This window comes from Marinobacter sp. ELB17 (genome assembly GCF_000169375.1).
Taxonomy (GTDB): Bacteria; Pseudomonadota; Gammaproteobacteria; order Pseudomonadales; family Oleiphilaceae; genus Marinobacter.
The window spans coordinates 282177-339616 of sequence record NZ_AAXY01000001.1 but is presented as its reverse complement, the minus strand read 5'-3'; the positions used below and the strand labels follow the sequence as shown (position 1 = coordinate 339616).

The following is a 57440-nucleotide window of genomic DNA, read 5'->3' as shown; positions in this document are numbered from 1 at the left end:
CGAAATGATTCACACACCAGTGACGGACCCAGCGGATTGGTATGGCCGGTCGCATTTGCAACGTTCAGACTGTCCAGGCGCAACTTCAACTGCAACAACGAACCTCGGTACAGCGTGTCCGCCCTGGTTATCATCACCCGCAGGCTCAGCCAGTCTTCAAATTCGCCCTTGTCGACCACCGCCAGAGAGCCAGCTGGCCCCGCTTTGGATACTGGCTTTAGCGGAGATTCCAGACTTTTTGCCATTTGCTGCCACACCGGGCGTTGGCGGCTGTTCAACTGACCTGAGGCGTCCATCAGTTCGTTCGCCAGCTGGTTGTTACCCGCTTCGCGGGAGTGGGCCTGAAGCGCAGCAACGGTTTGATCCAGGCATTCCTGCATTAAAGGATCAATAAACTGCACCACGGCTTTGGCGCACTGGTGCAGCACAAACTGCACCCGCTCGCTGGGCGCACGCAGATGCGCAGAGCCTGCCACACGTGCGCCACTGCACTGCTGCAGCATGGCACTGACGGCCACCGCGTTGGCCTGTACAAAACACACGCCCATAGCGTTTTCAACGCGATGACGCATCTCTACTTGCAACTGATGGCGCTGGCCAGGCACCCCGGAACTGTCCGAGCCGCGAAAACGCACCAGCAGGCTCTGCCCGCCAGCGTCACCCAAAGCCGCGTCAAGCTTATGGGAAACCGCTTGGGAATAGCGGATAAACAAGCCCTCGGCACAAAAATCGGCGATTTGACACGGCCAGTTTTCACCGCGCCCCAAATCCAGTTGGGCCGCAAGTTTTATGGGTTTTCTGAGGCTACTGCGTCGTTCTATAGATTCCATGAACTCGTTACTCAAAGAGCTTTACAAAAAACTTTGGAGTTGCGCTGGGTGTTGTAAACCGCCAGTTTAGAGCCCGGCAGCGACTGTACTGGCATCGCTTTGAAATCGCGTTCGCGAAACCAGTGCTCGGTTTGCGTGGTCAGAACAAACAGGCGCTGAAAACCCTGAGCACGAGCCTGCTGTTCAATCATCGCCAGTAGTTCATCGCCACGTCCTGCGCGGCGGTAATTGGGGTCTACTGCAAAACAGGACAGCTCGCCAGCGTCATCCTGGCCGTAAGGGTATAGCGCGGCGCACCCAACAATGGTGCCGTCGCGTTCGGCCACCACAAAACGGCCAATTTCGGTTTCCAGCATTTCTGGCGAGCGCCGCACCAGAATGCCCTGCTCTTCCAACGGATAAATCAGATTGGTAATACCGCCCACGTCTTCTACCCTGGCAGCTCGGATTTGCTCGTAAGTGTCGCCACTGACCAGAGTACCGGAACCGTCACGGGTAAACAGCTCCTTGAGCAGCGCACCGTCATCCAGATAGCTGATGATGTGAGCGCGGCGCACACCCTTGACACAGGCATCGCACGCCGCCTTTAGCAGCTCTGCATCGTGGCCTGTCACCTGGCCAGCACTCAACTGGTCGGCTGCCTGAGCCGCAGATAATTCACGCACCAGCGTGCCGTCCGCCGTCAACAGGCCCGGGGCGTCGATAAATATCATCAGCTTTTCAGCGCGCAAAGCGGCCGCAACCTGGCTTCCAACGTCTTCGTAAGATAGATTAAAAACGTCACCGGTGGGGGAGAAACCCATGGGTGGCAACAACACGATCTGGCCTTGGTCGAGCAGCTTTTCGATACCGGAAACATCAACGCGCCGAACCTTGCCGGTATAACCAAAATCGACACCGTCTAATACGCCAACCGGTTTAGCGGTCACATAGTTGCCGCTGCACACCCGTATGCGGGCATTGTGCATGGGCGAACTGACAAGGCCCATAGACAACTGGCTCTCAATGTATGCCCGCAATCCGCCTATGGCTTCCATCACCAGCGGCAATTGCTGTTCGGTGGTTACCCGCAAGCCGCGGGCAAAGGTGGATTCAAGGCCGGCGTCTTGCAGCCGCTGTTGTATCTGGGAGCGGGCACCGAACGCTACGACTAATCGCACGCCCAAGCTGCTCAGCAAGGCAATATCGTGAACGATATTGATGAAATTTTCCTGGCTGATGGCATCGCCCGGCAGGGTCAGTACCACGGTACGGCCGCGGTGTGCATTAATGTAAGGCGACGAATGGCGAAAGCCGTGCAACCAGCCGTTGGCGTTCAATTCAAATCTCCGGGCAAAAGGAATATTACAAACAAAACTGCCTCACAAGCTGATGCAGAATGTTAACGGTCGGTGCAACCTGTGATTGCGCCAGAAACTCGTCGGGCTGGTGAGCCTGGTCAATAGAGCCGGGGCCCATAACCAGAGTTTCCAGACCCAAGCGCTGCATCCACGGCGCCTCTGTGGCGAAGGCGACCGATCCTGCGGTGTGGCCAGTGAGTTTTTCGCAGGCCGCAACCAGAGCGGCATCCGCTGCTGTTTCAAACGGCGGCACGCCGTCAAATAATGGTTCAAACTTGAGTTTCAGGCCGCGCTCACTGGCCACGGGCGCTACCTTCTGCAGAATGGCCTGGCGCAGAGCGTCCATATCCATACCGGGCAGCGGGCGTAAGTCAAAATGCAACTCACATCGACCGCATATGCGATTGGGGTTGTCACCACCGTGTATGCAGCCAAAGTTCAAGGTTGGCACCTGGACGTCAAAATTCGGATTGCGATACTGCTGCTGCCACTGGGAGCGCAGGGCCAGCAGCTCGCCCATCGCCTGGTGCATGCCTTCCAGCGCGTTGCGGCCCAGCTCGGGATTAGAGGAGTGCCCTGCCTGCCCCTCGAACACCAAGCGTTCCATCATGATACCTTTGTGCATACGAATCGGGCGCAAGCTGGTGGGCTCTCCAATCACCGCATAGCGCGCCTTCGGCTTACCCGCCTCCGCCAGCGCGCGAGCGCCATTCATCGAGCTCTCCTCGTCGGCGGTAGCAACAATGATCAGCGGTTGCTGCAATGGCTGACCTACAAACTCCCTGGCCGCATCAATGGCAAGGGCAAAAAACCCTTTCATATCGCAAGTGCCAAGGCCATACCAGCGGTTATCCCGTTCAGTCAGTGTGAACGGATCGCTGTGCCAACGTTTTTCGTCAAACGGGACTGTGTCGGTGTGCCCTGCCAGCACCAGGCCGCCGGAACCGCTGCCCAGGGTGGCAATCAGATTGAACTTGCCAGGCATGTTCGGCACCGGCAGAATTTCCACGGCAAAACCCATCGGCCCCAGCCACTGCGCCAGCAAATCAATCACACCACGATTACTGGAATCCCACTTCGCCGAGGAGCTGGAAATCGATGGCGCTGCAATCAACGCAGTCAACATCTCCAGAATAGATGGCGGCATAACTGCACCGCTCGCAGCACTGCGTGGGACTGAGGTTAACTGAGCCATTGCAGGTTCTCCATCAATCATTATTGTTTGAATTCAGCGGGCGGTTACGCCGCCATACCTCGAACCCGGCAACCGCCACACGCTGCATGGGGTAAGCCACTTCGCCGCCGGCCACCAGACGAGCTACCTCAATTTCATCGTCGGTTACTCGCACCAGTCGACCCGCTACACGATTGTTATTGCGCAGCGTAATCCTGACTTTTTGCCCAAGCCATTGCTCCGCTGCCGCAACAGGCTGCACCAACCAGCCCTCGGCGGATGCCGTTTGCGGCTGTTGCGCCGTAAACACCGGTTGTTGTGGCGTTGCCGAAGGGCTGCTATCGCTTAACAGAAACACATCGGGCACGCTCGCATCGTTATAATATACGACCGCACCCAAGCGGCTGGATGCGTTGGTTTCTTCCGTGTAAATGGGCAACCCCAGAGCGGGTTCGGCTAACCTCAGCGTGGCTCGCAATTCACCGCCCTCGAGCAACCATTGGCGGTACAGTGCCAACAACTGCGAACTGGCTAGCCAGCCCCGTGCCAGCAGCCCCAGACGTAACTGGGCCACCGAACGACCAGCCCATTGTTCGGTTGAAAGGCCAGCCTCGCGAGCGCACCAAGCAGCCACGCGTCGCATGACACCGCCGTCGCGCAGGGTGATGTCCAGCGAACCACGAGCAAGCGCCTCTTGGGGCGCGCGCCAGTCTACCCAGGCGGCGGGCCAGTTCAATTCAACACTGCCGAGCTCATCGGTGATCAGTTCGGCGTAAAAGCCTTCTTCGTTTTGACGCAACAGCGCCTCGCCGGTCATTTCGCCAATGCCCATACGTATCAAATCACCACTACTCAGGCGTTGGCGTGGGTCTGGCGCACAAGACAGGGCGAAGAGCGCCGCTTTGCCGTCACTGTTCGCGCCTTGAGCCGTTACCCAATTGCGGAACATGGTCGCATCTAGCGCTAGGCCAAGGCCTTCCAGCTTCAGCGTGTACGACGCATCTGAAGCCGGGGTATGCAACAGATTGATTAGTGATATCGGTGAGCGAGCGGTCAACTCTGCAACGGGCACAGCAAGCGGCTGGGTCAGACGGAAGTCTTGCCACTGGCTGCCTTTTAGCAATAACCGACCGCGCACGCCTGAATGAATTGCGCCGCGTTCCAGCACACCATAATGGTTCAAGGCCAGCCGCGCCTCATTCATACGCTGATCCGCAAGCCACCAGACGCCGCCCTTGTAACCGGCCCAGGCCAAAACAGTTAAAATCAGCAGCCATAACAACAGGCGTTTCATGCCTTCACTCCTTGCACATAGGATCCGTTTTTAGAGATCAGTTCCTGGAGATCAGGGTGCCTACACCTTCGTCGGTGAAGATTTCCAGCAGGCAGGCATTGGCCACACGGCCGTCAATAATGTGCGACGTGCGCACGCCGTTTTCAACCGCACTTAGAGCGCAACGTATTTTCGGCAACATGCCACCGTGGATGGTACCGTCTTCAATCAGGTCGTTGACCTGGCTGGCGGTCAAACCGGTCAGCACCTTGCCATCTTTGCTTTTCAAACCGGAAACGTTGGTCAGAAGAATGAGTTTTTCGGCTTTCATGGCTTCAGCCACTTTGCCAGCCACCAAGTCGGCGTTGATGTTGTAAGACTTGCCATCCGGGCCAACGCCGATGGGGGCAATAACCGGAATCACGTTGCCGCGGGTGAGCATGTCAATAACGCTCACGTTCACACTGACCACCTCACCCACACGGCCGATATCGATAATTTCGGGGCGCTCCAGCTCCGGGCTGCGATCAACCACTTCCAGTTTTCGGGCGCGGATCAAATTGGCGTCTTTTCCAGTCAAGCCAATGGCCGTGCCACCCTCTGCGTTGATCAGCGACACAATTTCCTTATTAACCTGGCCGCCAAGCACCATTTCAACCACGTCCATCGTCTGGGCGTCGGTAACCCGCATACCGTTCACAAAGCGTGACTCGATATTTAATCGCGCCAGCAACTCACCAATCTGCGGCCCGCCGCCGTGCACTACAATGGGGTTGATACCCACCAACTTCATCAACACCACATCACGGGCAAAACTGCTTTTAAGGTCCTCGTTTTCCATGGCGTTGCCGCCGTATTTGATGACCACGGTCTTACCGGTAAAGCGCTGGATATAGGGTAGCCCCTTGCTGAGTACTGACGCTACCTGAACGGCTGTTTCACGATTCAACGACATGCTTTTGCCTTACTGTTATAAAATTCAGATGTCACCACGAGGGTTCAGAATGTGACATTCAGCTCTGGTGCCACTTGCCGAAGCTGCTCACGAAACACGGTTTTGATGCGCGCCAGCGCCTCTTCGGATTCTGCTTCAAAACGCAGCACCAGCGCCGGTGTGGTATTAGAAGCCCGGCACAGGCCCCAGCCGTCGCCATACTCCACCCTCACCCCGTCAATTGTGTTGATACTGCCGTCGCCAAATTCACCCTGGGCACTCAGACGCTCAACAATGCCGAATTTAGACGCTTCGGTGACCTCGATATTCAGCTCCGGCGTGCTGATGTCCTCGGGGAAATCCTCGAACACTACGTCGCTGTAGCGGTCTTCAATACCGAGAATCTCCAATAAACGCGCAGCGGCGTAAAGGCCGTCATCAAAACCGTACCAGCGTTCGGCAAAAAATATGTGACCGCTCATCTCCCCGGCCAGCAAAGCGCCGGTCTCCCGCATTTTGGCTTTCATCAGCGAATGTCCGGTTTTCCACATGACGGGCCGGCCGCCAGCCTGGGATATCACCCCTGCAAGGCGACGGCTGCATTTCACGTCGTACAACACATCGGCACCGGGGTTGCGTGACACCACATCGCGGGCAAACAGCATCAACAGGCGGTCGGGCCAGATAATGCGGCCGCGGTTAGTCACCACGCCAATGCGGTCACCATCGCCATCAAAGGCAATACCCAAATCAGCACCTTCCTGTTCAACCTTGGCGATCAGGTCCCGCAAATTCTCGGGTTTTCCCGGATCCGGGTGGTGGTTAGGGAAGTCGCCATCAACATCGCAATACAGCGGGATAACGTCACAGCCCAGCTCGTCAATCAGCATAGGGCCCAGCTCGCCGGCGATGCCGTTACCAGCGTCCACTACCACTTTCAGCGGCGCGGCAACGGCAATGTCGCCAACAATGGCATCCAGATAGGCACGCCTTACGTCTTCCGACGACTGGCTGCCGGCACCCTGAGCCAGGTTCCCGTTAAGAATGCGCCGATGCAGGGCTTTAATAGCATCGCCAGACAGGGTTTCACCGCCAAGCATGATCTTGAGGCCGTTGTAGTTGGACGGGTTATGACTCCCGGTGACCATGACACCGGAGCCCGTATCAAGCTGGTGGGTGGCGAAATACAACACCGGAGTGGGCACCGCGCCAACGTGTATAACATCGCACCCACTGGCCATCAGACCCCGAGCAACCGCGTCTGCCAGCCCAGGGCTGGAATGGCGACCGTCGCAACCCACGCACAGCGCGCTAACGCCCCGTGCCAAAGCCTCTGAACCAATCGCCTGACCGATCAGTTCTACACCGGCTTCGGTCAGGGATTCGTCAACAATACCGCGGATGTCGTAAGCACGGAAAATATCCGCTGACAGCACCGGCGCCTGATCCAGCTCTTCTACATCAGGCAGGGCGTCGGCACCAAACAACGGTTCGGCGGACACAGCACCAAAACCCAAAACGTCTTCGTCTCCATCAAGCATGTCCACATCGGGCAGGTCTTTATCTTGGAACAGTGGTTCCGCCTCTGCAGTGGGGCGTTTTTTACCCGCAGCTGCCGGGCGGGCGCCCTCACCGGCCTTGCTGACACGCTTTTCCACGACCTGGGACAATCGGTAAAGCACCTCGGCGAGCGACGCGACTGTGTCCCAGTGCAAAGCCGGTAACTTGCTGCGTTCACCGGAGTAAGCCTTGTGAGCCCATTCGATAACTAAGGTGGAGTCCCGGCGTAACGACCGCTTCGCGCGGTTGAGCAATACCCAAACCGCGATGGCTGCAGCCAGCAGAGGAACCCCCAGCAGCAGCGCTGCCAACAGAATATTCACCGGCATTTGCGCTTGCCCTGCGGGCGTGTACGCAATGCTCCAATCCGGATTTTTCAGGGTCACAACGCGAGGCTCTCCGCCGCCGCTGCCTTGACTTAACAAAATGCTGGTCGTTCCTGATACGGTCTGGCGCAGCGCCAGGGCGCCGTTATTCTGGCCATCTGCGAATAGAGGCTGCAGGCTGGTGGCGTCAAACACCATTAACAGGGTGCCGGCTACGGGATTGTCGCCCGACATTTTTACCGGCGCGGCCAGATGGATGAACCAGCGGTTGTCGCGGGGAAAAGCATCCGGAAAAAGTGGGCTCCCGGTTTCCGCCTTGCGCGCCAATTCCAGACCGGCAAAGCCCAGCATCGGGTCGTTGGTGGCCGAGCGCGGGATGGCACGACGTGGAAATAAATAAACGGCGGCGACACCGGGCAAGCTGTTTTGTAACTGCTTCGCAGCCTGCAACAGATCGCCGCCACTGCTGACGGTATCGACAAGGCGAGGCTGCGTTGCCAGGCCCTGCACGCTTTGCTGTAACAGCGACAGGTAGCCGTTAATCCGGCTTGCGGCGTTGTCAGCCGCCACCTGGGCCGTTACCTCGAACTGTTGCTCACTGGCCGGCTGCAAAATCAGGAAAAAAACCAGGGCCAAAGCCAGAACAGTAGCAACAACAACAATCAATGCCTGGCTCAAAGCGACACTGCCCAGTGTTCGCATGCGATTCGCCGAACCTGTGTCCTTATCGGATTTAGCAGACGTTTTTTTTGCCCGCATCGAGGGCTTGGAATCCTCAGAATGGTCTGGGGCCTGACTGTCCGGGGTCTTCTTTTTGCCCAGCTTCATGGATTGTTCCTGCGTTTGTCATTGTTCCGGCTCACACTCACTTGCGGGCCTGGTAATTGCGACGGTCTCGCTGAGCTAATTCGCAAAGTATAGCTGTAACGCAGCTACTTTGGGGCGCTGTTGCCAATCACCAACGCTAGTTGCGGCCGGTTGAACCAAACCCACCCGTACCCCGGTGGCTGCTGTCGAACTCATCAACCACTTCAAATTCAGCTTGCACTACCGGTACCAGCACCAGTTGCGCCAGGCGTTCTCCAGGCTCAACAGTAAACCGGGTTTGGCCGCGGTTCCAGCAAGACACCATCAACTCGCCCTGGTAGTCGGAATCAATCAGGCCCACAAGGTTGCCTAGCACAATGCCGTGTTTGTGGCCCAGGCCGCTGCGCGGGAGTATCAGCGCAGCCAGATCTGGATCCGCAATGTGAATCGCCAAGCCAGTACCAATCAGCTGGGTGTCGCCCGGTTCCAGCACTAGAGGCTGCGACAGACAGGCACGTAAATCCAGGCCCGCAGAGCCATCGGTGGCATAGGCGGGAAACGCTATGCTTTGGCCAATACGCTCATCCAATACACGGATCTGAAGTTTTTTGCGGGTCATGAAGGTTTCCGATCAGAATTATTTTGGGGTTTTTGGTGAGAGCCCTTTTGGTTTTGGCTATCGCCAACCCGTGCATTCAGGCGCGGCGCAATCAGCGCCACCAGTTCGTGCGCAATCTGCTGCTTGGCACAGGGCCCAAGGTGGACCTGGTCGGTGGCGGTGAATACGCTGACGGCGTTGTTGTCGCTGTTAAAGCCCAAGCCAGGTACCGACACATCATTGGCCACAATCATATCCAGCCCCTTCTTGCCCATCTTGCTGATGGCATAGCGGGCAACGTCATTGGTTTCCGCTGCAAAACCCACGGTGAATGGCGCGTCTGCCCGCGCGGCTACGGTTGCCAGAGTGTCCGGGTTACGCACCAGCGCCAGCGTCATCTGGGCGGCGGATTTCTTGAGTTTGTCGCTGGCATAATCCTGCGGGCGATAGTCAGCCACCGCAGCGGTGGCGATAAAAAGATCACAACCCTCATCAACCGCCGCCATAGTCGTTTCAAGCATTTGTTCTGCGGTCATCACCGAGCGCAGTTTTATACCCGCGGGCGGAGGCAGGTTCACCGGCCCGCTGACCAGCACAACCTCAGCGCCGGCAGCATGAGCGGCTATGGCCATAGCGTAGCCCATTTTGCCAGAGCTGTGATTGCTGATATAGCGTACTGGATCAATAGGTTCACGGGTTGGCCCAGCGGTGATCACTAGGCGCTTACCAGCCAGCACACCGCCGGCGCTATTATCGATTTGCGCTTGTTCCTGAGCCAGCGCCCGCACGATCTGCTCTGGCTCCAGCATGCGCCCTGGGCCGTTATCACCGCAGGCCTGCTGGCCTTCCGCCGGTCCCCACAGGCGAATCTGGGGGTCCGCTTTTAACAGCTGCACCACCCGCTGGGTGCGATGATTAGCCCACATGGCCTGATTCATCGCCGGCACCAGGGCAATGGGCACCTCGGCAGCACTGCACACCGTAGCCAGCAGATCATCGGCCATGCCCGCCGCCAGACGCGCCATAAAGTCTGCCGACGCCGGGGCCACGATAATCCGTTGCGCCCATTTCGCCAGCTCAATGTGGCCCATGCCAGCCTCGGCTTCCGGGTCTAGCAACGAGGTACGCACCGGTTGCCCACTCAACGCCTGAAACGTCAGTGGAGTCACAAAAGCTTCAGCGCCACGGGTCATCACCACCTGCACCGAATACCCCGCTTTTTTTAACAGCCGCACCAGCTCCGCCGTTTTATAAGCCGCGATACCGCCGGTAACGCCAACAAGAATTCGTGTATCAGCCATAGGGGCTGCATCCTCATGCGTTGTAAAAGCAGTAACATATCACGCCACAGCGCCACAGACAGCCTGCCGCAGAGTACACCCGCCTTACCAGCGCACTTTTTTTCCAGTAATCTGGAACCAGTTCCCATAGGCGGCGGCTCAAACCAGCCGCCCTTTCATTTGCAAGGATGCAATCACATGAGAAACGCAGGCTGCCATGGAGATGGCACGGCGGGTGACAGACGAACCCCTGCGCCCAAAATAGTTGCAGCCCCCGGCTTCACGTCAGTCGGTCATCTTCGCGAGCGAACGTGATGCCTGGCTCGGAAAACTTGTCCAACCAGTTGGCCAAACCAGCAAGGACTCCGTCGGCGAAGATATCGCCTCCAAGAAACCAAATTTTGAGTAGCGTAAGCCAAGCGGCTACTCCCTGATGTGCGGGCTTTCTCTGCTCTGCTTTCATCAAGCCGTGATCGGCATGGTCAAAAAGGCGAACCTCGAAGAACGGCACTGCTGAGAGACCAAGTAGCTGGCGATAGGCATTGGCGCTTGAATCAGGATCGACGTAAGCATCATACGAACCAAAGAGTGCCAGCATGGGCACGTGAATCGCTTGCAGGTCAGTGCGAACATCAGCGCGCCAGTTGTGCTTCACGAACCCCCAAAAAGCTTCACTCATTGGCTTAACGTCCACCTCACCTGCGATATAGCTCAAATAGGCAGTATAGGGTGCATCACTCTGAATTAAGGCATTGATAGCGCCAGCGGCATCTTCGGCCGCTTCGATTTCCTGCCCGCTCAAGCCTTCTGCCATCATGCGCTGGCGGCCTGAATAGCGGGATTGCTCTATCCAATTGACCGCGCCCGACACAGAAATCAAGAAGGTGACATCATCGCGTTGGTTGGCGACTTTGGGCAATACCCAGCCAGCCTGACTGAAGCCAATAAGGCCAATCTGGCCCTCTCCGTTATCCATCTCTGTGCGTAAAAACTCAATAGCTGCAGCAACTTCGGAGGCACGATCCTCCATCGACTGCAGCTGCCAGTCGCCTTCGGAGTCGCCAACGCCGGGCTTATCCCAGGACAGCGAGCACCAACCTTTTTCCGCAAACAGGTGCCACAGGGGCTCATAATAGCCGTAAGCATCTCGCGGCGTATCGCCAGAGCCGTGTACAAAAATGACGCATGAGTCAAGCGTGGCCGCGGTGCTTGGCAGCACCAGCACGCCTTGCAGGATGTTGCCAGCGTGGACGAAGCTCACATTCTTGCGCACCAAGGGCGCCTCATCGGCGGCGACTACAATGACCATGGCTAAACCCAGGCAAAACAGCAACAGAGCAACACCGATGCGGCGAAATCCGACGAACGGTGTTTTTACGGAGACAAATGACATGGGGACTCCTTGGGTGGTTTCGTTGACAGAGCAGTCAGGCGAAGCTGCTTGAGGTCCTGAGTGATGGCAATCAGTACCGGTACCAGCAACAGCATTAGGGCTGTGGAGAAAAGCTCGCCGAAGGCCAGGGAAACTGCAGCAGGCTTCAGGTACTGAGCCTGTTCGGAGGCTTCCAACAACAACGGCAGCAAACCGACCACGGTGGTGGTCGTGGTTAGAAAAATCGCTCGAAAGCGGCTGGTGGCTGCGACCTGGATCGCTTCATAGGGGTTCATGCCTTCTGCAACAAGCTCGTTGTGGCGGCTCAGCATAACCAGACTATCGTTCACGACGACTCCGGCCAGAGCCAGCATGCCGAACATCGACAGCAACGACAGGGCCAGATCAAGATACAAGTGACCGAGAATGGCGCCGACGAAACCGAATGGGACAATGGCCAAGATAATAAAGGGCTGCCAATAAGACTTTAAAGGTACCGCCAACAGTACATAAATCAGCACCATGGCAATCAACAGCGCCTTCTTCAGACCACCTTGCAGCTCATCCATCTCTTCCAACTCGCCGCCAAGGCTAATGTCCAGGCCCGGGTATTGCTGTTTGAGTTGGGGCGCCAGCTGGCTTAACACAGCCTGCCCCACGTCTTCAGGGGCAACCACATTACGATCGATGGTGGCCGAGATCACATTGACCCACTTGCTGTTTTCCCGTTGCAGCGTCTTCGGCGTGAGGACCTGCTCGACATCGGCGATGGTCGAGAGCAAAAACCATTGGCCGTCATGGTTCCGGATGTGGAATGTCAACAGATCATCCATCGTGTTGCGCTGTTCAATACCCTGCTGTACCAGGACGGCCAGCTCGGTGTCACCGCGCTGGATTTTCTGCACTTCGGCAGCGCCGAAAGCAGAGCCTACCTGCGTCGCCAGGGTCTGCCGATCAAACCCCAGGCTCTCGGCGGCGGGTTTAAGCGTGACCTTTAGCTCGGCCTGTGTGCCCGCCATCGAATCGCGAGGACTATGTACTCCATCGATCGTGCCCAGATAGTCCTTGAGTGCGTTGCCGGCGGAGGTCAGCGTATCCTGGTCGCGGCTGGCAAGCTTGATCTCGAAGCCTCCGCCAATCTCTTCAGAGCCCGTAAAGCGTAATTCAATGACACCTTCAAGCTGACCGACCTGTTGGCGCCAGCGCTGGATAACGTGTTGGATGCCTATGTCTGGCCGCTCCTTAACCGGCGTGAGCTCAGCATAGATCTCAGCGGATTCGGCGCTGTTAATCGCTTCAAAAACACTTCGGACAGGCGCTCTATCTAGGCCGTATTGCTGCTGCAGCAACTCACTGACGGCCTCCCCCACATCGCGGATACGCTCAACATTGGCGCGGGTCAGTTCAACGGACGCGCTACGGTCCATCTCCAGGATAATGCTTATAATCTGTCCAGGTACTTCCGGGAAGAACACGCTTTTCACCTTGCCTTTCATAGTCAGTCCCAGTGCCAGTGTCGCTACGCTGACGAATAGAATCAACGCTGCATAACGGTAACGTACAGTTACCAAGAGCAGGGGCACATAGCAGCGGTCGCGCAGAAAATACAGCGCCGCTTGGGCGGCCTGCTGCACCGTTTTCCAGAGCCGGGCCGCCAGCCATCGGGGCGGCGTGTCGATATCGATGCGAGCAAGATGGGCGGGTAAAATAAACTTGCTTTCCAGCATTGAAAACAGCAATGCGAAAATGACCACACCGGAAAACTGCGCCAGCACCTTACCCAGTGGGTTGTCGAGGACCAGCAAGGGGAAGAAGGCGGCGATGGTCGTCAGAACACCGAAAACAGTGGCAACGGAGACTCGCGCTACGCCCGCCTCGGTGGCGGTGATGGGATTTTTGTCAAAGCTGCGCTGCTCGAACACACTTTCACCGACAACCACCGCATCATCAACCAGAATACCCAAGGCAATGATGAATCCGAATGTGGTGACATCATTGAGCGAATAATCGACCCAAGTGGTGCCAGACACGGCGATGGAGCCCAATACCGACACCGGAATCCCCATAGCCACCCAGAAGGCGAGTTTCAAATCAAGAAACAGGGCCAGGACCAGCGCAACCAAAACCAAGGCCTGGAAACCGTTTTTGGTCAGCAGGCTCAGGCGGTCAGCGATATAAACGGCGCTGTCGCCCCACACATCGGCTTGAACCCCTTGAGGGAGCTGGGGGCGCAAGTCGTGCAACACGCGCTGGGTGATTTCTGAAATACGCAACAAGTTTTCGCGGTGGCCCACCAGTATTTCAATTCCAGCAGTGGGCTGGCCGTTAAAGCGGAACCGATAGTCGCCCTCAACATAGGTATCATGAATAGCGGCAATGTCGCCCAGTAATACCTGACCGCCACCATGTTTCTTCAGGATGGGAATGACCCCGTAATCCGGCGCATACTGAGCTTTACCATCGGCTCTAATAAAGATACTACCGGCGCTTGTTTTCAGGGAACCTGCCTGAAACTCCAGTGAACTGGAGCGAATGCGCTCCACAACATCTGGCACGGTCAGGTTCAGTTGCCGCAGCTTGTGGCTGTCGACCTCGATACGCAACTCCTGCTTTTGCAGCCCCCAGACATTCAATCGCGATAGCTCTGGCTGGGCCAGCAGCGCCTGTCTCAGCCGCTTGGCGAGCTCATGCAAGGTGCCCTGGTCGACATCGCCGTAAAGGTTGATATAGAGCGCCGGATAATCAAAACCACTGGCGTCAATTTGTGGCCTTTCGGCCCTGGCGGGCAATTCGATTCCGCTATCCATGCGCAGCCGAACCTGATCCAACAGCTTATCAAGATTGTAATCGCCGGCACGCCGTATCGTAATAATAGAGAGACTCTCGGTGGAGACCGCCGAAAAACTGCGAACACCTTCCAGGCCTACCAGTGCGGTTTCGATTTTCTGGCTGACCAAAGCGTCAACCTTGGCGGGCGGTGCGCCCGGAAACACCGTGGCAATGATGATCCGATCCGATTCGATGCGTGGAAAGCCCTCGACACGCATGGTGATCAGAGTGATTACACCCATAAACAGGATAAAACCCATCAGTAGATTGGCAGCAACCGAATTGCGAATAAACCAGGCAGTCAACGCACGCATCACCAGGCCGCCTCTGTGGTCGTGCGGACATTCTGGCCCGGCAGATAGGAAGACTGGGGCATAGCAACGACCTGCCACTCAGCCCTATTGTGCGGCGCCCTGATCAGTACACGATCATCGTTGTGGGACAGAACGTCGACAACGCCGCGAGCCAGGGTGTTCTCACTTTCAATCCACCAGACCGAGCCATTGCTGGTCAGCGCCGAAGCAGGAATGCTGAGTGTATTGTGCTCTGTGCGGCCCTGGAAGCGAACCTTGACAAGGTCCCCGGCGAGGGCATCAGTCTCAGCGCGCTGAGCGTACAGGTGAACGATATAGTGGCGAGTTTCTTCGTCACGGTAACCTCCACTCTCCCGAACGACTGCCTTACCGACAGCATTACCCTGTTCGTTGAAGAGTGATACCTTTTGGCCCTGAATAGGATGCTTGAGTCGTTGCCAGTCACTTTTGCTAACGCCGACGGCGATGTCGTAGTGACTGTCATCAATCAGGCGAGCTACCGGGTCACCGGCCATGTACTTTTGACCCGGGCTGATATGGCGTTCGACGATGTAGCCGCTGTAAGGCGCTCTTATCACCGTTTGGTCAAGCTGCTGTTTCGCTACTTTGACATGGGCTCTGGCCGCTTTAACGTTAGCATTGGCAATGTTCAATTGGGGCAGGTGCAGGGCCAGGTTATTAGGCGGTTGCGCTCCGGCGCTATCAAATTGTCGCTGTGCCACCCGGGTTGTGTATACCGCCCGCTGCTGATCCAGTTCGGCCTCACGGCACGCGCGTTCGGCTTCTGCCAGCTCGGCCTGGTAACGGATATCGTCAATCACAAAGAGTGGCTCGTCCTTCTTGACGCGACTTCCAGCAAGGGCAAGGGGATGCATTCTGACGATGACACCGCTGACATCTGACTTCAGGTCGATAACCCAGCGCGGCTTGATCTCGGCATAGGCTTCAACCACTAAGGACTGCTCACCAGCGCTGACATTTTCCACGGTAACCAAGGGAAGTAAATCGGGTTTATCCTGTTTTTTAATGTCAGCGATATTTTCCATATCAGCAAGCAGCGCAGTAACGCCTGTCAACACGCCGATGGCTACAAACAAAGCGAGTGTCCGACGATTTAGCAAACGTTTAAAACGCATAGATGTACCCTGCGCTGACCGACCAGGTGTGCCGCCGATCGACGATAGGGCTTTTGTAGACTGCACTGGAAAGACGGCGATGATTGAGGCCGATTAAAACCTGATTCGATTCGCCAAAAAAACGGGACAGGCTGACGCCAGCCTGGTATTCAAAGGAGCGGCCCGGACGATATTCAGGGCGGCCTGCTTTCACCTCGTCGGCATCAACTCCCACGTAATAACGCGCAACCTGACTGCCCGCATAGGTCAGTGAAACGTGGGGGTCGATACGCCATTTCCCGAGCTTTAGCGGATAGCCGTAACTGACTACAGCAGCGCCGCCCCCGTGGTTATCCGAGACATCCTGCCGATAGCTCAGTGCCAGATATCCCAGCGAGCCGAACCAGCCAGTGCTGACCTCTGCGGTGTAGATGTCATCGAGCTTCTTCATGTCCTTCAACGCGGCACTGCCGCCCCTTTTCACATCGCCGAAAGCATCGAAGCTGATGGCGGCGGACAGGTACCAGTTGTCACCGCCAGCGAGGTAGCTGCCCAGCGAGTAATCACGGAAAAACCAGTTCTGCCACTCCCACTCGACATAGGTCAGCAGTCCCTCATTATGCCTACCTCCCTGATAAATCGATGGTTCGGCGTAAGCGATGAGCCCTATCGCCAGTTCACTATCGTTGTCTGAGGCTTGGCCCCAGCACCAGGACGAATGGGCGGCCAGGATAGCGGTGGTCAGGGTAATGAGCGGCATAACTTTCACTGTCTATACTCCGTTATGAATCGATGCCCCCTAAGTGCAGCAAGAGGCCAATTTTTCTAGAGTCTATTTTCCGACAGCGGGTATTAAGAGGATCTTAAGAAGATTGGGGAGAAACAGGAACTGAGGATAGATTCCAGCGCAGGACCACCCGCGCAGAATGGCGATCGAGACTGAAGTCAAACTGCCAATCAAGCTTGGCGGCAATACGTTCAACAAGTTGCAAGCCCAGTCCAAAGCGGACGGTTTCCGTCAAATCCTCCGTATCAACGGGATTTGAAATGGCAAACGAATTGTCGGTGATTGCGACGGCAATGGTGCCACTGGCCGTGTTCTGAAAAGCGTTACGAATCAGGTTGGCCAGCACAATGCGAAACAGATCTTTTTCGATGCTGATACTGCCAGCTTGGTCGTCCATTGAAACCTGGATACTTTTGTTCTCAATCAAGTACTGCATATCCGCAAACAGCTCACGGCACAGCGCACCCGACCGGACGACGGATTTACCGATGGGCCTGGCGTGTTGGCGTGCCAGCCACAACAGCGCCTCCGATAGCAGAATCATATTGGCGCTGGCCCGGCCGGCCCGCAATAGTGAGCGGTAATTGGGGTCTTCGGGAGCGATTCTGACCATCAAGGTATCGAGAGAAGCTTGAATGATAGCCAGCGGGGTTCTGAACTCATGGCTAGCGTGCCGGAGGAACTGCTGCTCACGCTCGTTGTATTCGCGGACCTGTTGCAGAGTCGACAGCAAGTGTTCAGCGATCTCATTCAGTTCGCTGATCGAGAATTGGGCATTGATTTTATTATTGGGATTTTGCTTGACCTGATTTGACCATTCAACGAGCAGCGCAAGAGGTTTCAAGGCTCTCTTGAAGAGCCAGGATATAACAAAGAACAGGACCAGTATAAATAGCCCAGTGATCAGGCTGGCGTCGATCAGTGTTCGCTTGAAAATAGCTTCAGTCAGGGCCTCAATCTTGTCAGCCTCTTCAAACTCTAACAGGTAGAGTCCGCCAGATTGATAACGATTGGAATACAGCAGGTAACCGTATTCGCGAACACCCCTTTCATTAACCCTTTCTATTTCCAGAGGGTCCGAGGGCTGGATTTTGCCAGCGGAGAAAAGCTGGCGAACCCCTTGGGGGATGTCCTCCCATTTCCGATAGGCACTGAAGTCATCCTGTTGCGGCAGAACATAGTCGGGGTGTTCGTTACGCTGTTCCAGCTTGATGGCGTCGAGGCGCATATAGTTCTTGCCGGCCTGGTCTATCTGGTAAACGCTGAAGCTGGTTACCAGGGCAATCAGCCCGATAAACAGGGCAATCGCGAGATACAGCAGTTGCTGTCGGGATTGCGCCGCCAGACTCCTGACCGGATTGACGGCGTGAAGAGCTTTTGTCACGGTGTTTCTCCGGAAAGCGACAAACCAATTCCAACATGGGTGCGAATCAGGGGACAGTTAAAGGGTTTGTCCACCACCTTGCGCAGCTGGTGCAAATGGACGTTAACGGTGCCCTCATCCACATCGTCATTCGGCCAAATATGCGCCTCGATCTCGTTTCTCGAAACCACGACCGGCGACCGGCGGGCAAGGAACAGCAGAATTTTCCAACTGGTCGGCGTGAGCTTCAGCTCCTGTTCAGAACGAATGGCTCGATACTCTTTCGGGTAGATCCTGAGGTCGGCAATCTGTATGCATTCGCGTTCCGGATTATCCCTACGGTACAACGAGTTCAGGCGGGCCAGAAGCAAAGGCATAGCGCAGGGCTTGATGACGTAATCATCAAGCCCTGCGCTGAAGCATTCAGTTGGTCTGCCTCCATATCACAGGCGGTCAGCATCAATATCGGCGTGTCGATTCCGTTAGCCCTAAGCTGCCGGCAAACATCGGTGCCCGATACCTTCGGCAGCATATTATCCAGAATCAGACAGTCATATCGATGCTGCAAAGCCAAGGTGATACCGCTCGCCCCGTTGTAGGCGAAGTCGCATTCGACGTTGTGCAGCTCGAGATACTCCGACATCGCCAACGCCAGGTCCCGGTCATCTTCGATGATCAATGTTTTCATGGCTGCCAGCTACGTGAGAACGAGCATTGAGCTTAAACGGGAACGTCTTAATATTACATTAAACCCGCTAGTAATCTGGTTTGTTATTAAACTCCGAATCGCCACACCTTGCCTCCCATGGTCGCAACGACAGCCTTCATCTAGTAATCTGGAACCTGTTCCCCTAGGCGGCTCGAATCAGCCGCCCTTTCATTTGCAAGGATGCAATCATGAGAAACCCCCAGGCGACACCCAGTTCCGTTAAGCCCTCTACAGAGACCACTCGGGCGCCTACGTCCAAGGCAACCTCAGCGATAGCAGACAGCGCCTCAGCAGCACCGTTCGCCAGCGCTGCAGCGGCGCCGTTCGCGGCATTATGGCCTACCGATGAGCGCCCCCGTGAGCGTTTGCTGGCCCACGGTTCAGGGTGCTTGTCAGACGCCGAGCTGCTGGCCATATTCCTGCGCACCGGCACCCGCGGCATGCCCGTGATGGAAATGGCCAGGTATCTTTTAAAAACCTTTGGCGGATTACGCAGCCTGATGACCGCATCCAGCCGTCAGTTCTGCAGCGTAAAAGGCCTGGGTACTGCCAAGTACGCGCAAATGCAGGCAGCCATGGAGATGGCACGGCGGGTAACGGAGGAGCCTCTGCGCCAAGGGGATCCATTAAAATCCCCCGAAGATACCCGGCGCTTTCTGGCCAGTCGCCTTGGCACTTACCCACACGAAGTCTTCGCCGCCCTGTTTCTGGATAACCGGCACCGGATAATCCACTATCGCGAGCTGTTCCGTGGCACCATTGACGGCGCCGCGGTGTACCCGCGGGAGGTGGTGCGCCAGGCGTTGGAAGACAACGCAGCAGCGGTTATATTTGCCCACAATCACCCCAGCGGTGTCGCCGAACCCAGCCAGGCCGACATCGCACTGACCAAGCGCCTGAAAGACGCTCTGGCGCTGGTGGATATCAGGGTTCTTGACCATATGGTTGTGGGCCACGGTGAGGTAATATCACTGGCCGAACGGGGTTTGATGTAGACTTGGGTTAACCAAGCTCGAAAATTGAACAATTTACCAACAATTTTTTTGCGTTGGGCCGCCAGTTCTGGTATAAAAGCGTCCCTATTCTGGCGGCGTCTGGCGAGTTACGTTCGGTTTTTAGACGCGAACAGGAAGCTCTAATTGCCCCCTAGGCAACCAGAGACGCAATCAACGAATTCGATTATTAAGACCATAGCTCAAGGTCGGAGGCAAGTATGTCCAGAGTTTGTCAAGTTACCGGTAAACGTCCGGTTGCTGGTAACAACGTATCCCACGCGATGAATCACACTCGTCGTCGTTTTCTGCCGAATCTGCAGAGCCATCGCTTTTGGGTTGAAACCGAGAAGCGCTTCGTGAAGCTGCGCGTATCCACCAAGGGTATGCGCATCATCGACAAAAAAGGTATTGATATCGTACTGGCCGATCTTCGTGCCCGTGGCGAGAAATTTTAAGGAGCCATATAATGCGCGAAAAAATCAAGCTGGTTTCATCAGCAGGTACGGGTCACTTTTACACCACCATGAAGAACAAGCGCAACACGCCGGAGAAAATCCAGCTGAGCAAGTTCGACCCGGTTGTACGTAAGCACGTGACCTACAAGGAAGCCAAGATCAAGTAGTTGATCCGGTGACCATAAAAAAACCCGACCATCGAGTCGGGTTTTTTTATGGTTAAAAAGCACTTCAAGACGATTTTGGCGACGTTGCACCCGGTTTTGGCAGGGTAATGTCCAAGGCGATGGGCAGGTGATCTGACACCGGGTAACTGACTACACCGGAGCTGTGAACCTGAAGGCTCGGGCTCACCAGAATATGGTCCAGCGCTTTTTCAGGGCGCCAGCTAGGAAAACTGTGAGCGTTTGCCGGCAACGGAATCAAGTCGGTCTGCTTCAGCGGCGTATTGGTCAGCAGCTGCTCCGCATGGGCGTTCATGTCGCCCATCAGCACCACGTGACGATAGTCGCTGATCAAGTCGCTAACAAAGCCCAGCTGGCGCTGCTGGGCCGATTTACTCAGCGACAGGTGCATCATAACCAGCAACAGCGGGTCTTCCGGATTGCCGTACTTGGCGACTATCACACCACGGCCGGGAATCAACCCCGGCAAACGGTGCTCTTTTACCTCGAGCGGCCGAAACCGGCTCAGCAAGCCGTTGCTGTGCTGGGCAAACTGCCCAAGATTTCGGTTTAGCTGCTGATACCAATAGGGTATACCGGCGGCCTCGGCCAGGTACTGAACCTGATTGATATGACCACTGCGCAAACTGCCACCGTCACATTCCTGTAGCGCAATAACGTCGTAATTACTGAGCAGCGTGGCAATCCGGTCCAGATTTTCAAAACGGCTACGATGAGGCAACACGTGTTGCCAACTGCGGGTTAGGTAGTGCCGGTATGACGAAGTGCTGATGCCCACCTGAATATTAAACGTTAGCAGCCGGAGGTGACCACCTTCCGCAAAATCCGGAACGTGGTCCACACCCGATGAGCTGCCGCGAGCATCACCCGCGGAACGCCGCATATCATTCCACTGATTGCGCAAACGCTTATACATAGCCACCTATATCTTAAGAATTCACGCGTTGCCCGCTCAACGGCTTCTCACGCTTATTCGCCGTCGCCGTGCTCCTGGGCAACCAGGTATTTAACCACCTCGATCGCCGCTTGCGGGCTACCGGCCGTAGAAGCGGTAACAATGTACTTGCCATTTACCAGCATAGTCGGTGTTCCGGTCACTCGCGCGCCGCGTATTTTGGCCTGCGCCTGCTGCATGCGGGCATTAACACCAAAGCTTTTATAGTTCTTCAGAAATTCATCCGCATCCACACCGTGCTCGGCGACAAAGTCCGCCAGGGCTTCAGGCGTGTTCAGCTGTCGGCGTTCGACCACCAAAGCCTCGAACAGGGCATTGTGAACCTTATCCAGTTCACCCATGGCCTGCAGCGCATAAAACGCGTAAGCGTGGGGTTCCCAAGACTTACCCAGCGCGGCAGGCAAGCGAACATAGTCAACGTAGTCTGGCGCGTTGTTTTCGTATTCTTCGGATAGCGGCTTGAATGAATAACAGTGCGGGCAGCCGTACCAGAACACCTCGGCGACCTCTATTTTTTCGGCCTGATCGGTTCGCACTGGGTTATCCAGCACTTTGTAGTGGGTGCCCTGCTGCCAATCCGCCGCCATAGCGGGCAATGCAATAGCCATAGCTCCCGCCAGTACGGCGGCCTTTATCACTGTCTTAATCATTCACTGTCTCCGACTTGTTGATTACGTAAAGTAGGGTTATGACCACAGAGGGCGAAAAAGTTCCATTCACACTAGCACCAACCGGGTTGCCGTCCGGTAAATAACAAAAAACCCTGCTCAGGCAGGGTTTTTGCTAAAACAACGGCCTGACTCAGTTAAGCCCAGAAACGTAACTGGCAACAGCTTCAATTTCAACATCGGTCAACCTGGACGCTACGTCCATCATGATCGCTGCATTATTGCCGTTGGCACGGGTACCGTCACGGTAGGCGTGCAACTGCTTGGCCACGTATTCCGCGTTCTGGCCACCCAATGCCGGGTAACCACCAGGCGCGTTGCCATGCCCTTGCGGGTTGTGACAACCGGCACAGGATGGAACACCCGATGCCATATTGCCGCCGCGATACAAAGCCTGGCCCTGAGCAACCAAATCCGGATCAGCCTGGTTCACGCCCCTGTCCTGGCCGGCAAAATAGGCCGCAAGATCCTGCAAATCCTGATCGGACTTACCCGTTAGCTGGCCGGTCATTTCAACAATGACACGCTCGTCTTTCTGGATGGCAACCAATTGGTTGTGCAGATATTTTTCACCCAAACCCGAAATTTTCGGATAAACGCCCATTATGGGATTGGCGCCACCCTGCCCGTGACAGGCTTGGCATGCTGCTGCGTTCTCTTCACCTGTTTGAGGATCTCCTGCCCCGTGCGCCATCGCTGTAAGGCCGACACCGAGAACAACTCCTGCGATCAGTTTCTTCATGCTCGCTCCGCTTCTCTCATCTTAAAATATTCTTGGTTATGCAGCCGTAAGGACTGGACCGTTCAGGCACAATACCGGGGCTGAAACTGCGGAGACGCCAAGCGCACCGCCCGGAATTGGTGTAGCATTATACATTAATCCCTGCTAACTAAAATCCAAAGGAAAGCGAATAGCCGTGGACTCTGATCTGACTCAAAAAAACCTGTCATTCAATAGTGCCCGATTTATGGTCAGCGCGTCGAAGCTGAACGAATGCCCGGCGGATATTGGCGCAGAAGTCGCTTTTGCCGGCCGCTCCAACGCCGGTAAATCCAGCGCACTGAACACCATCACCGTAAACGGCAAACTGGCGCGAACCAGCAAAACCCCTGGGCGCACCCGGCTAATCAATTTTTTTTCGCTAAACCGGGAAAATGCCCGGCTAGTAGACTTGCCCGGTTACGGCTATGCCAGAGTGTCTCGTGACATGAAAGACGACTGGCAAACCCACTTGGGGCATTATTTGAACGATCGCCGCTGCCTGCGCGGCCTGGTATTGGTTATGGATATCCGCCACCCACTGACCGAATTCGACCAAACAATGGTCCAATGGTGCCAGCACAACACCATGCCGCTGATGATTCTGGCGACAAAATCCGACAAACTGAAATTTGGCCAGGCTAAAACTGCCATGCTGGGTATTCGCCAGAAGCTGAACGAGTTCAGCTGCGTGCAGCATTTAATCATGTTCTCCTCCAGCAACAAAACCGGCCTGGATGAATGCCGCCAGGCGCTGACTCAGTGGTTAGAAGCAGAGCCGGAAGCCGCCGCCGGATAGTAACCCGCGCCTTCGACGCAAGCCAGACATGAAAAAAGCCGGCCTAAAATAATTCAGGCCGGCCAACGTCAGGGTTTGCGACGTGCTAAAACCTGAAAGCACCTTCCTTGAGCTTCCAAACAAACACGGGAAACGTCCGGATTCCCCATGTTACGTACTTGGATGCGCCGCTTGGCAAAAAGTTCCCGGGCGATAAGTCTCCCGCAGTGCCAACACCGGTTCGCGATATTCAGGGGTCACGTGTGGCAGCTCCAGAGTCAGCACCTGATAAATACCCTGCTTCAACTCCGCCAGCGATAATACCGCTGGCTCTTCGGTTGCGTGAGCGGTTTTTAAATAGGCCATCCAGTTGGTAATGACCAACCACACATTCAGCGCCATGGCGGAACGCAGCGGCTCGGGGCGCGGCGTAATAATGCCACCGCTGGCGAGCTGGCTAAAGATACCATTGATAGCGCTCAGGCAACGGCCGGTAAAATCACCGTAGCCTGCGCGCAGGCGTGGGTCTGCGTCTAGCAGTGACTCTAGGTCACGATGGAAAAACCGGTATTGCCACAAACCGTCGAACACTGCCTCCAGGTACCAGGCCAGATCTGCCAGCACCAAAGGCTGGCTGCCAGGTGCGGCCAGGTAATAATCAACCTGCTGCTGATAGGCTAGAAACAGCTCGTAAACAATGTCGGCCTTGTTGCGGAAATGGTAGTAAAGATTGCCAGGCGAAATCGCCAGTTCTGCCGCAATGTGGTTGGTGCTTATCGCGCGTTCACCACTTTGGTTAAATAGCTGCAGACTGCTCTGCAGAATTCGGTCTCGGGTTTTCATAAAGTCGCCAAAAATCGAAAAATCAACGCTCACGCAAGCGCCAGCGGATGCAGCAGGCGCCTCTGTTTACGCCGCTTGACTCACTAGAGTATATACTCTAATAATGGATTTTAACGCAACCAAAGTGCGTTTTGCACTGACACACAGGGAGTCTTTCTAATGGGCGCAACCCTCGCAACCGCCGCTGCAAAGAACACCAACGGTGTGGCGGCAGACACGGAAAACCCGGCAGAGAACAGCGCCGAGCAAATTGGTTATACCCACGCCGTTTTCCAAAAACAGCAGCAGGCGTTTCGCGCCCAACCCATGCCGACAGCCGACGAGCGCCGCGACAACCTGAATCGATTGAAACAGGCGCTGCTGAGCTGGCAAGACTTACTCATAGCAGCCATTGACAAAGACTTTGGCTGTCGCTCGAAAGATGAAACCCTGATTGCCGAAATCATGCCTTCCGTGCAGGGCATCAACTACACCCTGAAACATCTCGACAGCTGGATGAAACCGTCAAAACGGCACGTATCCATGCTGTTCCGCCCTGCCAGCAACCAGGTGCATTACCAGCCTAAAGGTGTGGTGGGGGTGATTGTGCCCTGGAACTACCCGCTTTACCTGGCCATCGGGCCTTTGGTCGCGTCGCTGGCCGCGGGCAACCGCACCATGGTAAAAATGTCGGAGTTTACCCCGCACACTTCCGCGCTGATGAAAGAGCTGGTGGAAGCCACCTTCGACGAGGATCAGGTAGCCGTTATTCTGGGGGACGCCAAGGTCGCCGCAGACTTCTCCGAGCGGCCGTTCAACCATTTGCTGTTCACTGGTTCAACCTCGGTGGGCAAGTTGGTAATGCAGGCCGCGGCCAAAAACCTGACACCCGTCACCCTCGAGCTTGGCGGAAAATCACCGGCGATTGTCGCAACCGACGTACCACTGGAGGACGCAGCCCAGCGCATTGCCTTTGGCAAGGCATTCAGCGCTGGCCAAACTTGCGTAGCACCAGACTACGTGCTTTGCCCGGCTGACCGGGTGGCTGCTTTTGTTGAGGAATACCGCAAACAGTTCAGCGCCATGTACCCGTCACTGCGGGACAACACCGACTACACGGCGATTATCAACCAACGCCAGTACCAGCGCCTGCAGGGTTATCTGGATGACGCCCGCAGCAAAGGCGCGGAACTCGTCGAGATCAACCCTGCTAACGAAATTCTGGATGCCGCGAGCCACAAATTACCGCTGACGTTACTATTGAACACAACGGCGGATATGCGGGTAATGCAGGACGAAATATTCGGCCCCATTCTGCCTGTTGTGGCTTACGAAACGCTGGACGACGCCCTGCTCTTTATTAACGATCGCCCGCGCCCGCTGGCCTTGTATTACTTCGGTTACAACCAGGACGAACAGCAAAAAGTCGTGGCCAACACCCACTCCGGCGGCATGTGCATAAACGACGCGCTGATGCACGTAGCGCAAGACGACCTGCCGTTTGGTGGCATAGGTGATTCCGGAATGGGGCATTATCACGGCAAAGAAGGGTTTCTTACCTTCAGCCATCAGCGTGGAATTTTTGCCAAGCAGAAGTTCAACAGCGGCAAAATGGTGTACCCGCCCCACGGCGGTGTTGCCCACAAGCTGATCTACAAACTGTTTATTCGCTGATTCAGTTGCGCCTGGCCCGTCGCGAAACATCGCTGGCGCTGCTATTCTGGGCAAAATAACGACGTAGAGACGGAGCTGTAAATGCCAAAAGTTATTTACCCGGGTACGTTTGACCCCATCACCCATGGTCATACTGACTTAATTGAACGGGCTAGCCGGTTATTCGACGAAGTGGTGGTGGCGGTGGCTTATAACTCCAAGAAAAAGCCCTTACTGGAGCTGGAGGAACGCTGCGAACTAGTCCGCCGGGCCACAGCCCATGTTCCCAACGTGACGGTCATGGGCTTCAGTAATTTGTTAGCAGAATTTGTGCGCTCGCAGAACGCCACGGTGATTTTACGTGGCCTTCGGGCGGTGTCAGATTTTGAGTACGAATTTCAGTTGGCAGACATGAACCGCCGCTTGGCGCCGGAACTGGAGAGCGTGTTCCTCACGCCAACCAATCACCTGTCTTATATATCATCTACCCTGATCCGCGAGATTGCGTCCTTGGGCGGGGATGTATCCGAATTTGTCGATCCGGCGGTGCAAGACGCGTTGAAAAACAAATTCAGCTAAAGCGGAACGCCCGAACCGAGCTATTCCCTGAGCCAGACCAACACCGGCCAGCGCGCCAAACCAGGCGGCTGGCCAGACCCATCGATTACAACAGCGGCGGCAGCGGAATTGGCCGGCCGTTGACGTTCAACACCAAATCTTTCAACGTTGCCTTCAGCAACAGGCGATCACCTTCCGTAATCAACAACCCATCTTTAATCAAAGGCGCTGTTTGCATGCGCACAGCTTCGTTGTTTTCAGCCAGGGCCAGCGGTATGGATAACTCCATTTCACCTTCAAGCGCCGGCATGATCAGTAACGATTCAGAATCGCCCGCAGCCCCAGGATGGGTTACCAGCACTTTGCCCTGCAACGGCCCGTCAGGGCTGACCAGATGGATATCCGGGAAGCCCACACTGAAGCCCGCTGCGGCTAACATCTGCATCGACTCGCCTACGTCTGACATCGCCTGCATTTGTTGCTGAAACGCGGTTGGGTCGCCGTTTTCGGCGGCAAATGCCGCTAGCTGCATATCAGTCACGCTGCGGCTAACAGCGTTCCAGGCCTCTACGTTCAGGCCCTTCAGCGCAAACTCAATGCGGTGTGGCCCCAGGGTATCCCCTGCTGCCAACTGCAGCTCGTCCAGGTTGACGCTTATGAACGAATCCAGAGCACTGTTGTCGTTTATCGCTTCGCTGTTCGAATAGAGCGACAGACCGCGCAGCATAATGGCGTCAGCGTTTGCAGGCATCAACTCCAGACCTTGCAAAGCGAGGGTGCCCTCGCCGATCCAGATGTCACCGCTCAGACGCTGCATTTCCTGCTCCAGCGTCAGATCACTGAGGCGCAGGTCTACCTCTTCCGAGGCAATAACCAGCGACGGCCAGTCTGCACTGATATTCACAGCGTCTGCGCCGAGGCTGCCATTTACGCGCACCACACCACCACTGCCAAAGACTGTCTCCACGCTACCGTCATCAGTAATGCTGAACTTAGGCACGGTCAGCTCGGCTACCGCCGAACCCCAAAGCCGGGTTTCTGCGGTCAAGCGCGGGGCATCATCGCCAAACCAGCTTTCACCTGCCGGGGTCCAGCCGTTCACCGGTTTAAATTCGGTCAGGCTGCCGGTCACGCCGTGGCTCACGCTGGCAAGGTAGGGAACGCTCAGTTCCTCACCGCTTGCCGGGTCCCGAAGCAACAATTTACCTTCAAATTCGGAGCTCCAAAATCCGCGATCGTAGCGCCCGACTTGCATTTCCAACCAGGTCTGGGAGCCGTTCACTTCCTGTGAAGCCCGCTGCCACTGTTGCTCGGCCAGGTAGCCTGTGCCATAGGGCAATGCAATACCCGCCACCACTAGCAGTCCGGCAGATGCCATTATCCATTGTCGTTTCAAAGCGTTCTCCAGTCATACCACATTAATAAATCAAGATTTGGCGGTCAGCCGCTCCAGCAACACCAACTGCGAAGCCAGCCTTGGCTCGCCCTCCGCCGGTTCGTTCTGCTCATAACTGCCATCAGCCTGCAACACCCAAGACTGGCAGTTATCAGCAAGATAGGTATTCAAATCGTCTTGCAAACGCTCCACCAGCGCCGGCTCCTCCACAGGGAAGGCGACTTCAACCCGCCTTAGCAGGTTACGTTCCATGCCATCGGCGCTGGAGCAATACACCTGGGCTTGGCCATCGTTACCAAAATAGTAAACCCGGGTATGCTCCAGAAAGCGCCCGATAATAGAGCGCACGTGAATGGTGCTCGACAACCCGGGCACCTGGGGCCGAAGGCAGCAGATACCACGAATAATCAGGTCAATTTTCGCACCGGCCTGGGAGGCACGATACAGCGCTTTAATCAGCTGAGGCTCGGTCAGGCCGTTGAACTTGAAAATAATCCGGCCCTTCTCACCCAGGCGGGTTTCCCGCTCAATCAGTTGCAGTATTCGCGAATGCAGAGTGAATGGTGAGTGGAACAGTTTCTTGATTTTTAACGCCTTGCCCATACCGGTCAACTGCTGGAACAGTTTGTTCACATCGTCGCCGATAGATTCGTCGCAGGTCATAAAGCTGTAGTCGGTGTACAGGCGAGCGTTGGCGGCATGATAGTTACCCGTACCCAAGTGCACATAGCGCCGCAAGCGGCCTTCTTCGCGGCGCACAATCAGAATCATTTTGGCGTGGGTTTTGTAGCCCACTACCCCGTACACCACAATTACCCCGGCTTCCTGCAGGCGGCTGGCCAGCTCCAGGTTTTCCTCCTCGCTGAATCGCGCCGTCAGCTCGATAACAACGGTGACTTCCTTACCGCGGCGAGCGGCATCGGCCAAGGCTTCGGCCACTTCGGAGTTGGCACCGGAGCGATACAAGGTCTGACGAATGGCCAGCACCTGCGGATCTTTGGCGGCCTGGCGCAGCAAATCCACCACCGGACTGAAGTTCTCATAGGGATGGAGCAACAGAATCGGACGCTTGCGGATGCTGTCAAACATCGAGTCACGGCTGCGAATCTGGCGCGGGATCACCGGTGAAAAACCGGAATAGCTCAGGTCCGGTCGGTCCACCAGACCCCCTACCGCCAGCAGCCGGGCCAGGTTCACCGGGCCACGCACCTCGTAGAGGTCGCGCTCGGTCAGGCCAAACTCGGTCAGCAGAAACTGAACCAGCTCCTGCGGGCAATTATCCGCCACTTCCAGGCGCACACCGTCACCAAAACGGCGGCTCAGCAACTCACCGCGCAGGGCCGATGCCAGGTCTTCCAGGTCGTCTTCCAGCTCCAGATCCGCATTACGGGTCAGGCGAAACTGGTAACAGCCTTTGATTTCCATACCCGGGAACAGCTCGTCGGTATGGGCGTGAATCATCGACGACAAAAACACCAGATTGTCGCCGCCGTCGCAAACGTCATCCGGCAGCCGCACCAGCCGCGGCAAAGACTTCGGCGCCGGCACAATGGCCATACCGGTTTCACGGCCAAAAGCATCTTTGCCGTCCAGTTCCACAATAAAGTTGAGGCTTTTATTCACCAGCCGCGGGAACGGGTGCGATGGATCCAGGCCAATCGGGCTGACCACCGGTAGTATTTCTTCGTCAAAATAGGTGCGCACCCATTGGGCCTGGGCCGGAGTCCACTCGTGCCGGCGCACAAAGTGGATATTTTGCTTTTCCAATTCCGGAATCAGCACGTTGTTCAAAATATCGTACTGTTCGTCAATGTACTCGTGAGCCACACGGCTGATCTCCGCCAGTAGCTGTTCCGGCTGCAGTCCGTCGGCGTGGATTTGCTCCCGGCCGTACTTCAACTGCTGGCGCATACCCGCCACGCGGATTTCGAAGAATTCGTCCATGTTGCTGCTGAATATGCAGCAGAAAATAAGCCGGTTGATTAGCGGATGGGTGTCGTCCAGGGCCTGCTTCAACACCCGATGGTTGAACTGCAGTTGGCTCAACTCGCGGTTGAAAAAATTTTGGCAGGCGTCCAGGCTCAGACTTTCCTCGGGCGAAAGCACAGTGTCCGCTGCGGGCAAAGTAGAATCATTGTCGGCAATCTTCAGATTGCCCTTTTTACTGGTCATTGGCTTACCGTCCTTGTTTTGTTACTGCGCTCTCAGCGCGGGGCCTGAGCGACCCCGCACTGCGGATCATTTCTGTTTCATCAGCCGCGCAGCGCGAAGAGCAAAGTAGGTCAGGATACCGTCGGCGCCGGCACGGCGCATGGCCATCAGGCTTTCCATCATCACCGCATCGCCGTCCAGCCAGCCATTCTGCGCTGCGGCCATGTGCATGGCGTATTCTCCACTGACCTGGTACGCGAACGTGGGCACCTGCAACTCGGTTTTCACTCGTCGCACAATGTCCAGGTACGGCATGCCCGGTTTTACCATCACCATATCGGCGCCTTCGGCGATGTCCATGGCCACTTCGTGCAGGGCTTCGTCGCTGTTAGCCGGGTCTATTTGGTAAGTAGCCTTATTGCCTTTGCCAAGGTTGCCGGCAGAGCCTACTGCGTCGCGGAATGGGCCGTAGTAGGCAGACGCGTACTTGGCGGAATACGCCATGATGCGGGTGTTCACGTAGCCCGCTTCTTCCAGTGCTTCGCGGATCGCAATAATGCGACCGTCCATCATGTCGGAAGGTGCAATGACATCGGCACCGGCTTCGGCCTGAGACAGCGCTTGTTTCACCAACGCATCTACGGTGATGTCGTTCAACACATAACCGTTGTCATCAATAATGCCGTCCTGGCCGTGTGTGGTAAACGGGTCCAGAGCGGCGTCGGTAATCACACCCAGTTCCGGATGGGCCTGTTTCAGTGCACGCACAGCCCGCTGCGCCAAACCCTGGGGGTCCCAGGCGCCAGAGCCCTGCAGATCTTTATGCTCGGCAGGCACCACCGGGAACAGGGCAATAGCCGGTATGCCCAACTCCACCACTTCGGCGGCTTGGGCTACCAGAAGGTCAATACTCAAACGCTCCACGCCGGGCATAGAAGCCACAGCTTCGCGCTGGTTTTCGCCATCCAACACAAACACTGGGAAAATCAGATTGTCAGGCGACAGCTGGTTTTCACGCACCAACCGGCGGGAAAAATCACTGGCGCGGTTGCGGCGTAAACGGGTGGCGGGAAACATGCGGGGAGTCAGATTCGACACAGAACCTCCAGATTGGGAAAAAGAGTGGCAAAAAGAGTGGTACAAAAATAAAAGCCGGCTGCGAACGTCGGCACAGGTTTTTATGATACACCTCGGCCACCAAGCTTGCAGTTGCGGTAACCGTATATACAAAAAGGCCCGGGCAATATCGCCCAGGCCTGGCATCACTTTTTGACTGATTAAGGCTTAGAGTGCACGACCGTTAAAGCCTGAGTCCACTTTGCTGCCGCCATCGCTACGAAACCCATTCGCCACTTCACTGATGGTGCCACCCTGGCTCAGGAAGGCCTCAATGTCAGCCTGCAACTGGGCACGAACCCGGGCGCGACCCGCAATGGAATGGGTATTTTCAGCGTCGGCAGACCAACCGCCAGATGTTTCCAGAGTGCTTTCGTCGAATTCACTCATGTTGTTCTCCATCAACGAAAACCAAAAATACGAACGCTAAAGACCACAGGCCAGCAGCGTTCCATTTCGACAGAGTTCCACATGTTGGATTGTCTTGGCGTCTTTATAATCTGTAAACGATGACAAGGCCATTTATTGGCAAACACTTTTTTGTAATTTTTTGTAAAAAACCATAAGACATTGATTTTAATAGTTATTAAATTTTCTGCCCCGATCGTAAAAAGGACAAGATTCTATGCTGGAAGCAGGGCTGCATAGCACTTACTTTGTTAGCATTACTGCTAATTCAGGCCGGCATCGACCTAAGGCAGGCTCGGGCCATAACTGGATTAGCAAACGTTCAACAAACCCGCTATCCGCTGCTGAAGCGCTGGCACCACCTCAGCTTCAAACCAGGGATTACGGCGTAACCACAGATTATTGCGAGGACTGGGGTGTGGCATGGGCATCTGCGCCGGCCAGTACGCCCGCCAGTTCTGCACGTTAGCCGTGACGGTGCCGGCAGGGTTCGCCAAGTGCCAATTGTGGGCGTATTGGCCAATCACCAGAGTCATGGCCACATTGGGCAAGCGTTGCAGCAGGGCACTGCGCCAAGCCTGCGCGCACTCGGGTCGCGGTGGCAAATCGCCATTTTTACCGCTACCCGGGTAGCAAAAGCCCATAGGCAGAATAGCCAGCTGGCGTTCATCGTAAAATGGTTCGCGACCAATACCCATCCACTGACGCAGCCGATCGCCGCTGGGGTCGTTAAAGGGCAGACCGGTTTCATGCACCCGGCGCCCGGGCGCCTGGCCTACCACAAGAATCCTTGCCGACTCTGCCATCTGGATCACCGGGCGAGGGCCGTAGGGCAAATTTTCAGCACACAGGGTGCACGCCCGTACACGGCTTAATAACTGTTCGAACGGCAAACTTGCAAGTGAATCTGTCATCGGCGTACCTTGGCAAATTGGGGACGGCTATCAATCTGAAGGAATCGTGAATGTCAGACGCATTACGAAAACTGCTCAAGGAGTCGGCGCAGGCTCCGGCGATCACCCCACACATCGGCGTGCTCATCCTGCACTTTCAACTTTATGCCTGTGATGATCTGAAAGCCAAGCGCAAAGTATTTGCGCCATTAAAAACGATCTGGGGTAAAGAACCGGACCTGGCGGTGGCCGAAACCGACCATCAGGACACCCTGGATTGCGCCACCTGGACTGTCGTGGCGTTGGGCTCGTCATCACAGCAGATCAGCCAGCGCTTGGACCAGGTCGAAAAAGCCATCAGCGAACGTATTGATGCCGCCATTCTGGACGTCGATCGGCAGCTGCTGTAAGGCACACTTGATGAGGCGCCGCCGAATGTGGCGTAACCACTTTTCACGCCGTATACTACGGCTCCTCGAGACTGCGCGTGGCGCCCTATGACCGGAATTAAAAAATCCGCCCAGGCCTCTGTAGAGGCAATGTATCGTGTTTTCACGATTCCTGAGGCACCCGATTCTACCCTGAGCCGAATTGACCAGGATATATCCCGCAATCTTGCCGGTTTTCTTCAGGATCACATTGTTGCGGTAGAGCGTGACCTGGCTGACGTTGAGAAGAATTTCTCCGAATACAGCGTGCCAGAAAAGCCCATTTTTGTGTCTGAGCAAACCCAGTTTCTGCTCGACAAACTGGTGGCAAACTCGGTACACACCGCATCACCGGCTTTTATCGGCCACATGACGTCGGCACTGCCCTATTTCATGCTGCCGCTGTCGAAGATCATGATTGCCCTGAACCAGAATCTGGTGAAAACCGAAACCTCCAAGGCGTTTACGCCCCTGGAGCGCCAAGTGCTGGGCATGATTCATCGGCTGGTGTTCGAAGAAGACGGTTCGTTCTACCGCAAATGGATGCACAACCCCCACTACGCGCTGGGCGCCATGTGTTCCGGCGGCACCGTTGCCAATCTTACTGCGCTGTGGGTAGCCCGCAACCACGCATTTCCGGCGGAAGGTAACTTCCGCGGCTTGCAGCAGGAAGGCCTGTTCCGCGCTTTGAAATATTACGGTTACGAAGGCGCCGCTATTGTTGTGTCGCGCCGCGGCCATTATTCCCTGAACAAAGCCGCCGACGTATTGGGCCTGGGCCGCGATGCACTGGTGACTGTGGCAACCGACAGCAACAACCGTATCCAGATTGATGCGCTGCGGGAAAAATGCCTGCAATTGCAAAAACAGAAAATCAAGGTGATCGCCCTCTGTGGCATTGCCGGCACAACCGAAACCGGCAACGTAGATCCGCTGGAAGCCATGGCCGATATCGCCCGCGAATTCGGCGCGCACTTCCACGTAGATGCCGCTTGGGGTGGGCCAACCCTGTTTTCCCGACGTTATCGTTCGCTGCTAAAAGGCATTGAAAAAGCCGATTCGGTCACCTTTGACGCTCATAAACAGCTTTATGTGCCCATGGGCGTGGGTTTGGTGGTGTTCCGCGATCCCAGCCTGGCCAGTGCGGTTGAACACCACGCCCAGTACATTATCCGCAAAGGCTCGCGGGATTTGGGCAGCACCACGCTTGAGGGCTCGCGCCCGGGCATGGCGATGCTGATTCACTCTGGCCTGAAAATTCTGGCCCGAGAAGGTTATGAACTGCTGATTGACGCAGGCATTGGCAAGGCCCGAACATTCGCGGCCATGATTGATGAGGCTGAAGATTTTGAGCTGATCACCCGGCCCGAACTGAACATTCTGACCTATCGCTACTGCCCAACTCAGGTCCGGCAGGCTCTGGAAAGTGCCGATGAAATGCTAGCAGAAAAGATCAACACCAGCCTGAACCGCGTCACCAAGTTTATCCAGAAAACCCAGCGTGAAAGGGGTAAGGCGTTTGTCTCCCGCACTCGTTTGGAGCCGGACAACTACTTCAACTTTCCCTGCATCGTGTTCCGCGTGGTGCTGGCCAACCCGCTGACCACCGCCGACATACTGTCGGACATTCTGGCAGAGCAACGGCTGCTGGCCGGCGAAGACGGTATTGCCGACGAAATGGCAATTCTGAACAACCTGGCCACCGGCGCCAGGGCGCAAGCCTAAGCGTTTCTAATCAGCTCTTAATAAAGCGCGTCTTCATCGTCTAACACTTCGTGAATGATGTCTAAAAACATGCGGTCCGCATCGCTCCACTTTTCCGGAATGCGAATACTGGTGCTGGAGCTGATTTCCCGCGCGATAGCCTCGTCAGAATTGGGCTCGCCTTTATGCTTGCGGGCAATGTCCATCGATCTGACCGCAATGGTGGGTTCGCTCATTACTTTTTTGATAAACACCCTCAGCTCGTTAATTATCCTGGCCTGGTTGCTTTCAACAGATGTACTCATAAGCTCACTCCCCAACAAATAGAATTACGGAAGCTATTACTCCCACGTCGTGTTACTCAGTATGGGCAAACTCGCCTTGAACGGCTAGTGTCCCGTTTCGCTGATTCGTTAGCCAAACAGGACGTTAAATCATTAGCCCGCGCAGGGTGAAAAACAACACGGCAGCAATCGACGCCGACGCCGGCACGGTAATAATCCAGGCCGCTGCGATGCGGGTCAGATGGGAACGCTTAACCATTTCTTCCCGGTAGACTTTCTTCAGCCGTTTGCGGTCGTTTTTTGTCAGTGGTACCTGTTTTTTATTTTTCTTCGCACGCTTGAGCAAATTTTCCATTTCCTCAACCGAGGCGTTACGGAAGTCATCCAGAAATGGCTTCAGACGTTCGCGCTCTACGGGGTCACGCTCTTCCATGATCTTGTGCAGTTGGGTGGCGTAATTCGACTTCAGATACTCACGCAGGAAACCAACGCCAAACACACCGCCAATGGCGATGTGGGTGGAGCTAACAGGCAGTCCAAGTTGCGACGCCAAAATAACGGTCAAAGCAGCCGATAGCGCAATGCAAAAGGCGCGGGTTTTATCCAGCTCTGTGATTTCACTGCCCACGGTTTTGATCAGCCGCGGGCCAAACAGCATCAGGCCCAACGCAATACCCAAGGCGCCCACCGCCATCACCCACAAAGGAATACTGGAGGACGTCATCACGCCGCCGTTGGCCAAGGCATCGTTTATGGCCGCCAAGGGTCCAATAGCGTTGGCAACGTCGTTAGCGCCGTGGGCGAAGCTGAGCAGCGCCGCGGCAAAAATCAGCGGCCAAGTGAACAGCGTGTTTACGCCCGCGGCGTTGTTTTCCATAGTCGCGGCTTTGCGGTTAACCAACGCGCGTATCGCGAAGAAAGCCGCCGCGGCAGCCACCAGACCCACCAGCGCAGCACCCATAAAGTTCAGCGATACAAGCTTTTTCAGGCCTTTGAGCATCAGATACGTGCCAAACGCCCAGGCCATGCCGGCCACCAGCCAAGGCACAAAAATGCGCGCTGCCGCGATAACATTGCGCCGGTACAACACGGTGCGGTTTATCAGGTACAAAAACAGAGCGGCCAAAGCACCACCCAACACCGGTGAAATTACCCAACTGGCCGCGATTTTGCCCATGACTCCCCAGTCCGCAATGCCCCAGCCTCCGGCAGCAATACCCGCCCCCAGTACCCCGCCCACAATAGAATGGGTGGTAGACACCGGAGCGCCCATCCAGGTGGCCAGGTTCAGCCACAGCGCGCCGGCCAGCAGGGCTGCCGTCATCAACCAGACAAAGGAGCCGTCGTCACTCAGGTTAGACGGATCGATAATCCCGCCCTTGATGGTAGACACCACGTCGCCGCCGGCAATCAACGCGCCAGCGGCTTCAAAGACAGCCGCCAGAGCAACCGCGGCGCCCAGCGACAAAGCGCCAGAGCCCACCGCAGGGCCCACATTGTTGGCAACATCGTTGGCACCGATGTTGATGGCCATATAGCCACCAATCACTGCAGCGGCCATCAGCAGCATGCCGTTTGGCAGGCCACTCGCAAACGAGCCTACCGACAACCAAACGCCCAGTAAAAACAACAGGCTGATTCCAACCCGAAAGCGTTCCGTGGAGGGGCTGGTAAGAAGTGTGTCCAAAAATCCGCTTGAACGGCTCATATCATGGAATATCTCATGTGGCATGGCGTCATCTGAATGCAGAAAAACTGCAGGCGGCACTATAAAATTTTTGCAATGAAATTGAAATAAATCCGGCATAAATCACCGCATTGCAAAAAACGATCGGTCAGGGCTATTATCTCAAACTGTACATGGTTGCAGCTGGTTCTCATTACCAGCAACTCATCACCAGAAACCCAGACCTCACTCAACTGTTCGGAATTTTTCTATGCAAGCCATCCGCATTCTTGTTGGCAGCGTTTACGGTGGCGCTCTGATGAGTGCCCGCGCCGTCGAAAAGACACTGACGCCGCTCGGTTACCGTGTAACGGTTCTGGAAGAGCCACAGCTGTCTGACATCACCGACAACAACGACGCCCTGCTGGTGTGCACCTCTACCACTGGCCAGGGTGAACTGCCCTCCAACATCCTGCAGTTTTATGTGGATTTGCGGGACCAGCTGCCACAGCAGCCCGGCCGCCCGTTTGGCAGCATCGTGCTGGGTGACAGCTCTTACGGCGACACTTTTTGCGGCGCCGGCGAACTGATCGAAGAAGCCCTCTACGAAACCTCCGCGCGTAAAGTGGGTGACACCCTGCGCATCGACGCCATGGAAACCATGGCGCCCGAGATCGAGGCCGCTGAGTGGGCGCAGGAATGGGTCAAACAACTAAAAACACTTGCCTAAGACACAAACCAAAATCCCAGTCAGAGCTGTTTACCCCGGCTTTGACGGGTTCATTTTATACAGCTACTGGCTTTTTCGCAGGCGAATCAAGCATTCCTGTGCACAGGAAGCAACTATTCCACCGGAAGCATTGTAGAAACTACCACGATTCAACCCCCGCCCTGCCGCCGCACTCGGGCTGTCTTTGTCATACAACAACCACTCATCCATGCGGAAATCACTGTGAAACCACATAGCGTGGTCCAAGCTGGCTACCCGCAAGCCGACATCCCAAAACTTGACCCCATGGGGCACCAGCGACGTGCCCAGAAACGAAAAATCCGAGGCATAGGCCAGTAAGCAGCGGTGCAGCACCGGGTCATCCGGCAAGGTACCCCTTACTCGCACCCAATCCTGTGCTCGGGGTGGGCGGGGTTCGGGATGTAGCGGGTCACCCGGGGCGACCGGGCGGAACTCCACCGGTCGGTCGCGCGTCAGCAGATGGCGCAGTGCTTCAGAAACATGGGGCGCCAGCAGTTCGCCCAGCTCCTGCTCGGTTTTCAGGGTTTCCGGCGCCGGCACCTTTGGCATTTCAAACTGGTGTTCAAGACCTGTCTCATCGCTTTGGAAAGACGCACAACAGGTCAAAATTTCCTTGCCTTCCTGGCGCGCGGTCACCCGCCGAACAGAAAAGCTGCCGCCGTCGCGCACCCGCTCTACTTCATAATCAATGGGCATGCGCTGGTTACCCGGGCGCAAAAAATAAGCATGCAGAGAATGACATAGGCGGTTCTCCACGGTACGGCTGGCGGCCATCAGCGCCTGGCCCAGAACCTGGCCGCCAAATACGTTTGGAAATCCCAGATCTTCGCTGTCACCCTGGAAATGATCTACGCCGGTAGCGCTCACGTTCAGCAAATCCACCAGTTTTCGGGTTATATCCAGCATGCAGGCTCCTGTTGAGTGATAATAAGCAAACGACCTAAATTCTCACCCAGGGCGCGCGGCTTGGCAATGAAAACCGACCATTCGCGCTCAGGAAGCTGCGTTATGCAGCGCCGGCAACTGCCGCGACAACGCCTGTTTCTCCATGGTAAAGCGACCGGTTAGCGCGAAGCCTAACAGCTTACCTTCTGGATTATTAAACAGCGCTTTAACGTGATTGCCATCCTGCTCGACCTGCCAATGCCCTTCCGCGCCCACCGGTGGTGGGTTTACCGCCGCCGGGCAGCAAGGTGTTTTTATCATCACCGGCATGGCCGGGTAGAGCACCTCGCTGCGCTCGCCGCTCAGGGTTTTTGCCAACGCACGGGCGCTGGCCATCAGCGGCATAACATACAGCAGTAGTTGGCCATCCACCTCAGCACAGTCGCCCAGGGCATACACATCGGGCGCCGAGGTTTCCAGCGCCCGATTCACCACAATACCGCGGTTCACCGCCAGCCCGGCCTGCTGTGCCAGTTCGGTCCGCGGCCTTAGCCCCACTGCCGAAATCACCACATCGGCCTGCAGATGCCGGCCGTTGGTCAGCGCCAGGGTTACTCCACCATCGGCTCCGGCCGGCACTTGCTCAATGCGATCAACCTGGGTATTCAGGTGAAAAGTCACACCCAGCGCCTCCAATTCATTTTGCAGGGCGCGAGCGGCCTGTTCGGGCATCAGCGTGGGCATCACCGTTGCCGAGGGTGCAATCACTTCTACCTGATACCCGCCCAGAAGCAAATCATTGGCAAATTCACAGCCAATCAGCCCGGCGCCCATAATGGCCACGCACTCAGCGCCCGTCAGGGCGGCACGGAAGGCACGATAGTCGTTCAGGTCATTAATGGAATACACAGAACCGCTGCCACTGCCAGCCAGATGCAGTGGTACCACTTCCGCACCCCAGGCCAGCACTAACTTGCTGTAGCTTTGCCAGTGGTCACCCAACAGAACCTGGTGGGCCTGTGGGTTTAGAGCGGTCACCCAGGTATGGGGCATCAGGTGCAGATCAAACTGTTCAGCCATCGAATGCTGGGTAGCCTGAGCCAGGCCGTTGGCATCTTTGCCCTTACCAAAGCCGTTAGACAGCATGGGCTTTGAGTAGCTGGTGCCGTCATCGGCGGTTACCAGCAGTATGGGTGCGTCCGCGTCGTGCTTGCGCAGCTCCCGCACCAACGAGTAACCGGCCAAGCCACTGCCAACAATGACAATGGGGTTGCGTTCGGAAGCTGTTGTCATGCTGTACCCGCCTCAGTCGATTTCGATCATTTCAAAATCTTCCTTACCCACACCGCAGTCCGGGCACAACCAATCTTCTGGCACGTCATTCCACGCCGTTCCTGGCTTAATACCGTCTTCCGGCCAGCCTTCGGCTTCGTCATAAATCAGCCCACAAACTACACACTGCCACTTCTTCATTACCTGCTCCTGTTACTATTACCGTTAATAGCGATTGCCGTTCATCTACGCTTTAAATCGACGCCCGGGCCAATCGTACCGCGGAAAATACGCGGTAATTAACGCCTGCCGCAACCCTACGGTGTGGTCAGTATGCCTGTTTTGCACGTGTAGCCATAAATACAGACCCCTCCATGCCCGGTTAGCTCTCCCTTCACACCCATCGCTCCGGTATAATCGCCCGTTTTACGACAGGACCGCCCGTTATGATCGATACCGTCGCCGAAATGAAGCAGGTAATGGCCGAAGCCGATTGCCTGGTTCCAAATCAGCAGGTACAGGCCGCTATTACTGCTCTGGCCAGCGCTATCACCGAACGCCTTGAAGGCAGCAACCCGCTGGTTTTCTGCGTGATGAACGGGGGCCTGATCACCACTGGCCAGCTGCTCACCCAGCTAAACTTTCCCGTTCAGGCCGAATACCTGCATGCCACCCGTTACCGCCAAGAAACCACCGGCGGTATTCTGGAATGGAAGCTGCGGCCGGAAGTTGATATGAACGACCGTATCATTCTAATTGTTGACGACATTCTGGACGAAGGCACAACCCTGTGCGCCATCGCCGATTATTGCCGCGCACACGGCGCCGCTGAAGTGCTGACCGCCGTCCTGGTAGACAAACAGCACGATCGCAAATGTCGACCCGGCCTGAAAGCCGATTTCACCGGTATGGATGTCGAAGACCGCTTTCTGTTCGGCTTTGGCATGGACTACAAAGGCTACTGGCGCAATGCGCCTGGTATCTATGCTGTCAAAGGTCTTTAAAAACAGCCCAACGGCGGCCTGCGCTCTAACGATCCCGCCGGCCTGCTGGTATCACCAGCCAGCGGCCGCGGGCTTGCGCGATCCTCAGGTTCATGGCCCGGCGCGTTACTGGTTAAACGTTCAGGGATCGTTCACCCGAGCGTTGCAGCAACGCTGCCAGCAAAGTTTTCACGTAGAAGTCGCCAGCGAAGGTTTTGCCCTGCCCCGCGCCGAAGAAGCCCGCAAGCTGAACATTCCCTGGCGCCAGCAAGCGTGGATTCGCGAAGTGCGCTTGTGTGGCGATGGCCAACCCTGGGTGTTGGCACGTACCGTTATCCCCCTGGCCTGCTTGCAAGGGCCAGGCCGCCAGCTTCGAAACTTGGGCAACCGACCACTGGGTGCCTACCTGTTCAGCCACCGCCAGTGGCATAGAGGCCCACTCGAAACCGGATTATGCCAGGGCACCCATAGCGGGCAACCGCAGCTGGCCCGGCGCTCGCTGTTTCACACCCGCAGGCAGGGCCGCCAGCATTCGCTGATGGTGTGCGAATACCTGCTACTGCAGCTTTACAGCGGCGCAAAACGAACTTGATTCCGCCAGAGTTGGCAGCGGCTTTTTGACCCGCGCCCGGCGCTGACTATAATCCCCCTGCACATTCACCGTTATTACCGACCAGCGAACCCTGCCATGCTAGCCAACGCCTTGCCCGATCACGTTCGTTTACGCCTGCGGGATTACGCCCTACTGCTGCGTCTGAACCGCCCCGTGGGCACGTTATTGTTGCTATGGCCCACCTACTGGGCGCTGTGGCTGGCCGCCGACGGCATGCCCAGCCTGAGCAACCTGATTGTGTTCACGCTCGGCGTGTATTTTATGCGTGCGGCGGGTTGTGCCATTAATGACTTTGCTGACCGCGAATGGGACAGGCACGTCGAGCGCACCAAAGACCGGCCGTTAACCACCGGCCGCATCCAGCCCTGGGAGGCCGTCGCGCTGTTTGCTGGACTGGGCCTGGTATCGTTTTTAATGGTGCTGCTGTTTACCAACACGCTGACCCTCTATTTGGCTTTTGGTGGCGCTCTGTTAGCGTTCGTTTATCCCTTTATGAAGCGCTATACCCACCTGCCCCAAGTATTTCTGGGGGCGGCCTTCGGCTGGAGCATTCCGATGGCCTGGGCGGCCCAAACCGGTGAGCTCAGCCAAGTCACCTGGCTACTGTTCATTGCCAATGTTATCTGGTCGGTGGTGTATGACACCTTTTACGCCATGGTAGATCGCGAAGACGACCTGAAAGTGGGCATAAAATCCACCGCAGTGCTGTTCGGTGACGCCGATCGCCTAATCCTGGGCATTCTGCAGACCACCATCATCGCCATACTCCTGCTGGTCGGCCAACAGGCCGAACTGGGCACTTTTTACTATTTGAGTTTGCTGACCATGGCTTGCCTGTTCATTTACCACCAATTTCTGGCCCGTGAGCGCGACCGAGTCGGATGCTTCAAAGCCTTTTTACACAATAACTGGGCAGGTTTTGCGCTGTTTGCCGGGCTGGCCGTTGACCGCATGCTCGCCTGAGCAAAACTCTCGACCCGCTGTCACATATCTGTAACAGTAATCGGGTGTACTACGGCGAATTCAACGCAACGCTAAAGCAGGTTACCGCCATGCCCGAAAAAACCATTCTGATTGTAGACGACGAGTCTGCCATTTGCGAAATGGTCACTGTGGCCCTGGAAATGGCGGGTTATGTCTGCCTGCAAGCCGCCGACGCAAAGGCTGCCCACACCCTGATTGTCGACAAGCGCCCGGATCTGATTTTGCTGGATTGGATGTTGCCGGGCACCAGCGGTATCGAGCTGGCCCGACGGCTGAAAAAAGACGATACTACAGCGGCAATTCCCATTATTATGTTGACCGCAAAAGTCGAAGAAGATAACAAAATACTGGGTCTTGAATCCGGCGCCGACGACTATATCACCAAGCCATTTAGCCCGAGGGAATTGCTGGCCCGGCTGAAAGCCGTGCTGCGACGCAGTACCCCCGCCGGCGTTGATAGTGCACTGGAAGTCGGCGGCCTGACTCTGGACCCGCTCAGCCACCGGGTTAGTAGTCAGTTCGGACAACTGGAACTGGGGCCAACAGAATACCGCATGCTGCAGTTTTTCATGAGCCATCAGGACCGGGTATACAGCCGCAGCCAGCTGCTGGACCAGGTTTGGGGCGCCAACGTGTATCTGGACGAACGCACCGTAGACGTCCACATCCGCAGGCTGCGCAAAGCGCTTGGCACCCATCACGACCATCTAATACAAACCGTTCGCGGTGCCGGTTACCGATTTTCCGCAGACCCCGGCTAAGCGCCGAACCCGTTACGGAACCATTGCAATGCAACAGAACTGGTCGCAATACCTGCGCTTGATGATTGCCCTGCTAGGATTGACCTTGCTGCTGGGTTGGCTGGTAGGCTTTCCACTTTACGGTTTGCTCGCCGGTCTGCTGCTTTACCTGGGCTGGACCCTAGCGCAAACAAAACGCCTGCTACGCTGGCTGGCGCAACCGGATACCGCCGGCGAAGCGCCAGACAGCGTAGGCTTGTGGGGTAATATTTTTGACGGCCTGAACAAACTCCAGAAACAGCACATCAAACACCGCTCTGCGCTGCAAGAGCGCCTTCAAAGGGTGCAGCAATCCGCCAATGCCATGCGCGATGGCGTCGTGATGACCGATTCCCGCGGCGCTATAGATTGGTGGAACGGCAGCGCAGGTTACCTGCTCAATCTGCGTAACGGCACCGACCAGGGACAGCTGATTCAGAACCTGATTCGCCTACCCGCATTCATCCATTACTTTGAACAGAAGCAGTACCAGCAGCCATTGGAACTGAACGCTCCGGCTCGCGCCCACCTGCGCCTGCAGATCCAAATCAGCTTGTTTGGCGATAACGATCGCCTGCTGCTAATCAAAAACGTTACCCGCCTGCATCAGTTGGAACAGGTGCGGCAGGATTTCGTTAGCAACTTATCCCACGAAATGCGCACACCGCTGACCGTTATCAGCGGTTACCTGGAAACCCTGGCGGACCATAGCGATGAAGTACCGGCCAACTGGCAACGCGCCCTGGCCACCATGGCAGACCAATCGGCGCGCATGGAAGCCTTAATCGCCGACCTGATTCTATTGTCGAAAATCGAAACTCGCGATCGCAATCTGCACGAGGGCACCGTCGATGCAGGCACTCTGCTGCGACAGGTTTGCGATGACGCAAACGCCCTCAGTGGCGGCAAGCAACACCGGATTGAGCTGACAATCGACGGCCCGACGCAGATACGCGGCGACTTGTCACAGTTGCGCAGCGGGGTCTCTAATCTGGTTTTTAACGCGGTAAAGTACACCCCCGCACAGGGCCAGATTCGCGTTCGCTGGAGCGCCGGCGAACAAGGTCCACTGCTGACGGTGGAAGACAACGGCATTGGTATAGACCCAACCCACATTCCGCGGCTAACGGAACGCTTTTATCGCGCTGATCCCAGTCGCCACAAAGACACCGGCGGCACGGGGCTGGGTCTGGCTATTGTTAAGCACGTGCTGTTGAACCACGACGGACAACTGCTCATCAGCAGCAGCCCGGGGAAAGGCAGTACCTTTAGTTGCCAATTCCCCGCGCAGCGGATCGTTGCTAGCGAGGCGCTGTCGCTCGAAAGCGGGCAATAAAGCGCGACAGGTCTTCCATTTTTCTCGAATCTTCATCTACAAAGCGGATAGTAGCGCTGACAAAGTCTGTGTCCTGGCGTTTGTCGACCGCCTGAAGCTGATGCACGTATCCGTTTAGCCGCGCCACTTCGGTTTCCGAAATTTCAATGTCTACCACCGCTTGGTCCAGGATACCGGGAAACTGCTGGTCGCGGCGGGCAATCACCCGAACCTCGTTAAGATTGATGTCTTTTACCACCGACTGCAAGGTGTGGTCAGCAAAACGCACGGTGGCCATATTCATCACCGGGCGCGCCTTTGCGGCGGGTTGACGCTGGAGAGAATCCGCAGCTTCCTCAACAGCGGCCGGCTCCGCAGGCATTGCAGAAGCGGTCGGGGGCTCCGTTTTACGGGTCAACAGAGAGGCCGAAAGTGCCAAGGCATCGGCCTGAACCGCAGGTGCATTGCCAGCGCTTGCCATGGCCTGCGCCAACGTTTGCCCCATAACTTTGCGTATTTTTTTACCCAGACCGTCAGGGCTGAACGGTTTGCCCAGATAGTCCGACACGCCCTGCTGTATGGCTTCAATCACGTGGCTTTTATCGCCGCGGCTGGTAATCATAATAAACGGCACTTTGGCGTACTGGGGCTGCTGTCGCATCCACTGCAGCAGTTCCAGCCCTGACATTTCCGGCATTTCCCAGTCGCAGAGAATCAAGTCAAAGGTGGTGCGCGACATCAGTGACTGCGCTTTTTTGCCGTCGGCGGCATCAATGGTCTCAATAATAGGAAACTGCTGCCTGACTGCACGCTTGATCAGGTCCCGCACAAAGCTGGCGTCATCTACTACCAGTGCTGTCAGCATCGCCATTGGCTCAACCTTCTATTACGCTGTTTTTCGTGTGGTACACATTACTATAAAACAAACCCTCACCATAGAAACCCGTCGCGTAAAAAATGGTCCCATCATGTGGGTGTAGGTTACTGATTTGTCACCCTCCAGCAGTGGCAAGTGTGTTTTTAAGGCCGCAAAAAACGCTACTATGGGCGTCAATAATACGTCCTACGCCCATTTTCCGGAGGTTCTACGTGCCCGTCTCCATTTCCCGCCTTCTTCGCCCGGCCGCCACGGCCCTGTGTGCCGGCATGCTGGCCACTCTGCCGCTGAGCGCTAGCGCCAGTCTTGCCGACAAGGCCACGGACCGGCCTGCTGCGCTCAACAGTTTTGAGACGTGCAAAGCAGATTTGCAACAGCAGGCCGTAGCCGCCGGCGTTAGCGCTGAAACCGCGCGCAGCGTATTAGCTGGCGCGGAGTATCTGGAACGGGTGATTGAGCTGGACCGGCGCCAGCCGGAATTCACCACGCCCTTTGCTGACTATTTGAACCGCCGGGTAAACGACACTCGCATCGATAAGGGCCGTCAGCTATTAATAGAGCACGCCGATCTACTGCAACGAGTGACCAATGAAACCGGCGTGCCCGCCGCCTATTTGCTGTCCTTCTGGGGTTTGGAAACCAACTACGGCAGCTATTTTGGCAAAATGTCGGTGCCCAGCTCATTGGCGACACTGGCCTGTGACGAGCGCCGTAAAACCTTTTTTACCCGCCAGCTGATTGCTGCCCTGCAGATTGTTGACGAAGGCGCCATTAGCCCTGAGCAAATGGAAGGTTCCTGGGCCGGTGCTATGGGCCACGTGCAGTTCATGCCCACGGTCTTTCTGAAGCACGCCGTCGACGCAGACGGCGATGGCCGCCGTGATTTGTGGCACAGCCTGCCAGACGCGCTGATGTCAGCCGGGCAATTCTTGCAGTCTATGGGCTGGGATGGCGACTACCGCTGGGGCCGTGAAGTACAGCTACCCGATAACTTTAACTTCGCCCTGGCCGATGGCCGTCGTAAATCTCTGGAACAATGGAACCAGCTTGGCGTTACCAACGCGTCAGGCGGGCCCCTGGCCGAGGAAGCGATCGATGCAGCATTGATCGTACCCGCCGGCCACCAAGGCCCGGCGTTTTTGGCCTATCACAACTTCAAAGTAATTATGGGCTGGAACCGCTCGGAATTTTACGCCATCGCCGTGGGCCACCTGGCCGACCGTATCGCCGGTGCAGGCGGGTTACAAAACCCTCCCCCGGTCGATGCGCCTGCGCTGTCCCGCGACAACATCATGCAGTTACAGCAGCAGCTGGAACAGCGTGGATATTCCGCCGGCAGCCCAGATGGCATTATGGGCCCGGCCACCCGCGCCGCTATCCGTCAGTACCAGATTGCCAACGGGCTGGTCGCCGACGGTTATCCGGGGCCTCAGGTTTTACACGTTTTGCAGGTAACGCCGGCGCTTTGATGCGCCGGCAGATAACCTCACTAACCAAAATGATGCGATTTTTATGGACTCAATCACTCAGGTGGCTCTTGGCGCTTCCATCGCAGGCCTTGTAGCCGGTAAAACGCTCGGGCGATCTGTTCTGATCACCGGCGCGCTATTAGGCACGCTTCCCGATCTGGACGTGCTGATTGATTATGGCTCGGCAGTCGCCAATTTTACCCAGCACCGGAGTTTTAGCCACTCGCTGTTTGTGCTTGCACCTCTGTCGCTGCTGCTTGCAACTCTGCTCTGGCGCTGGAAGCCACAACTGGGGTTTCCCCGCTGGCTGTTACTCACTGCGCTGGTGTTGCTGACGCACCCACTTCTGGACACCTTTACCACCTACGGCACACAGCTGTTCTGGCCTCTGAGCAGGCCGCTGGCCATCAGCAGTATTTTCATTATCGACCCCCTGTATACGCTACCGCTGCTGGCCGGCTGCGTCGCTTTTTTGCTGCGGCCTTCGGCTGTGCGCGCCTTAGCGGCCGGCCTGCTGCTGTCCACCGGGTATCTCAGCTGGTCGTTTGCAGCCCAGCAGGCAATAACCGAGCGCGTGCAACCGGCCCTTGCCAGCGCAGGCTTTGCCGACGCCGAACTTCTGGTGCAGCCTATGCCCTTCAACACGGTGCTCTGGCGCGCCACCGCGATCACCGACCAGCAGCGTGTTGAAATTGTGACCGGCTTTCTGGATGGCGACAGCCCCCTAACGCTTGAATATTTCCCGCGCCAGCCGGAGCTTGCCAACTCTGTTGCGCAACTGCCTGAAACCCGTCGCCTGGAATGGTTTACCCAGGGTTTTCTTGATTATCAGACACGCAACGGTGAAATCACCGCCACCGATGTGCGCCTGGGCATTCCCGGGTCGCACCCTTTTACGTTTGTTCTCGCCAATGAGCGGGATGGCGCACTGACGAACAGCAATGGCGAACAAGCACCCAGGCCCGCCTTCAATCGCGCTGCACTGCCCTTGCTGTGGGGCCGCATAACCGGCGCCATCCCGGTTCTTTGCCTCGCCAACCTCGCCACGCCAGCTCCCGACCAGGAATGTTGAAGTCCATGCGCCTCGATCAATTTATTGCCACCAGTTCGGAGCTTTCACGCAAAGAAGCAAAGCGTGCCATAGCCGCTGGTGACGTTCAGGTAAACGGCGACGTGTGGAAGAATTCGGCAACCGCCGTTCCAGCTAACGCTGAGGTTATGCTGCAAGGAGAACTCGTTGCCCTACCTGCTGAGCGCTACTTGATGCTCAACAAGCCCGCAGGATTTATCAGTGCGACCCGCGACAGCGACCAGCCCACAGCGCTGGACCTTCTGCCGGCAGAGCTGACCCGCAATCTTCATATTGCCGGCCGCCTGGACGCCGACACTACCGGTTTACTGTTGCTAACAAGCGATGGTCAGTGGTCACACCGGGTTACCTCGCCAAGAGTGGAGTGCCCGAAAACCTACCAAGTGGCTCTGAGTGTGCCCATTTCACAAGCGGCCATTGCGGCCCTGGAAACCGGCGTGATGCTTCGTAACGACACTAAGCCGACAAAGCCCGCTCAGGTGACGGTGCTGCAGTCACAGCTAGTAGAGCTGACGATTTCTGAAGGCCGCTACCACCAGGTCAAACGCATGTTGGCCGCCGTTGGTAATCACGTCACTGCTCTGCACCGCAGCCGCATTGGTGGGGTGACGCTGGATCCGGCATTGGCCGCCGGTGAGCATCGCTTTCTAACCAGCGCCGAAATCGCCAGTTTTACCTAGAAATTTCCAAACCGCCGGTTACGCGGCAGCCGACACCCGATGTTACTCCGGTGTAATCTGTGCAGGCCACCACGCTGACCTGCATCAATAGCCCCCGAATCTGCCGCGCATATACTTCTGCCATACTTTGACATAAATAGAAGGCTTGTATGTCTGCGCACGACCTAAACAACGATTCTCTGACTGACACTCTGAGTCACCCCCTGACTGGCAATGCGCAAGACGCATACAACCACTGGCGCGCCGGTTATGGCGTTATCAGCCACGGTGACCTGCTGTGTGCAAGCGTGCTGCGCTTGGCCCGGCAACTGGTCAATCGCAAGCTGCAGCCAAATCTGGAAACCGTATTCCATCACCTGGCTGCTCTAGACCGGCTTGCCAGTGCAGGCATGTGGCAAGTGTTGCACATGACCTACACCAACCGGGTATGCCCCCAGGGCAAGGCCCTGGCGGCGGATGACTTCAAACCCAAACCCGAAGGCCATACCGGTGGCGCGCTGAATATGGTTCCTGCCTACGCCGCCTACCTGGCCACCAACAGCCTGACCGGAAAAACCCGCAGCTGGTTGATGGGCCAAGGCCACTGCGTCGCCGCTATTGACGCCCTGAATGTTCTGACCGGCAACCTGCACCCGGAACAACAGCAGGCCTACGGCGGAGTAGATGGCCTGACACAGCTTGCCCGGGATTTTTACAGTTACCGCCAGAATCCGGATGGCAGCAACACCGCGCCCCTGGGCAGCCACGTTAATCCTTACACCGCCGGCGGCACTATCGAAGGCGGCTATTTGGGCTTTGCCGAGCTGCAATACGCGCACATGCCCCTACCCGGCGAATCTCTGGTGGCGTTTTTGTCTGACGGCGCCGCTGAAGAACAGCGCGGCAGCGACTGGATTCCGCGCTGGTGGCGCGCTGAAGACTGCGGTTTGATAATGCCTATCATGATTGCCAACGGCCGGCGCATTGAACAGCGTACCGAACTGGGCGCCCGCGAAGGCCTGGAGCGCTTTGAAAAACATCTGTCCGCCCGCGGCTTTGCACCCTTCCGTTTTGATGGTCGCGATCCTGCGGCGTTTGTGTGCGCTATGCTGGATATGGAATGGGCGCTGGAAGAACAGGCCGAAGCCGTATTGAGTGGTCAGCAGAACTATCCCGCACGGATTCCTTACGGCATTGCCGAAACCATCAAAGGCTTCGGTTTTTACGGCGCGGGCGAAAATGCTGCGCATAATTTGCCGCTGCCGGGCAACCCACGGGTTGACGCACGCATACGCGAACTGTTTCATCAACACACCGCGCCGCTGCACGTTGAGCCAGACGAACTGACCGCTGCACTGCGCATGCTGAACCGCCATCAGGATCAAAAAAGACCGCTAGAGCGAGACCACCCTCTGGCTCTGCGCAATCCTCCGGACCCGGTTATTCCAACGTTGGCGCCGGTGCAGCAAGCCGCATCGCCGATGACCGCCATCAACGATTTCTTCTGCGCGCTTGTTGGGGCCAATCCGACATTAAGGCCCCGCGTGGGCAACCCGGACGAGCTTGCGAGCAATCGCCTGGAAGGCGTATTGCACCTGTTAAAGCACCGGGTGAACGAACCGGAAAACGACAATGAGTCGGTTCTGGGCGGGGTTATTACCGTATTAAATGAAGAAGCGGTGGTGTCTGCTTGCCTGGCTAACAAGGCTGGGCTCAACCTGGTTGCCAGCTATGAAGCCTTTTGCGTAAAAATGCTCGGAGCCATCCGCCAGGAATTAATATTCTCCCGCCAACAGGCCGCAGTAGGGCGCCCTGCGCGCTGGCTTGGCCTGCCCGTGGTAGCAACGTCCCACACTTGGGAAAACGGCAAGAACGAGCAATCCCATCAAGACACAACGTTTTGTGAAAGCTTACTAGGGGAGATGAGCGATGTCTCCCGCGTGGTGTTCCCCGCTGACTACAACAGCACCCTGGCGCTAATGCCCGACATTTATTGCAACCGCGGTCGCATTACCTGCATGGTTGTGCCAAAGCGCAAGCGGCCATGTGTGTTCAACACCGCCGAAGCGGCGCTTCTGGCGCGTCAGGGAGCGATTGTTATTGATGAAGACACCGGCGGGCGCGAGCCGGTTATGCTGATTGCGAATGGCGCCTACCAGCTTTCAGAAGCCATCCGTGCCTGTGAACGATTGCGCGACAGCGGTGCGGCTTTCCGCCTGGTGTACGTTCAGGAGCCAGGGCGTTTGCGTCAGCCCCGCGACGCCCTGGAAGCCGCTGTATGCGTGAATGAACTGGAACGTGAACAGCTATTCCCGGGCCGGCTGAGCCGCCGGGTCGCACTAACGCACATGCGCCCGGAGGTGTTCCGTGGCCATCTGCACACGCTGTTTCCGGCACCGGCAACATCACGGGTGTTGGGTTACCGCAACCATGGCGGCACGCTGAACGAAGCCGGCATGCTGTTTACCAATGGTTGTTCATGGGCCCACGCTCTGGCGGCTTGCGCCAGCGTAATGGCATTGCCACCCGGCGAGTGGTTATCCAGCGCGGAACTGGCGGCGGTAGAAGGCCGTGGTGACCCTGCGGTTATCACCCGCTAAGCGGCCATTGTAAAAAAAACCCACAAAAAAAGGCAGCCTTAGCTGCCTTTTTTTATAGCGGGTTACTTCTGCATCCAAGCGGGATTACAGAGGTACAACGTTTTCCGCTTGAGGGCCCTTCTGGCCCTGGGTAACGGTGAACTCGACTTGTTGGCCTTCTGCCAGAGTCTTGAAACCGCCACCCTGAATAGCGCTGTAGTGAACGAATACGTCGGGGCCGCCTTCACGAGTGATGAAACCAAATCCCTTTGCTTCGTTGAAGAACTTAACAGTACCGGTAGTAGTAGACATGCTTAAATATCCTGCAATCAATCAATTATTCACCCCGCTCAACCAACATGGCTTGAGCCGGTGTTTACGGAAAACCAGAATCTGCGGAATCAAAAAAAGGACGGTAACTGCTCATCACTGGGTTTAATGCTAACCGCTGGAATACGTCTTATTAATGAAATGCTTCACTGAATATTTCCTTCAAGAATCACTCTACTCGGGAATTCAGGGCTTGCCAAGTGGATTTTGAAAATTTTGTATAGGTAATGGTGCAGATCAACTTTTGATCAATACAACTGTGTAAAAGCCAACAGCTGTCATCAGCAAAGCACCGCAAACGTGGGCCAGAATACCCACCAGCGCCATGCCCCACTTTCCCTGTTGCAAGGCCGTGAGCATTTCCAGCGAGAAAGTGGAAAAAGTCGTCAACGCGCCACACAAGCCGGTTATTGCAAACAAGCGCCATTCCGGTGACAGGCTGGAGCTGTGGCTGAACCAGGCCAGCAATAAACCCGCCAGCCAGCCACCGGCCATATTCGCCACCAAAGTGCCCAGCGGCACATGGTGATGATTGGCGTTCAGCCACAACGCCAGTGCCCAGCGCACATTCGCGCCGAGCACCGCACCACCGCTAATGGCCAGAACCGACAACCACATACTCAGTGCGCCATCAAGAGGACTTCGCCTCAAACGAATTGTGGTCAATCACCGAGCTTTTATTGCGGGCGAATTCGTCAAAGGCAAAGTCGTCCACTGTCAGCATTTCCAGCACCTTTGCTTCATAATCGCGCATGAAGATTGCGTCTTCGTTACTGAACACGCCCGCTTCCAAAGCCGCTTCAAAACGCTGTTCCGGGTGTAAAGCGGTTATCGGCAGTTCGCCCTTGCTGTAGGCTTTGCTGGCCTTGCGATAGAGCGTCTCAGCTTTGGCGTTGTCTTTTAGCAAGTTGTTATAACTGGCCACGGGGTTGGAAACAACGGCGTCGACGCCGTTTTCACCTTCACCCACCCAAAGGCTGGACAACAGCTTTTTCCGCAGCGGCGAATCCGTTGAAATGGCCTTTGCCACGGTGTGGGTCAGGGCATCACTTGGGCCTGTCCAGCGCCGGCCGATGGGTAAGGTTACTACCCGCAGCGCACCGGCTACTAAACGATTGGGCAAGTTATCAAGGAATTCCACCAACGCCGTTTCCGTACGCGCCAGCAGCATGTCCAGGCTGTAGGCCATGAGTGCTTGCTCGCCGTCCACCGGCTGGGTTTCGTGCCAATGCTTGAGCACCATAGAGGCCAAATACAGATTCGACAGCATGTCACCCAAACGCGCAGAGGTCAGTTCGCGCATTTTCAGCTCACTGCCCAGGGTGGTCATGGCCGCGTCGGAACACAGCCCAAAAGCGGCGCTGAAGCGGGCCACAGACTGGGCGTATTTACGCGCACCGTGATCAAACGGCACGTCTGCGCGGCCAATACCCAAGGCCTGGGTAAAGGCACGGGCAGCGTTGCCAAATACCAGCCCGACGTGACCGAAAAAAGCTTCGTCAAAGGCATCGATGTCGTCGTTGTCTTTCGCCGCCAGCTCTTTTAACACGTACGGGTGGCAGCGAATGGCGCCTTGGCCAAAGATCATCAGGCTGCGGGTCATTATGTTAGCGCCCTCAACGGTAATAGACACCGCCGAACCACTGAATGAAATACCCATGTAATTGCGTGGGCCAAGGGTAACCGTTTTACCGCCGTGAACGTCCATCGCATCGCTGAGAATGTCGCGCTGATACTCGGTCAAATGGTACTTCAGAATCGCCGACGGCACCGCCGGTTTCTGGCCTTGGTCAATCATGTTGGCGGTATGGTTAACCGCCGCTTGGGCAATGTACGTTTTGGCAGCAATCCGCGCCAGCGGCTGCTGCACACCTTCCATTTCTGCTATGGGCGTATTGAACTGACGCCTTATCCGGGTAAAACCACCGGCCGTGGCCACCGCGAAAGCAGCCCCACCGGCAGCGCCAGACGGCAGCGTAATGCAGCGGCCCACCGACAAACATTCCACCAGCATGCGCCAGCCCTCGCCGGCCATTTTTTCACCACCGATCAGGTAGTCCAGCGGAATGAACATGTCTTTGCCAATAATCGGGCCGTTCAGGAACGGGCTTCCTATTGGGCAATGGCGACGGCCGATTTCCATACCATCGGTATCACGGGGAATCAATGCGCAGGTAATGCCGCGGTCTTCAACATCGCTGAGCAAGCCATCGGGGTCAAACATGCGGAAGGCCAGGCCCACCACCGTGGCGATCGGCGCCAGGGTAATCCAGCGTTTCTCGAAATTCAGCCGCAAACCAATCACTTCTTTGCCGTTAACTTCCTGCTTACACACAATACCGGTATCCGGTAATGAGGTGGCGTCGGAACCCGCGCGCGGGCCGGTCAGGCCAAAACAGGGTATGTCGCGGCCGTCAGCCAGGCGCGGCAAATAATATTCTTTTTGTTCATCGGTGCCGTATTTTATAAGCAGCTCGCCGGGCCCAAGGGAATTGGGCACGCCAACGGTTACCATCAGCATTTCGTTAACGGCCAGGCGCTGCAGCACGGCAGTCTGAGCTTTCGCAGAAAATCCCAGACCACCGTATTCTTCAGGGATAATCATGCCGAAGAACTTTTCGCGCTTGAGGAAGTCCCACAACTCTTCCGGCAGGTCGGCCCGCTCTACGGCTATGTCCCAGGCATTGCACATGGCCAGCGCCTGGTTGCACTGATTATCCAAAAACGCCTGTTCTTTATCCGTCAGGCCGGTGTTACGGTTTATCAACAGGTTGTGCCAGTCGGGTTTGCCAGTAAACAATTCGCCGTCCCAACTTACCGTGCCCGCTTCCAGCGCTACTTTTTCCGTTTCAGACACTTTCGGGGCAACTTTCTTGAACAGGGCAAAGGCTTTGGGCGTTAACCAACTGCGACGAAAACCCGGCAAGCCGGCAGCGGCCGTAATGCCGGCGCCGATAAACAGCAAAAGAGCCAGCCAGAACGATGCAAACAGTAGCGACACCAAGCCCACTCCGACCATAACACCCACCGCAGTCTTGGCTCCGGCTTCCTGGCGCATCACCACCAATAAGCTGGCTATCGCCACTACAAAGAGTATGAACGTCATCATTAATTCCCCTGTTATGCCTGGTTTGAACAGCTGGTTTTCATCACTTTACGTTACCTGATTGCTTAATATCTGGCCAGCTAAGCTCGGCGTGTCACAGCATCAGGAGGTTACAATCACTCTAATGCCTTCCAGCGCCAGGATGGCGTGCGCTATTGCTTCGCGGGCGGCTGACAACTGGGTTCGGAAATACTCGATTTCCTCATCACGAATCGCCGAGTTCACCGCCTGCAAGGCTTCCAGGCGGCGTATTTCCGGGCCGAACATCGCGTCCACCTGTGCCAGTGCTTTTTGTTGCAGCGGTTGCAAGTGCGGCTCGGCCAGGCACTGAGAGTGATCCACCATGGTCTCAACCTGGGCGCGAATTTGCGGCACAATCGCCTGCGCCGTACGCCGGCGAATGTTAGAACACATATCGTTCAACCGGTCGTGGGGCAAAGCTTTCGACAGGTCTTTGCCGGTTACATCCACCAGCAAACGCAGCGGCGAGACCGGCAGATAACGGGTCAACTGAAGAGCGTCTGGCGCCGGGCAATGTACAGTGAACAGGGCTTCCATCAACAGGGTGCCGGCCGGCAAGGCCTTCACCGACATGGTGGCCAACGCGGCTTTACCCAATCCGGAACTGGTCACAGACTCCATAATGCCGGTCACCATGGGGTGCTCCCAGCTCATAAACGCCAGATCTTCACGCTCCAGCGCGCGGTCCCGCTCCCAGGTGACGGTTATGCCGTCTTCGGGCAAGCCTGCCACGTGCCCGGCCTGGTACTGCTCGCCCGGGCGCAGCACGTCCGAATGTTCGGAATGGTCTTCTACATCCACACCCAGAATGTCGAAGGCTTCCATCATATAGTCGCGCACGGCCGCAGCTGATTCTTCGGCTTCAATGGCGTCAATCAAACGTTGCGCCGGCTCGTTGCGGCAGGAGTTCAGCTCAATCAGCGCATCACGGCCATTCTGCAGCAGGGTTTTCAGGCGCGCCGTTTCCGCCGCAGAAGCGTTCAGCAGGGTTTCCAGAGCGGCGGCGTCGCCCGCCAGCGACTGCTGCCATGCATTCGCCACAGACTCCTGCACCGCCACACCCACACTGCAACTTTCTGCAAAGGCGTTCAGGCCACGCTGGAACCACTGGTACTGCACTTCCTGACTGGTGCCTTCCAGATACGGGATATGAATATCAATGGCGCTGGTTTGGCCAATACGGTCCAGGCGGCCAATGCGCTGCTCCAACAGGTCCGGGTTGGCCGGCAGGTCAAACAGCACCAAATGATGGGCAAACTGGAAGTTACGGCCTTCACTGCCGATCTCGGAGCAAATCAGCGCTTGGGCGCCCTGCTCAGAATCAGCAAAGTAAGCTGCGGCACGGTCGCGCTCTATCAGGCTTAAATGTTCGTGGAACGCTGCGCTGCGAATACCAGCGCGCAACTGCAAATAGTGCTCCAAGGCCATAGCTGTGCTGGCGTGGGCACAAATCACCACCACTTTTTCCGGGCGCAAGCCCGCCAGTGTTTTTTGCAACCAGGCTACCCGCGGGTCCTCCGCCAGCCACTGCTCTTCGTCGGGCTCGTTACGTTCGGGAGTCAGGCCGTCAATGCCGCGGGTAAAGCCGCTGTAAAGTTCGGGGCACGGCAGTGGCACCGGGTGTGGAAGACGTGCGGGAAAGCCCTGAATAGCAGCGCGTGTATTACGAAACAACACCCGGCCGGTGCCATGGCGATCCAGCAGGGCGTCAATAATCGCCTGATGGGGGTCGCTCTCTGCCAACAGCTGGGGCAATTGCGAACCCAGCCACTGCTCTAGAATTTGCTGGTCGCCGCTTGCGATGGTGTGCTCAGACTGCAATCGGCGCACCACGGCGTTTACCGCTTCGTACTGGCTTTCCTGTTCGCGGAACGCCTGTAAATCGTGGAACCGCGCCGGATCCAGCAGGCGCAAACGCGCAAAATGGCTGGCCAGCCCCACCTGTTCTGGCGTTGCGGTCAGAAGCAGCAGGCCCTGGCTTGCCGCCGCCAGGCTTTCAATTGTTTGATATTCCGCACTAACGTGGCTTTCACTCCAGGCCAGGTGGTGGGCTTCATCAACAATCAACAAATCCCAACCGGCCGCTATAGCGTCATTTCGGGCTTGTTCAGTGGCGGTCAGAAAACTCTGGCTACACAACACCAGCTGTTCACTTTCAAATGGGTTTTCCCGACCTTCTTCGCCAAATATATGGCTCATCAGAGCATCCACGTCGCTCTGCTGTTCTTTGATGGCGTCATAACGGCTTTGATCAACAATGGAGAAACGCAGGTTGAAGCGCCGCAGCATTTCAACCAGCCATTGGTGAATCAGCGAATCTGGCACCACTATCAAGGCCCGCCGGGCGCGGCCCGTGTGCAGCTGATAGTGCAGAATCAAACCGGCCTCAATGGTTTTGCCCAGGCCTACTTCGTCGGCCAACAGTACCCGCGGGGCAAAACGCCGAGCCACTTCGCCGGCAATATAAAGCTGATGGGGCAAATGCTGGGTGCGGGCGCCAATCAGGCCCTCGGCCGGCGAGGCCCGCAGACGGTCAAGATGGTTCAACGTGGAAAAACGGAGGCGAAAGGCACCGTTGCGGTCAAACTGGCCGGCGAACAGGCGCTGATGGGGGGCCGAGAAGTTTACCGTTCCGCTGAGTTTCACCTCGGAAACCGTCTGGACATTTTCGCCATCGTCGGCGTGGTAAACCAGCAGACCCGCCATGTCTTCCACCGCGTGCACGATGTAACTTCCACCATCAAAGGTTTCGATGGTTTCACCCAGCTGATAAATAATACGCGACAAGGGCGCGTTGTCGGTGGCGTAGGTGCGTTCTTCGTCAGCCGCCGGAAAACCCAGGGTCACCCTGCGCCCGGAAATATCCGTAACTATGCCCAAGCCCAGGGCTGTATCGCTGTGGCTAACCCAGCGCTGACCAATGACAAAATCCGACGTTTCCAAGCAACCTCCAAATCCTAATCCCAATCTCAATCAAAAACGTGCGGAACCTTGTTCACGCACCCATAACGCCGTGGCACCACACACCGCTGCCGGCACCACAAACAAGTTCAATATTGGCACCATGGCCGCCAGCGCTACCGGCAGCCCAAAACCCAAAGCCGACAATCGGCGCTCGGCCAGCATCCGTTTTAGCACCGAAAAACTGGTCTTGTGGTTGTCTGCCGGGTAATCCACATACTGCAGCGCCATCATCCAGCTGTTGAACACGAACCACAGCACCACCGCCACCAGATTCACC

Annotated in this window: 53 protein-coding genes (2 of these 53 cut by a window edge); 18 read left to right on the top strand and 35 right to left on the bottom strand. The window is 56.4% G+C overall.

From position 1 onward, the window contains the following. The 15 genes from MELB17_RS01645 to MELB17_RS24875 all read right to left on the bottom strand — a co-directional run. On the bottom strand, positions 1–830 hold the 5' portion of the coding sequence (locus MELB17_RS01645; RefSeq protein ID WP_007348382.1) for a DUF1631 family protein. 2971 nt of this gene lie to the left of the window's left edge; the window shows 830 of its 3801 coding nt (coding positions 1–830); it begins with the start codon at positions 828–830; its stop codon lies beyond the left edge, outside the window. An 11-nt stretch (positions 831–841) separates the two neighbouring features. Then, positions 842–2149, bottom strand: coding sequence for an amino-acid N-acetyltransferase (gene argA, locus MELB17_RS01640; protein WP_007348381.1), 1308 nt, complete (start codon positions 2147–2149; stop codon positions 842–844). A 25-nt stretch (positions 2150–2174) separates the two neighbouring features. Next, complete coding sequence (gene argE, locus MELB17_RS01635) at positions 2175–3365, bottom strand: acetylornithine deacetylase (protein ID WP_007348380.1); 1191 nt, start codon at positions 3363–3365, stop codon at positions 2175–2177. A gap of 13 nt (positions 3366–3378) precedes the next feature. Further along, positions 3379–4638: a hypothetical protein gene (locus MELB17_RS01630; RefSeq protein WP_007348379.1), complete on the bottom strand. Its 1260-nt coding sequence runs from the start codon at positions 4636–4638 to the stop codon at positions 3379–3381. A gap of 37 nt (positions 4639–4675) precedes the next feature. After that, positions 4676–5572: an acetylglutamate kinase gene (argB, locus tag MELB17_RS01625; protein ID WP_007348378.1), complete on the bottom strand. Its 897-nt coding sequence runs from the start codon at positions 5570–5572 to the stop codon at positions 4676–4678. Between the two features lie 44 nt (positions 5573–5616). Then, positions 5617–8265 (bottom strand): phosphomannomutase/phosphoglucomutase, encoded by a 2649-nt coding sequence (locus MELB17_RS26280; protein WP_007348377.1) that lies wholly within the window; start codon positions 8263–8265, stop codon positions 5617–5619. 136 nt (positions 8266–8401) lie between these two features. Continuing rightward, on the bottom strand, positions 8402–8863 hold the full coding sequence (gene dut, locus MELB17_RS01615; protein WP_007348376.1) for a dUTP diphosphatase: 462 nt from the start codon (positions 8861–8863) through the stop codon (positions 8402–8404). Next, positions 8860–10143 (bottom strand): bifunctional phosphopantothenoylcysteine decarboxylase/phosphopantothenate--cysteine ligase CoaBC, encoded by a 1284-nt coding sequence (gene coaBC, locus MELB17_RS01610; protein ID WP_007348375.1) that lies wholly within the window; start codon positions 10141–10143, stop codon positions 8860–8862. Before coaBC ends, dut begins: the two co-directional genes overlap by 4 nt. A 259-nt stretch (positions 10144–10402) precedes the next feature. Beyond that, a complete protein-coding gene (locus MELB17_RS01605) occupies positions 10403–11515 on the bottom strand; it encodes an alpha/beta hydrolase family protein (protein WP_007348374.1) in 1113 nt (370 codons plus the stop codon). Then, positions 11497–14637, bottom strand: a complete 3141-nt coding sequence (locus tag MELB17_RS01600; RefSeq protein WP_007348373.1) for an efflux RND transporter permease subunit — start codon at positions 14635–14637, stop codon at positions 11497–11499. Before MELB17_RS01600 ends, MELB17_RS01605 begins: the two co-directional genes overlap by 19 nt. Beyond that, positions 14637–15773, bottom strand: coding sequence for an efflux RND transporter periplasmic adaptor subunit (locus MELB17_RS01595; protein ID WP_007348372.1), 1137 nt, complete (start codon positions 15771–15773; stop codon positions 14637–14639). The genes MELB17_RS01600 and MELB17_RS01595 overlap by 1 nt, the downstream gene beginning before the upstream one ends. Next, entirely contained in the window at positions 15763–16512 is a 750-nt protein-coding gene (locus MELB17_RS01590; protein ID WP_227498769.1) for a MipA/OmpV family protein, read from the bottom strand. Before MELB17_RS01590 ends, MELB17_RS01595 begins: the two co-directional genes overlap by 11 nt. Positions 16513–16615: 103 nt before the next feature. Next, the gene (locus tag MELB17_RS01585; RefSeq protein WP_007348370.1) at positions 16616–17923 is read right to left on the bottom strand and encodes a sensor histidine kinase; all 1308 of its coding nucleotides are present in this window, start codon (positions 17921–17923) and stop codon (positions 16616–16618) included. Continuing rightward, on the bottom strand, positions 17920–18279 hold the full coding sequence (locus MELB17_RS24880; RefSeq protein ID WP_007348369.1) for a winged helix-turn-helix domain-containing protein: 360 nt from the start codon (positions 18277–18279) through the stop codon (positions 17920–17922). The genes MELB17_RS01585 and MELB17_RS24880 overlap by 4 nt, the downstream gene beginning before the upstream one ends. Continuing rightward, positions 18255–18590, bottom strand: a complete 336-nt coding sequence (locus tag MELB17_RS24875) for a response regulator (protein WP_007348368.1) — start codon at positions 18588–18590, stop codon at positions 18255–18257. The genes MELB17_RS24880 and MELB17_RS24875 overlap by 25 nt, the downstream gene beginning before the upstream one ends. 209 nt (positions 18591–18799) lie before the next feature. On the opposite strand from MELB17_RS24875, the gene radC reads away from it, so the two are divergent. The 3 genes from radC (at position 18800) to rpmG (ending at position 20228) form a co-directional block, all read left to right on the top strand. Further along, positions 18800–19606 (top strand): RadC family protein, encoded by an 807-nt coding sequence (radC, locus tag MELB17_RS01575; RefSeq protein ID WP_198136418.1) that lies wholly within the window; start codon positions 18800–18802, stop codon positions 19604–19606. A gap of 218 nt (positions 19607–19824) precedes the next feature. Further along, the gene (gene rpmB / locus MELB17_RS01570; protein WP_007348365.1) at positions 19825–20061 is read left to right on the top strand and encodes a 50S ribosomal protein L28; all 237 of its coding nucleotides are present in this window, start codon (positions 19825–19827) and stop codon (positions 20059–20061) included. A gap of 11 nt (positions 20062–20072) precedes the next feature. Beyond that, positions 20073–20228, top strand: a complete 156-nt coding sequence (gene rpmG, locus MELB17_RS01565; RefSeq protein ID WP_007348364.1) for a 50S ribosomal protein L33 — start codon at positions 20073–20075, stop codon at positions 20226–20228. A 64-nt stretch (positions 20229–20292) separates the two neighbouring features. On the opposite strand, the gene MELB17_RS01560 is transcribed toward rpmG, so the two are convergent. The 3 genes from MELB17_RS01560 to MELB17_RS01550 all read right to left on the bottom strand — a co-directional run bounded on the left by MELB17_RS01560 (position 20293) and on the right by MELB17_RS01550 (position 22611). Beyond that, a complete protein-coding gene (locus MELB17_RS01560; RefSeq protein ID WP_007348363.1) occupies positions 20293–21162 on the bottom strand; it encodes an endonuclease/exonuclease/phosphatase family protein in 870 nt (289 codons plus the stop codon). A gap of 53 nt (positions 21163–21215) precedes the next feature. After that, positions 21216–21851 (bottom strand): thiol:disulfide interchange protein DsbA/DsbL, encoded by a 636-nt coding sequence (locus MELB17_RS01555; RefSeq protein WP_007348362.1) that lies wholly within the window; start codon positions 21849–21851, stop codon positions 21216–21218. Positions 21852–22002: 151 nt separating this feature from the next. Continuing rightward, on the bottom strand, positions 22003–22611 hold the full coding sequence (locus MELB17_RS01550; RefSeq protein WP_007348361.1) for a c-type cytochrome: 609 nt from the start codon (positions 22609–22611) through the stop codon (positions 22003–22005). A 175-nt stretch (positions 22612–22786) separates the two neighbouring features. Here MELB17_RS01550 and yihA point away from each other — a divergent pair, with 175 nt between their 5' ends. Further along, entirely contained in the window at positions 22787–23428 is a 642-nt protein-coding gene (gene yihA, locus MELB17_RS01545) for a ribosome biogenesis GTP-binding protein YihA/YsxC (RefSeq protein WP_007348360.1), read from the top strand. Between the two features lie 150 nt (positions 23429–23578). Here yihA and MELB17_RS01540 read toward each other — a convergent pair whose 3' ends face one another. Next, positions 23579–24283 (bottom strand): TetR/AcrR family transcriptional regulator, encoded by a 705-nt coding sequence (locus MELB17_RS01540; RefSeq protein WP_007348359.1) that lies wholly within the window; start codon positions 24281–24283, stop codon positions 23579–23581. A gap of 126 nt (positions 24284–24409) precedes the next feature. Here MELB17_RS01540 and MELB17_RS01535 point away from each other — a divergent pair, with 126 nt between their 5' ends. Then, on the top strand, positions 24410–25903 hold the full coding sequence (locus MELB17_RS01535; protein ID WP_007348358.1) for a coniferyl aldehyde dehydrogenase: 1494 nt from the start codon (positions 24410–24412) through the stop codon (positions 25901–25903). 81 nt (positions 25904–25984) lie between these two features. Continuing rightward, entirely contained in the window at positions 25985–26461 is a 477-nt protein-coding gene (gene coaD, locus MELB17_RS01530; protein ID WP_007348357.1) for a pantetheine-phosphate adenylyltransferase, read from the top strand. 85 nt (positions 26462–26546) lie between these two features. Here the strand turns inward: coaD and MELB17_RS01525 are convergent, their stop codons facing one another. The 5 genes from MELB17_RS01525 to MELB17_RS01505 all read right to left on the bottom strand — a co-directional run bounded on the left by MELB17_RS01525 (position 26547) and on the right by MELB17_RS01505 (position 32425). Further along, the gene (locus MELB17_RS01525; protein ID WP_007348356.1) at positions 26547–27818 is read right to left on the bottom strand and encodes a DUF945 family protein; all 1272 of its coding nucleotides are present in this window, start codon (positions 27816–27818) and stop codon (positions 26547–26549) included. A 48-nt stretch (positions 27819–27866) separates the two neighbouring features. Further along, positions 27867–30008, bottom strand: a complete 2142-nt coding sequence (gene ppk1 / locus MELB17_RS01520) for a polyphosphate kinase 1 (RefSeq protein ID WP_007348355.1) — start codon at positions 30006–30008, stop codon at positions 27867–27869. A gap of 66 nt (positions 30009–30074) precedes the next feature. After that, positions 30075–31064: a porphobilinogen synthase gene (hemB, locus tag MELB17_RS01515; protein WP_007348354.1), complete on the bottom strand. Its 990-nt coding sequence runs from the start codon at positions 31062–31064 to the stop codon at positions 30075–30077. Between the two features lie 207 nt (positions 31065–31271). Beyond that, entirely contained in the window at positions 31272–31493 is a 222-nt protein-coding gene (locus MELB17_RS01510; RefSeq protein WP_007348353.1) for a hypothetical protein, read from the bottom strand. 329 nt (positions 31494–31822) lie between these two features. Continuing rightward, on the bottom strand, positions 31823–32425 hold the full coding sequence (locus tag MELB17_RS01505; protein ID WP_007348352.1) for a uracil-DNA glycosylase family protein: 603 nt from the start codon (positions 32423–32425) through the stop codon (positions 31823–31825). Positions 32426–32475: 50 nt separating this feature from the next. Here MELB17_RS01505 and MELB17_RS01500 point away from each other — a divergent pair, with 50 nt between their 5' ends. Together MELB17_RS01500 and panP are read left to right on the top strand one after the other, a co-directional pair. Beyond that, positions 32476–32814 (top strand): DUF503 domain-containing protein, encoded by a 339-nt coding sequence (locus MELB17_RS01500; protein WP_007348351.1) that lies wholly within the window; start codon positions 32476–32478, stop codon positions 32812–32814. Positions 32815–32901: 87 nt separating this feature from the next. Beyond that, on the top strand, positions 32902–34557 hold the full coding sequence (gene panP / locus MELB17_RS01495) for a pyridoxal-dependent aspartate 1-decarboxylase PanP (protein ID WP_007348350.1): 1656 nt from the start codon (positions 32902–32904) through the stop codon (positions 34555–34557). Positions 34558–34574: 17 nt separating this feature from the next. Here the strand turns inward: panP and MELB17_RS01490 are convergent, their stop codons facing one another. Further along, positions 34575–34841: a hypothetical protein gene (locus tag MELB17_RS01490; protein WP_007348349.1), complete on the bottom strand. Its 267-nt coding sequence runs from the start codon at positions 34839–34841 to the stop codon at positions 34575–34577. Positions 34842–34965: 124 nt separating this feature from the next. Beyond that, positions 34966–36528, bottom strand: a complete 1563-nt coding sequence (locus MELB17_RS01485) for an inorganic phosphate transporter (RefSeq protein ID WP_036183292.1) — start codon at positions 36526–36528, stop codon at positions 34966–34968. A gap of 229 nt (positions 36529–36757) precedes the next feature. Between MELB17_RS01485 and MELB17_RS01480 the strand changes: the two genes are divergently transcribed. Then, positions 36758–37216, top strand: coding sequence for a flavodoxin (locus MELB17_RS01480; RefSeq protein ID WP_007348347.1), 459 nt, complete (start codon positions 36758–36760; stop codon positions 37214–37216). Between the two features lie 63 nt (positions 37217–37279). Here MELB17_RS01480 and MELB17_RS01475 read toward each other — a convergent pair whose 3' ends face one another. The 3 genes from MELB17_RS01475 to MELB17_RS01465 all read right to left on the bottom strand — a co-directional run bounded on the left by MELB17_RS01475 (position 37280) and on the right by MELB17_RS01465 (position 39595). Continuing rightward, entirely contained in the window at positions 37280–38143 is an 864-nt protein-coding gene (locus tag MELB17_RS01475) for an acyl-CoA thioesterase (RefSeq protein WP_007348346.1), read from the bottom strand. 87 nt (positions 38144–38230) lie between these two features. Then, positions 38231–39415 carry an FAD-dependent oxidoreductase gene (locus MELB17_RS01470; protein WP_007348345.1) on the bottom strand — a complete coding sequence of 395 codons (1185 nt, stop codon included), beginning with the start codon at positions 39413–39415 and terminating at the stop codon, positions 38231–38233. Between the two features lie 12 nt (positions 39416–39427). Then, positions 39428–39595, bottom strand: coding sequence for a rubredoxin (locus tag MELB17_RS01465; RefSeq protein ID WP_007348344.1), 168 nt, complete (start codon positions 39593–39595; stop codon positions 39428–39430). A 245-nt stretch (positions 39596–39840) separates the two neighbouring features. On the opposite strand from MELB17_RS01465, the gene MELB17_RS01460 reads away from it, so the two are divergent. From MELB17_RS01460 to phoR, 5 genes are all read left to right on the top strand, one after another. Then, the gene (locus MELB17_RS01460; protein ID WP_007348343.1) at positions 39841–40398 is read left to right on the top strand and encodes a hypoxanthine-guanine phosphoribosyltransferase; all 558 of its coding nucleotides are present in this window, start codon (positions 39841–39843) and stop codon (positions 40396–40398) included. Continuing rightward, complete coding sequence (locus MELB17_RS01455) at positions 40364–40969, top strand: chorismate--pyruvate lyase family protein (protein ID WP_007348342.1); 606 nt, start codon at positions 40364–40366, stop codon at positions 40967–40969. The genes MELB17_RS01460 and MELB17_RS01455 overlap by 35 nt, the downstream gene beginning before the upstream one ends. A gap of 96 nt (positions 40970–41065) precedes the next feature. Then, positions 41066–41953, top strand: coding sequence for a 4-hydroxybenzoate octaprenyltransferase (ubiA, locus tag MELB17_RS01450; protein WP_007348341.1), 888 nt, complete (start codon positions 41066–41068; stop codon positions 41951–41953). Between the two features lie 89 nt (positions 41954–42042). Continuing rightward, positions 42043–42735 carry a phosphate regulon transcriptional regulator PhoB gene (gene phoB / locus MELB17_RS01445; RefSeq protein ID WP_007348340.1) on the top strand — a complete coding sequence of 231 codons (693 nt, stop codon included), beginning with the start codon at positions 42043–42045 and terminating at the stop codon, positions 42733–42735. A gap of 28 nt (positions 42736–42763) precedes the next feature. After that, positions 42764–44089: a phosphate regulon sensor histidine kinase PhoR gene (gene phoR, locus MELB17_RS01440; RefSeq protein WP_007348339.1), complete on the top strand. Its 1326-nt coding sequence runs from the start codon at positions 42764–42766 to the stop codon at positions 44087–44089. Here the strand turns inward: phoR and MELB17_RS01435 are convergent. Beyond that, entirely contained in the window at positions 44055–44939 is an 885-nt protein-coding gene (locus MELB17_RS01435) for a response regulator (protein ID WP_007348338.1), read from the bottom strand. The genes phoR and MELB17_RS01435 overlap by 35 nt on opposite strands. A gap of 218 nt (positions 44940–45157) precedes the next feature. Here MELB17_RS01435 and MELB17_RS01430 point away from each other — a divergent pair, with 218 nt between their 5' ends. The 4 genes from MELB17_RS01430 (at position 45158) to MELB17_RS01415 (ending at position 50763) form a co-directional block, all read left to right on the top strand. Further along, positions 45158–46414: a lytic murein transglycosylase gene (locus MELB17_RS01430; protein WP_007348337.1), complete on the top strand. Its 1257-nt coding sequence runs from the start codon at positions 45158–45160 to the stop codon at positions 46412–46414. Between the two features lie 43 nt (positions 46415–46457). Next, a complete protein-coding gene (locus MELB17_RS01425) occupies positions 46458–47486 on the top strand; it encodes a metal-dependent hydrolase (RefSeq protein WP_007348336.1) in 1029 nt (342 codons plus the stop codon). Between the two features lie 5 nt (positions 47487–47491). Then, positions 47492–48184: a pseudouridine synthase gene (locus tag MELB17_RS01420; protein ID WP_007348335.1), complete on the top strand. Its 693-nt coding sequence runs from the start codon at positions 47492–47494 to the stop codon at positions 48182–48184. Positions 48185–48333: 149 nt separating this feature from the next. Next, the gene (locus MELB17_RS01415) at positions 48334–50763 is read left to right on the top strand and encodes a D-xylulose 5-phosphate/D-fructose 6-phosphate phosphoketolase (RefSeq protein WP_007348334.1); all 2430 of its coding nucleotides are present in this window, start codon (positions 48334–48336) and stop codon (positions 50761–50763) included. Between the two features lie 84 nt (positions 50764–50847). Here MELB17_RS01415 and MELB17_RS01410 read toward each other — a convergent pair whose 3' ends face one another. The 5 genes from MELB17_RS01410 to cysZ form a co-directional block, all read right to left on the bottom strand. Continuing rightward, positions 50848–51054, bottom strand: coding sequence for a cold-shock protein (locus MELB17_RS01410; RefSeq protein WP_007348333.1), 207 nt, complete (start codon positions 51052–51054; stop codon positions 50848–50850). A gap of 255 nt (positions 51055–51309) precedes the next feature. Further along, complete coding sequence (gene crcB / locus MELB17_RS01405) at positions 51310–51690, bottom strand: fluoride efflux transporter CrcB (protein WP_007348332.1); 381 nt, start codon at positions 51688–51690, stop codon at positions 51310–51312. A gap of 13 nt (positions 51691–51703) precedes the next feature. Beyond that, positions 51704–54178 carry an acyl-CoA dehydrogenase gene (locus MELB17_RS01400; protein ID WP_007348331.1) on the bottom strand — a complete coding sequence of 825 codons (2475 nt, stop codon included), beginning with the start codon at positions 54176–54178 and terminating at the stop codon, positions 51704–51706. A gap of 102 nt (positions 54179–54280) precedes the next feature. Next, positions 54281–57142, bottom strand: coding sequence for an RNA polymerase-associated protein RapA (gene rapA, locus MELB17_RS01395; protein ID WP_007348330.1), 2862 nt, complete (start codon positions 57140–57142; stop codon positions 54281–54283). A gap of 30 nt (positions 57143–57172) precedes the next feature. Next, positions 57173–57440, bottom strand: the end of a protein-coding gene (gene cysZ / locus MELB17_RS01390; protein ID WP_007348329.1) for a sulfate transporter CysZ. It continues 482 nt past the right edge of the window; 268 of the gene's 750 nt are visible here — the last part of the coding sequence; its start codon lies off the right edge, out of view; its stop codon occupies positions 57173–57175.

Excerpts from the sequence above, each read along its gene's own strand:
- MELB17_RS01470 (WP_007348345.1), bottom strand. The coding sequence starts at position 39,415 with ATGACAACAGCTTCCGAACGCAACCCCATTGTCATTGTTGGCAGTGGC.
- MELB17_RS01595 (WP_007348372.1), bottom strand. The coding sequence starts at position 15,773 with ATGCGTTTTAAACGTTTGCTAAATCGTCGGACACTCGCTTTGTTTGTA.
- argE (WP_007348380.1), bottom strand. The coding sequence starts at position 3,365 with ATGGCTCAGTTAACCTCAGTCCCACGCAGTGCTGCGAGCGGTGCAGTT.
- dut (WP_007348376.1), bottom strand. The coding sequence starts at position 8,863 with ATGACCCGCAAAAAACTTCAGATCCGTGTATTGGATGAGCGTATTGGC.
- MELB17_RS01510 (WP_007348353.1), bottom strand. The coding sequence starts at position 31,493 with ATGAGTGAATTCGACGAAAGCACTCTGGAAACATCTGGCGGTTGGTCT.
- MELB17_RS01525 (WP_007348356.1), bottom strand. The coding sequence starts at position 27,818 with ATGGCATCTGCCGGACTGCTAGTGGTGGCGGGTATTGCATTGCCCTAT.
- panP (WP_007348350.1), top strand. The coding sequence starts at position 32,902 with ATGACCGGAATTAAAAAATCCGCCCAGGCCTCTGTAGAGGCAATGTAT.
- coaBC (WP_007348375.1), bottom strand. The coding sequence starts at position 10,143 with ATGGCTGATACACGAATTCTTGTTGGCGTTACCGGCGGTATCGCGGCT.
- MELB17_RS01460 (WP_007348343.1), top strand. The coding sequence starts at position 39,841 with ATGATCGATACCGTCGCCGAAATGAAGCAGGTAATGGCCGAAGCCGAT.
- MELB17_RS01420 (WP_007348335.1), top strand. The coding sequence starts at position 47,492 with ATGCGCCTCGATCAATTTATTGCCACCAGTTCGGAGCTTTCACGCAAA.
- MELB17_RS01630 (WP_007348379.1), bottom strand. The coding sequence starts at position 4,638 with ATGAAACGCCTGTTGTTATGGCTGCTGATTTTAACTGTTTTGGCCTGG.
- radC (WP_198136418.1), top strand. The coding sequence starts at position 18,800 with ATGAGAAACCCCCAGGCGACACCCAGTTCCGTTAAGCCCTCTACAGAG.
- MELB17_RS01560 (WP_007348363.1), bottom strand. The coding sequence starts at position 21,162 with ATGTATAAGCGTTTGCGCAATCAGTGGAATGATATGCGGCGTTCCGCG.
- MELB17_RS01435 (WP_007348338.1), bottom strand. The coding sequence starts at position 44,939 with ATGGCGATGCTGACAGCACTGGTAGTAGATGACGCCAGCTTTGTGCGG.
- phoR (WP_007348339.1), top strand. The coding sequence starts at position 42,764 with ATGCAACAGAACTGGTCGCAATACCTGCGCTTGATGATTGCCCTGCTA.
- rpmB (WP_007348365.1), top strand. The coding sequence starts at position 19,825 with ATGTCCAGAGTTTGTCAAGTTACCGGTAAACGTCCGGTTGCTGGTAAC.
- MELB17_RS26280 (WP_007348377.1), bottom strand. The coding sequence starts at position 8,265 with ATGAAGCTGGGCAAAAAGAAGACCCCGGACAGTCAGGCCCCAGACCAT.
- MELB17_RS01605 (WP_007348374.1), bottom strand. The coding sequence starts at position 11,515 with ATGTCATTTGTCTCCGTAAAAACACCGTTCGTCGGATTTCGCCGCATC.
- MELB17_RS01425 (WP_007348336.1), top strand. The coding sequence starts at position 46,458 with ATGGACTCAATCACTCAGGTGGCTCTTGGCGCTTCCATCGCAGGCCTT.
- MELB17_RS01500 (WP_007348351.1), top strand. The coding sequence starts at position 32,476 with ATGTCAGACGCATTACGAAAACTGCTCAAGGAGTCGGCGCAGGCTCCG.
- ppk1 (WP_007348355.1), bottom strand. The coding sequence starts at position 30,008 with ATGACCAGTAAAAAGGGCAATCTGAAGATTGCCGACAATGATTCTACT.
- phoB (WP_007348340.1), top strand. The coding sequence starts at position 42,043 with ATGCCCGAAAAAACCATTCTGATTGTAGACGACGAGTCTGCCATTTGC.
- hemB (WP_007348354.1), bottom strand. The coding sequence starts at position 31,064 with ATGTTTCCCGCCACCCGTTTACGCCGCAACCGCGCCAGTGATTTTTCC.
- MELB17_RS24875 (WP_007348368.1), bottom strand. The coding sequence starts at position 18,590 with ATGAAAACATTGATCATCGAAGATGACCGGGACCTGGCGTTGGCGATG.
- rpmG (WP_007348364.1), top strand. The coding sequence starts at position 20,073 with ATGCGCGAAAAAATCAAGCTGGTTTCATCAGCAGGTACGGGTCACTTT.
- MELB17_RS01600 (WP_007348373.1), bottom strand. The coding sequence starts at position 14,637 with ATGCGTGCGTTGACTGCCTGGTTTATTCGCAATTCGGTTGCTGCCAAT.
- MELB17_RS01480 (WP_007348347.1), top strand. The coding sequence starts at position 36,758 with ATGCAAGCCATCCGCATTCTTGTTGGCAGCGTTTACGGTGGCGCTCTG.
- ubiA (WP_007348341.1), top strand. The coding sequence starts at position 41,066 with ATGCTAGCCAACGCCTTGCCCGATCACGTTCGTTTACGCCTGCGGGAT.
- MELB17_RS01400 (WP_007348331.1), bottom strand. The coding sequence starts at position 54,178 with ATGACGTTCATACTCTTTGTAGTGGCGATAGCCAGCTTATTGGTGGTG.
- MELB17_RS01550 (WP_007348361.1), bottom strand. The coding sequence starts at position 22,611 with ATGAAGAAACTGATCGCAGGAGTTGTTCTCGGTGTCGGCCTTACAGCG.
- MELB17_RS01410 (WP_007348333.1), bottom strand. The coding sequence starts at position 51,054 with ATGTCTACTACTACCGGTACTGTTAAGTTCTTCAACGAAGCAAAGGGA.
- MELB17_RS01455 (WP_007348342.1), top strand. The coding sequence starts at position 40,364 with ATGCGCCTGGTATCTATGCTGTCAAAGGTCTTTAAAAACAGCCCAACG.
- coaD (WP_007348357.1), top strand. The coding sequence starts at position 25,985 with ATGCCAAAAGTTATTTACCCGGGTACGTTTGACCCCATCACCCATGGT.
- MELB17_RS01490 (WP_007348349.1), bottom strand. The coding sequence starts at position 34,841 with ATGAGTACATCTGTTGAAAGCAACCAGGCCAGGATAATTAACGAGCTG.
- MELB17_RS01465 (WP_007348344.1), bottom strand. The coding sequence starts at position 39,595 with ATGAAGAAGTGGCAGTGTGTAGTTTGTGGGCTGATTTATGACGAAGCC.
- argB (WP_007348378.1), bottom strand. The coding sequence starts at position 5,572 with ATGTCGTTGAATCGTGAAACAGCCGTTCAGGTAGCGTCAGTACTCAGC.
- MELB17_RS01590 (WP_227498769.1), bottom strand. The coding sequence starts at position 16,512 with ATGCCGCTCATTACCCTGACCACCGCTATCCTGGCCGCCCATTCGTCC.
- MELB17_RS01555 (WP_007348362.1), bottom strand. The coding sequence starts at position 21,851 with ATGATTAAGACAGTGATAAAGGCCGCCGTACTGGCGGGAGCTATGGCT.
- MELB17_RS01415 (WP_007348334.1), top strand. The coding sequence starts at position 48,334 with ATGTCTGCGCACGACCTAAACAACGATTCTCTGACTGACACTCTGAGT.
- MELB17_RS01535 (WP_007348358.1), top strand. The coding sequence starts at position 24,410 with ATGGGCGCAACCCTCGCAACCGCCGCTGCAAAGAACACCAACGGTGTG.
- MELB17_RS01475 (WP_007348346.1), bottom strand. The coding sequence starts at position 38,143 with ATGCTGGATATAACCCGAAAACTGGTGGATTTGCTGAACGTGAGCGCT.
- MELB17_RS01505 (WP_007348352.1), bottom strand. The coding sequence starts at position 32,425 with ATGACAGATTCACTTGCAAGTTTGCCGTTCGAACAGTTATTAAGCCGT.
- MELB17_RS24880 (WP_007348369.1), bottom strand. The coding sequence starts at position 18,279 with ATGCCTTTGCTTCTGGCCCGCCTGAACTCGTTGTACCGTAGGGATAAT.
- crcB (WP_007348332.1), bottom strand. The coding sequence starts at position 51,690 with ATGTGGTTGTCGGTTCTGGCCATTAGCGGTGGTGCGGTGCTCGGCGCG.
- MELB17_RS01485 (WP_036183292.1), bottom strand. The coding sequence starts at position 36,528 with ATGAGCCGTTCAAGCGGATTTTTGGACACACTTCTTACCAGCCCCTCC.